This window comes from Legionella birminghamensis (assembly GCF_900452515.1).
GTDB lineage: Bacteria > Pseudomonadota > Gammaproteobacteria > Legionellales > Legionellaceae > Legionella_C > Legionella_C birminghamensis.
This window is the reverse complement of sequence record NZ_UGNW01000001.1, coordinates 2652882-2710552: the sequence shown is the minus strand read 5'-3', so window position 1 is coordinate 2710552 and position 57671 is coordinate 2652882. Positions and strand designations below refer to the sequence as shown.

The window sequence follows — 57671 nt, the reverse complement described above, 5'->3', positions numbered from 1 at the left end:
AATCGCCGCCAGGATGCTGAACAGGTAAAAGCGAATCTTGTACTGAAAGGTTTTGATGTAATAGTGACTTCAGTTCCCCAAGGGCAGATGATCTGGTTCCGGGTGCTTCTCGGCCCTTACCATAGCAGGTTGCAGGCGGAAAAGGCGCAGGCAGAGATTGCCCGCAGCGAACACATGAAGGGAATGATTCGAAAAATGGATGCCTGATCAATTTAAATAGGGCGGTTCATGACCATTATTTATCAATTTTCTATTCCTGATGTGACCTGTAGCGGCTGTACAGGGCCAATTGAGAAGCGTCTTAAAGCTGATTTTAATGCAGGGTATGAATACAATGCCGATCCCGCAAGAAAGACGCTGAATATCATTGTCTGGGAACATGAAGCACCTGATCAGGAGATAGGCAGCAATGTTTGCAGATTTCTTGATGAGGAAATGGGAGTCAATTGCGTTTTCCTCAAGAGCTATCCTTTAAATTTCAAGACCGATTATCCGTCTTCTCCTTCTCAGCATGCCATTCCCGACCCGCCTCCTGAAGCACGTAAAAAAAACGGCTGGGAAAGACTGAAAGATATCCTGCTGTCCCATTGGTTTCAGGGGGGGATTGGAACCCTTGCTGGGCTGATATTACTAATTTTATCCATTGCTACAGGCGGTCTCCCCCTTGCGGCCATGATTGCTATTGGATGCATTAGCAGTATTCTCACTTTTCTGATTGGTTTTTCTACATTTAAACAGGCTTATTTCGACATATTTAAATCAAAAAAAATGGGAATGGATACTTTATTTGCCTTGAGTACCCTGGTTGTTGTTACTGTTTCAATCGCAGCGTTTTTTGTTCCCTGGCTATCAATGATGTTTGAAGCAGCTCTTTTGATTTTGGGCTTTCGGCATATTGGTCAGGGAATCAAAAATTTTCTGACCAGTCAATTAATCACTGCAAGAGCGTTTCAGGATGATCTGCCTGCATTTGTTCAGGTGTATGAAGAAGAACAACTCAGTTTAACGCCTCTTGAAGAGGTCGTTAGAGAGCAGACCCTTTACATTTCAGAGGGTGAAATAATTCCTCTTGATGGAATTTGTCTGACAGACGGGGTTATTGTTTTTACAACCTGCATCAATGGCAATCCATTTCCACGAAAGCTTAAGCGGGGTGAGTCCCTGCTTTCCGGAATGCGTCTGACGAAATATTCCGCTCCTTTATTCATGCGGGTAACTGAAACAAAAGAAAATTCGCATCTGGCCCATATGGATTTTGCCTTAAAGGTAGCAGAAATACGCAAGGCGCCTATTCAGCAGACCGCTGATCGTATTATGCAGTATTTTATTCCCACAGTGTTTGCTGTATCTGCAATCACCGGACTGGTTATTGGCCTTTTTTTTCCTCCTGCTCTGGCCATTCAATGTGCGATATCAGTGTTGGTCTCAGCCTGTCCCTGCATTCTCGGCTTGGTGGTGCCAACAACGGTGCTGGTTGCTATGAAGAAGGCAGCTGAGCATGGCGTCCAATTCGTAAGCCCGGAGTCTCTGGAACTGGCTTCAAAAGTGAATGCTGTTGTTTTTGATTTACACGGGACTTTAACGACAGGAGTTCTTGAGGTTGAGCCAAAGCAAGTCACTTTTATTGATCCAGGTTGTAATCAGAAACATTTATTTTCCTGTATCGCTGCCCTGGAAAAAAACTCACAGCACTTCATCGGAGAGGCTGTATTCAGGTACACCGCGTCATTCGGTGAGGAGTATAAGTCGCTGCCTATCGGTAATTTTAAAGACAGCCACCATTCAGGAATAAGCGGAATAGTTGACGGCGATGAAATCTGTATTGGTAATGAAGATTTCATGAAGGAACAAAACATTTCTATGGTGCTGGATGAGAATGATATTGAGGATGCAGACTCTATTGTTTATGTAGCGGTTAATGGAAAGCTGTCCTGTTACTTCAAATTAACTGATCCCTTGCGGGAAAATGCTAAATATACCCTGAAAACGCTTCAGGAAAACGGGATTGAGGTATTTATTAGCACCGGGGCTTGTGAGAAAACAGCGAATCGCTATGGCAAACGTTTAAATATACCTCTTTCCAATATACGTGCTGGAAGGGTTGCGCTGGCGGGTAAAGATAAAGATAACTCCAAGTCTCAGTTAATTAAGGAGTTAAAAGCCCACGGCAAGGTTGTTGCGATGATTGGTGATGCGGCGAATGATTCGATAGCAGTAACAGACGCTGATTTTGGAGTAGGCGTTCAGTCTAATTCATCACACCGGCTTACTCTGGATAAAGCGGGAGCAATTGTGCAAAGTGGTTCAATGCTGCCCTTTGCTACCATTTTTATACTTGCCCGACAAACAATGAGTAATATCACACAGAATTTGTATTTTACTCTTGGCTATAATCTGCTTGCTGTCCTTTTAACGAGTACACTATTAGTTGCCGCTGGATTTGTCCTTAATCCTGGAATAGGGGCAGGTCTTATGATTTTGCAAATGAGCCTGGTGTTTTTGAACCTCTGGCGTTTTAAACAACAGACCTTGTCCCATTTGAGAAATACTGCTTCTGACTCAGATAGTGAGGTAGAACAGGATTCCTATGTTAGTTTACAACAAACCTTTAAACCAAATGACCTGGGGTTGGAAGAAGAAAAAACGGTTGATGCTGAGATGGGCAATGGTTGTGGGTTTAGCTTTTGCAGACCTCAGAGGACTGGCATTTTTCATGAACAGTCCCCTGCTGAGATTAGTGTTAAAATGTAGTCTGGTTGCTCGAGACGGGGCTACTTACCATGCTCCTTCATCATTTTTTCCATTCGCCGCGCTGTTTCTTCTTCGGATACATCTTCAATATGTGTGCCGATTGACCATATATGCCCGAAAGGATCGGTAAACGTACAGGTGCGATCACCATAGAATTGATTTTGCAGAGGACGGGTAATCGTTGCGCCTTCCGCTTCAGCAAGCTTTGCAACCTCATCGACGTTTTTTACATAAACATACAAACCTACAGGCGAGCCGCCATAGCTTAACGGGCTTTTTGCATGTGCTTCTTCACATTCGTCTGCAAGCATAAACTTGGAATCGCCAATACGAAGCTCTGCATGGCCTATACTATTGTTGGGACCCTCCATGCACATCACCACTTTTGCACCCAGCACTTTTTTATAAAACTCCAGTGCTTCACGGGCGTTTGTGGCAATAAGATAGGGGGTGATGTGATTGTAATCATTTGGTATATAATTAACGCTGTTGCTCATGGCTGCTCCCTGTTAGTGGTTGAGGGTTGGTGGAGAACTAGTTAAACATATTAATAAAGTTTTTGGTGTTTGTCTTATATGAAAAAAATTCAGCGTGACTTCTACAGCCGGGATACCATTACCGTAGCTCAGGATTTGCTAGGGAAATACCTGGTTCATCATCAGGATAATGTAGAAAAAATAGGCCGCATTGTCGAGGTGGAGGCGTATATCGGCGAACATGATTTGGCTGCGCATTCTTCAAAGGGCTTAACACCAAGGACAAAGGTTATGTTTGGGCCGGCGGGGCATGCTTATGTTTACCTCATTTATGGGATGTACTATTGCACTAATATCGTTACCGAGACAGAGGGTAAAGGCTGTGGGGTTTTATTGCGGGCATTGGAACCTGTGAAAAATATCAATCAACGAACCCAGGGGCCGGGACTGCTGTCAAAAGCAATGGGTATCACCAAAGAACTATATGGGCATGATTTGCTCGGTGATCGTTTTTATCTATTAGACGATGAAGCGAGGCGGGCACCAGTATCTATTATAAAAAGACCCCGTATCGGTGTCGACTATGCGAAAGAATGGGCAAAAAAATTACTCCGTTTTTACATCAAGGATAATCCCTTTGTTTCAAAAAAATAAAGAATAATCCACTAGTCTGCACTGCGAAAATCACCCGTTCTCGGATCCCGTTCTTTATGATCCAACCGGCCTTCATCCTGTTCGGTATCCAATTTTTTTTCATTGGCTGATTCAACTGCAGCTGGCTCTTCCGCTGAGTCTTCCTGATCTGGAGAATTACTGACATGGTCCATGATAAATTCCTGGCTTGTGAAATGCTAAACCTTCAACTATGTTTATATAGTTTTCTTAATTATAGGATAGATAGACTTTAGCTGAAGTTGGACTTGGTCGCTTTATCTCTTCCAGGAAGGAGCAGATAATGAAAACTTTGGTATCGACGTTAATTATTGCGTTCTGGTTTTCCATTTTTGCATACACAGCAACAGAAACAACCCATACGGAACCGCTGGCTCAGAAAACCTCGGATACGGAGAATCACCTGCCATAAAGCAAGTTTGCTGTCTGGTTCTCTGGACTCTGCGGACAAGCGGCGTTCGGTTGCCACGCCCTGCGGCTTGGCCCATAGTTATCTACGCAAGTGCATGAGAATTAAAAGCTCTCGAATCCCCGCGGCAGCGACCGCGGGGCCCACATGAAGCCAATTTAATGTTAAGAAGACTTGTTTATGACTACCTGTTAAACCCTATGTTTTGGCAACATTGAAACTTGTTTGAAAACCATGCTACTCAACAGGCATGGGCCCCGCGGTCGGTGCCGCGGGGATTCGGACGGGGCTGCGCCGCGGGGTCCAGCGGTTCGCCCATAATTCAAACCTGCGTGGTAGGTGAATGCGGATTAATCTGCTTCATTTACAAGCAAATATGTTATATTGTTCTCATAGATAGAGTTCGATAGAGAAGTTGGTGACCAGTATCAATCTAATAGCGAAGAACCGAATCCCGGAGAGTTATCGCTCAGTGGTGGGCTTCTATCCTGACGTTATTCTTTTTCAACTCAACCAGCATCAGTTTCAAACGAAATGGCAGCAATTGGCGAGGGCTCCCTATATTTATACCAATGGTTTTTCACTGCGTCCTGCAGGCTGGTTCCGTTATTATTTTGAATCATTCAAAGGCTGGCTGGGATTTACCAACCATTGCAATCCCCAATTACTGCAGTTATCACTTCGTAAATTGGCCTATTATGGCTATTTGCATGGTTATCAACCTATCCATCAAATTGTAAAATACCCACTGGGCTCAGGATTTTTGTCAGTGGTGAATCAGGAACGTAATCCAGCTAATTCACTGCAATTACAAACCGATTTAATCAATTACTACAGTGAGCATTCCTTTTATTTTCCTCAGTTTGAAATGATGGCAGGAGTGGCTTCCCCATCCCGATTTGGTACCAGTTTTGCGACATTGGGTTTGTGCGATTTGGTTCCCTGCCTGGATCCGCAAGATAATCACATAATCGATGAGGTCAGTAAGGTGCTGGAACCTCATTCTTATCAGAAATATTCCTTTTTCCGGGGTAGCCGCTATGCAAAAACCGTGGCTCAGCAGTATCTGGCTCAAGCACTGCAGGAGAAAAAAAGCATTCTTTATAATATTACAGTCCTTAATTATTTTATGGAGGGGGCTAAGCTCAGGGCGCAAAGGCATCTGGAAAGAGCTCTGTATTATGATCCGGATATTCAATTGGAAAACGAAGAAATTTTTATTGAGTATTTTCTGGAAAAAAATGAGTTTGCCCAGGCTTTCAAGCTGATTGAGAAATTGAAAAATACTGAAAAAGCCTGCGCTTATCTGATAAAGCATTTTACTGCCAGCCAGCATCAGGCCATGGTGACTCCGGGTACTCCCCTGGCTAGGGAATTAGCAAAACATTATGCCAGGGATAAAAAAAATATTGCCAGTATACGCTTGGCTTCCAAGCTTGATCCTGACCTGGAAAAGAATGATCCCCTCAGTATTTTCCGTTTACTGATAATGGATAAACAGTTTGATGAAGCTTACACCCTGTATAATACCCACAGCAAAGTCATCACATTCGATGCTGATCTCCGCTCCATTGCGGCCAGTCATTTTCATGCTGAATCTGAAAGCCAATTAAAGATTGGCCGTAGTTTTAGAGAGCGTTGTGAATGGGGTAAGGCGTCTGAAGGCTATTTACGGGCTCTCTATGCTGCCAGAAAGTCTTGTGAATTTGAATCCATGGAGCGCAGAGTCCAGTATCATTCGTCCTGCAAACGATTATATGCTCAAGTATTGACTGATGCTGATATTGCATGCAATGAAGACATTTCGCAATCGGATATTGCCAGTATCAGAAAAGCTATCGAACTGCTGAGAACCTGTGCTCCCAAAGAAAAGCCTGAAATCGAATACCACCTGGAGGCTTTGGTTAAGGCGCTTATGAGACAGGCAGACTACCTTTGCAGCCTTATCAGGGTATCTCTTTGCTATTCCGCTGATTATGAGACACGCCAAAAACATCATGCCATGCACGAGAAACATTTCACTTTAATATTGAATACGCTGAAGGAAGTAGCGCATTTGTTAAAGGGGGTAAGCGACCCGACCCAGAAATTGATCTTGGGTAAAGCTTACTTTCTTATGGGAGATATTAATTTGTTCTTTGATCTGAAGGAAAATCCTCTTTCCTATTTCCATAAAGCAGTGGAAGCAGTGCCGCTTAACCCTTTTTATAACCTGCGTTACTATGAGCAGCAGGAGGAAACGCAGCGGGAAGAAAAATACAGGGAGAGGGGGCTTCAGGGGCTTAGAGCATTGGGGTATCAAGCCTATGACTGGGCAGAATGGGATCCGGAACGGTGGAATGCTTCACACCGTGTAAGCAGAATTAAGGAAATTCATTTACTGGAGGAAACTAAACCGTCCGCTGGATGGTCTTTCGGTTTTTCTTAAATTTTACAGGCCATCATTCGGTGCCGGAGGAACTTCTGATGGTGCAGAAGCTGGACCGGGCGGAGAGGGCGGCGATTTGCCGGCCAGTGTTGATATGACCTCAGTAGTAAATACCGTAGCGCCCACAGCCAATTTGGCGCCAGCCAACGCAGCAACCCCTGTGGCAATAGCAGATGCTGTGGCGCTGGCCGCTGAGGAAGCTGCAGCCGCTCCTCCGGCCCCCGCTGCCGCAGCGGCGTCTCCAGCGGCTGCTGAAGCGATTGCTTCTGAGCCGGCAGCGGCGGCAGCTGCCGCTCCCGGGCTAGGAATTCCCAAAGTTACTATTCCCCCACCGATCGTGACATTACCGGTTATCCCGACTTCGGCGCTGTCAACAAATGTCGCAGCTGAAGAAATATTCAGGGCAGGACTGGTAATTGTAACTGTAGGCGCAACAATACTTATGCCGGTTGGCTCAAGGATGATGGACGATGTCCCCACCTGAAACATGATCATACCTGCGGCCTGCTGAATTATTGCAGGTGCGATGGCCATGCTAACACCTGCATCTTCTGAATACTTAAAGCCGTTTGTTATTTTCATGGAGAAAGGCCCCAGATATTCAATATCTCCTCCCAATACGGAAAAGACAGAAAGGCCTGTGACATCGCCAATAAGCGCACCTGTATAACTTTGAATGGTTGCACCCAGATGATAATTACCAGTGAACCCCTTTACTGAAAGAATATGGGATCCCAATACATGCAAGGCACTGTTGCCATTCACTTCTGTAATCATGGCATTGCCAATGGAGTTCATCAGGTTCTGATCAATATAATTGTATTGGCTTTGGTTGATCTGGACTGTTTCATCTCCTTTGACCTGATAACTGGTATCCTGATGGCAGACCATGGTAGATTTGCCTTTCACAAATCGCATGTAATCCTTGTTCACATTCAAATTTTTACTGCCTTTGACGGTAATGTTTGCATCTTTACCTACATAGGAGCTTGAATGGCTTAATGTGCTCAGGTAATAGCCCATGTCCTGCTGGGATTGAAAGATGTCATCTGTCCCCAGTACCATCGTGGTGTTATTATGAGGTGTGCGCAACTTGATCCCCTGGGTTTTGCCTTTCTGTTCATTCATGAAGAAAACATTTTTCTCTTTGGTTTGAAGACCCATATATTGCTGGTTGTCGCTGACAATCAGATTCCGGTGGGTTGAATTATCGACAGCGCCCAGGAGGATGGGTAAATCAGGATTGCCAAAGTGGAAGCCAATGGCAACCTCCATTCCTTTCCTCATCGGCAGGGAAAACGCATACTTGTCACCAATGTAACTTTCCAGTTTACGAACCCAGCGAGAACCTTTACCAGGGCCGTCTTCGGTGATCGGGATCCGGAATTTATAATGGCCCTTGTCATTAATCTGAACGGTATCCTCGCCTCCTTCATGGTCAACAAAACCGGGAAGTACGCCGCTAATCCTCGGAATTGGGGTTTGCAAAACGGAGCGAAAGGGGATGACTTTATCAATTGACTGATAATTGCAGGAAAAATGATCGTCTGCTGCTTCAATGGGTGCTGAGTGGTAGGAAAAAAAAGATTTTTTTTGTGAGCCGCTGTATTGGGAGTTAAGGATCAGCATCGCTTTGTTTAGTTGTGGCAGATTAAAATGCTGATGGTTTATAAAGCTGCCTGGGTTAATCAAAGCGCCGCTGGAGGTACCATTAAAAATTTCTTTCTGCCATTTGAAACTCTCGGCAATCTGATTCGCGATCCGTTGGTTTTCTTCCTGGCTATTAACATTCTCAGCCCAATAAACAATTTCCCCAACCCCTTGAGGATCAATTACTGCGGTTGATTCATAGGCTTTGGAAGATTGCTGATAGTTATAGGATTTGACTTTCACTTCCGCTGGCTGGGAAGAAGTAGTGAATTGGAAGTCATAGATTAAATTGGCCATAGAATCAAATTCGCTATCCATGGTATAGCCATGATAGAACAAACGATTAATGTCTTTATTGAGCTGCAGAGTCGAATTGCTATCAGTAATTACCAGAATCTCATTCTCAGGTGTTTGTTCAAAAAAATAGAATAAGCCTTCATGCTCCATCCAACGGGTTACAAACTGCCAATCCTGCTCATTGTACTGAAACACAAATTCGCGAACGGGGTGGTTTTGCATTAAATCAAAACGAACATTAGTAATATTATTTCTCTGGAAAACATCCTGCAGAATCCCTTTGATTTCTTTTTCTAGGTAAACGTGTGTCCGTCTGGTTTTCTGCAGGCGCGTGACCTGCGGGCGGATGGTCATCTGATAAACATAATATTCGTCAAGGCTGCCGGTATGGCTGAAGTGTTCCACACGGCCATGCACGGGGCTTTCTGCCCCGGCTTTGGTGGCAAAGCTCATTTTTACCGGCTGATTAATAATTTCTGATCCAAGAATAAGACGTTTGGAAGCCAGTTCAACACGAAACTCATAAAGTTCCGAAATACCCATTGAGCCTTCAAACTGCAAAATTTCGGTCTCTGTTCCTTCAAACTGAGCACCATGCATTGTGGGCATAAGAATCTGATTCTGCATGAAATTCTCCATTACACGTCAATAACAACAATAGCTATTGGGGCAATGGCTGTCAACTTCTTGTCCTGGGTACACCTATACTTATCTTGCTTCCTGACGAATTGGCAGAAAAATTAATAATTTGTGCTATGGTTAACTTATAAAGTCTTGCAAAGACAATATTCTTTTTAGAACAATGGAGAGGAAAATGGCACGCAAAGATCAATCGGTAGCCCCAAAAGAACGGGTCAACATCGTTTACAAGCCCAGTATTGAAGGGGCTGAGGAAATGGTGGAGCTCCCTTTACGACAGCTTGTTTTAGGAGAATTTTCCAACAAACCTTCCAAGCTTCCTCTGGAAAAAAGACAGACAGTTAGTATTAATAAGGATAATTTCAATCAAATTCTGAAACTTCATGATATCAAAATTTCAACACGTGTTCTTAACCGTTTAAGCAACAACAAGAATGATTATATTCCTCTCGAGTTGAAAATTCAGTCCCTGCATGATTTCGAGCCCGATAATATCGTCAGGCAGGTTCCGGAATTGAAACGCTTAATGGAGCTTCGAAATGCGCTTAAATCCCTGAAAGGACCTTTGGGAAACACACCTGAATTCAGAAGAAAACTGGATGCAATTGTTAAAGATCCGACGTTAAGGGATAAATTGCTAAAGGATTTGGGTATTGAAGATAAAAAAGAACACTAGGCAATAGCCCATTTCATTTGAGGAGATAGTGATGGCTGATACAAAAGAGAATCCGGGAAAGGGTCAGGACAAGTCAGTGATCAATGATTTGCTGGCCGGCATTGAAATTTCACCGGAAGAAGAGCGTTATGAGGTCACCAAAAGCGGAATTCGGGCTTTTATTGACAGAATTGTAGAGGAGCAGCGGACTGATGAAGCGGTCACCTCGGCGATGGTAGATGATGTGATTGCCGATATCGATGCACAGCTGTCCGTTCAAGTGGATGAAATTCTGCACAATGCCGAGTTCCAAAAGCTGGAATCGGCCTGGCGTTCATTAAAATTCCTGGTTGATCAAACCAATTTCCGTGAAAACAGTCAGATTGATTTCATTAATGTTTCCAAGGAAGAGCTATACGAAGACTTTCTGGATTCTCCTGAAATCGTTAAGTCGGGCTTGTTCAAACAGGCTTACAGTTCTGAATACGGTCAGTTCGGTGGTAAACCCTATGCTTCTATCATCGGGAATTACACCTTTGGCCCCTCCCATAAAGACGTAGCACTCCTGCGCAACATTGCCGCTGTCAGTGCAATGGCGCATGCCCCCTTTATAGCAGCGGCAGGACCTGAGTTTTTTAATGTCAAATCAATGACGGATTTGCCAGCCCTTAATGATATTGCAGCAATCTTCGAGAGCCCGGTTTATGCCGAATGGAATAGCCTGCGCGAGTCAGAAGATGCTCGCTATATTGGTTTGACTTTACCCCGCTTTATGCTGCGTATGCCCTATGATGACCGAAGTTATAACCTGCGGACATTCAATTATAAAGAAGATGTCAGCCAGGGTGATCACAGCTTCCTATGGGGAAATGCTGCCTTTGCTTTTGCTGGCCGATTGTCGGACAGTTTTGCCAAATACCGATGGTGCGTTAACATTATTGGCCCGGAAGGGGGTGGTACAGTAGAGGATTTACCTTGTTACTATTTCGATGCCATGAGAGAAGTGCAAAGCAAGATTCCTACAGAGTTACTTATTTCTGAAAGACGGGAATTTGAGTTGTCTGAACAGGGATTTATCCCTTTGACTATGCGTAAAAACAGTAACAATGCTGCCTTTTTCTCTGCCAATTCGATTCAAAAACCAAAAACTTTTGTCGATGTCAGTGGGAACAAGGAAGCGGAAGCCAATTACAAATTGGGAACCCAATTCCCTTATATGTTCATTATTTGCCGTCTGGCCCATTATCTGAAAGTGATGCAGCGCGAGAAACTGGGTATGCATAAAGAGCGGGTCGATATGGAGCGTGAACTGAATGAGTGGATCGGCAGTTATGTTGTGGACATGGAAAATCCGGTGGCCGAAGTGAGAGCCAAAAAACCATTGCGTTATGCCAGAGTGACGGTAGAGGATGTTGCTGGTGAGCCAGGATGGTATAAATCCACTTTAATTGTCAGACCTCATTTTAAATATATGGGCTCCTATATTACTCTACAATTAGTAGGTAACCTGGAAACCGCCGCTTAAGGAGAAAATGGCTATGCAACAACCAGAACTTAATGTCGTACCCTTATTGCCCGAAGGCGAAGTGGTACGTACCCAATATAAGCTGATGGCAAGAATAACAACTACTGCGGCTGGCGTGGTCAAGGGCAACAGTTCTGTTAAGGGCTATGAGCAATGGGTACAGGCAGTGGATTTCAAAACATCGACATCCAGAAGTTTTGACGCTCAGGATCAGTTAATTGGTGTGCCCGATGCAAAATTTTTCCGCCTTACCACACTTTGGGACGGCGGAGGAATCGTGCCTTTAACCCAAAGTATATTTACCGGGGAGGATGTCAGTACCTGCGATATCCACTGTTTGCGTGCAGGTCCAAATGGCGAAGTACAGGCCGCTGTGCTGATTACTTTGAATCAGGCTAAAGTGCTTGAGGTGGACTATGTTTATTCGCATGTCGCAGGTCCTCTGGTGATTGTTGATTTGCATCCAACCTCTTTCAAGATAGTTGACAATCTCAACCGCCATGAGTTTAGCTGGAACTTAAGCCGCCTGTCTCGGGAAGCTTAGGGTTGATACCGCGGACAAACCGCGGTACGCCGAATTTGAATATGTAGGCTGGGCTGTAAAGCCCAGCAACTATCTTGGGTTTATAACCAAAGGAGAATCCAGTGAGAGGGGAGCGTTTAACCGAGCGATTAAGACGCTGGTCGAGGAAAGATTCCCAGTCCATGGATCAATCCGAACCGGATATATTAATCGAATCAATCAGGAAACACATTGAGCAAATACTCTCAACCCGTCAGGGAAATGTGCTTATTGATGATAATTATGGTTTGTCACAATCGCCCGCTTTAGTGGAAGATTATTCCCTGGCCCGCAAAGAAGAACTGGTTCAGCATTTGTCCCATTTAATTAAAACCTATGAACCGAGAGTCGCCCAGGTCAGGATAAGCAATTTGACAATCAATCCGGACAAGCAATTAATCAGCTGTCATATTGACGGCACTTTAAAACAACCTTTCGAAGAAATATCGGTTTATTTCACCACGATTCTCACAAGTCATGGTAGAGTAATAGTGAGACTATAGTGCCTGAAACCAATAATTTTAAGGCTTTACATGCTGAAGGATAAGCCATGATTCTCGATTATTATCAATCTGAACTAAGCAAAATTAAGAAATTGGCTAAAGAGTTTGCTGCTGCTTATCCAGCAATAGCTCCCATGCTCAGGGAACAGAGTACAGATCCGGATATTGAGCGCCTTCTGGAAGGTGTAGCTTTCTTAACCAGTCAGATTCAAATCCTGCTGGATGATAATTTGCCGGACATGGTGGATGACCTGACGCAGATTTTCTTTTCACAATACTCCAAACCGCTACCCAGTTCTTCGATTATCCAGTTTATCCCTAAACCCAATCTGGGGGAGGCAATTCTGGTTAAGAAAGGCACGGAGCTGGCCTCCATCCCCATTAATGGTACGCAGTGTCTTTTTCGTACTGTGGTTGATGTTGCAGTGGAACCGGTGATCATTGAGCAGATCATTTTTAAAGAATCACTTCACGGGGATAGCTTCTTGCAAGTCGATTGCCAGCTTTGCGGAGTTACCTTGCAGAACTGGACAGGCAAGGAACTGCGTTTTTTTATCAGGCAGCCCTGGGAAGATGCCTGTAATACGTTTTATATGCTGCAACGTTATGTGAAGCGAATCTTATTGCGCGCAGATAATGAAAAAGAATACAGCCTGCCGCTTGATAATCTGATTGCGTGTGCGCTGGAGTCGGACGATCCTTTATACCCGTTGGCGTTTAAAGATGATAATACCCATTGCATTCTGCACCAGTACATCAATCAACCTTATAAATTTCTCTTTTTCAAGCTGACCGGGCTTGAGAAATGGCTCCGTGAGAGCGATGCCCTGCGTTTTCAGATTGCTTTCGAATTGAAAGATGTCCCTGTGTGGTTCACTCCTCCGGAGACTGGCAATCTGGTATTGCACAGCGTACCGATTATTAATTTATTCGAATTCCATGCCGATCCGATTCAGCTCGATCATAAAAAACCGGAATATCGGGTGCTCCCCAGCGACAATGCGGATCAGCACTACCAGATTTATGAGGTGAAAGAGGTTATCGGCTATCGCCAGCGGGAAAAAAGGCAAATTGTTTATGATCATGCGCTCAATTTCAATGATGAACTGGACTTAAACAGTAAATATACGATCCATAATCGGCCAGCCATTAGCGGCAATGGCCGCGATCTTTATCTCGGGTTTTTCTATGATTTTGGCAAGGAATATCCAGTTGATGAAACACTTTCGGTGACCTTGACTTGTACCAATGGCGATTTGACCAGGCTTTTGGATGAGGGCGATATCACCCAATTTACTGATTCATCACCGGAAAACTTAAGTTTTACCAATATCATTCCTCCGTCCTCTAATATTCCGGCGGTACATGATCAGTCCCTGATTTGGAACTTTCAATCTCTGCTGGCTCTCAATTTTGTTCAGATTTTAGATAAACACTATTTAAAACAAATTGTTAATCTTTATCTTTATGAAAAAGGTGAAAATTATCATTTAAATATGAGCAGAATTCAGGGTGTAGAGGATATATTAGTTCAAAAAAGCAGACGCCTTTACCTTGCTGAAATGATTTCCGGAGTGAGCATAACCCTGGTATGTGAACCCGATCATTACAAAAGTATTGGCGACATGTATTTGTTTGGCTGTGTCCTGGACATTTATTTTTCACAGAATTCACCAATAAATACCTTTACCCAATTGAATCTGAAGAATTCACGTACTAAAGAGACCTGGAAATGGAAACCAAGATTGAACAATCCGAACCAGAAATAATTAAAAAGTTATTGTCCCAACCGAGAACGTTTAATTTTTATCAGGCAGTACGTTTAATCAATCATGAGATTGAGCAGGAGAATAAACAGGGGATTTCCTCAAGCCTGGATATTATTCCATGGCTAAGTCTTGCTTTTCCCGAAACTGATATCGAAGATATCAAAAAGGAAAAGAATAAATATATTCTTACGGCTACGTTTCTGAGTTTATTTGGCACCACTTCTCCATTACCAACCTTTTATACCGAACAATTAATACAGGATGAATTTTATGAAATAGGTGAAGTGAAATACCTGCTTAATATTATCCATCGGCGCTTATATGAATTGATGTATCGTGTCTGGTCCAGAAATAGAATTATTGAACAGTTTATTGAGCATCATAACCGCGATATTGAAAATGCAATTTTTGGTCTGGTAGGTCTGGCTCTGAAGGAAGTACGGCATAAAATCCCTCATTACATGCGGCTATTAAAATATTCTGGCCATTGGATCAATACCCACAGAAGTCTCAATGGGCTTCGCGATTTTTTAACTGATTATTTCAACGTACCCATTGAGGTAAAATCTTTTTTTCTGGCTATGCAATCTATCCCCTTTGATCAGCGCTGTCACATTGGCGAGAGCAATCATCAGCTGAGTGAAACGGCCTATCTCGGCAGTAAAGTAAGGGCAAGCAGTAATAATGTGCTGATTCGTATCGGACCATTGAATGCAAGCGTATTCCCCACATTTTTAATGGACAGCGCTAATATCCATTTGATGAAGCTGCTGCTTCAGTTGTACGTGCGCGAACCATTTCATTACATGATGGAGGTCATTCTTGACAGAGGTTCGCTGCAGGGAATGCAATTATCATCCCCAATGTATCCTCTGGGAGTGGCCAGCTGGCTTGCACCTGAAAAAGAAATTGAATCCTTTACAGTAAGATACTGGCTAAAAACAGACTGGTAAATTAAGCGCCAGTGTTTGCTAACAATAACAGCGGCAGGTAACTATGCTAACCGTCAATTTAAAGGTGTTATTAGAGCGGCTCAATGATTATACGGCGTTGACCCTGGAGCAGTCGGTCAATTTATGTATGCAAAAAACTCATCGGGAAGTGACCATCGACCACTGGCTTACTGAGCTATTGTCCAATCCACGCTCAGATATCAGTCTTATCCTTGAGCAACAGGCTTTGGTAACCGACAATATCCGCTTTGATATCCATGCGGGTATCGGCAAATTAAAACCCGGACACCTGGGTAAACCCAGCTTTTCAATTTCTGTTTTTGACTGGATTCAGGATGCCTGGTTAATTGCTACCCTGGAGCAGAACCTGGAAAAAATACGCTCCAGCTCATTACTCTTTGCACTGATTAAAAAGCACAATTACTATTCCACACATATTGCTAATGAAGTGTTTCAACTTCTTCCTTTTGAGGGGTTATTGAGCCATTGGCAGACTGATACTGCCCAGTCAATCGAAAGGGATGCTTCGCAGTTAGCTTCACAAGCTTCGGAGAATCAATCGCGGCTTGGGGAATCTTTACAGCAGTTTTGCATTAATCTGACCGAAAAAGCGCGTGCCGGCCAGATTGATCCCGTATTTGGGCGAGAGCGCGAAATTCAGCAGATGATTGATATCCTGGGTAGAAGACGAAAAAACAACCCGATTCTTGTCGGCGAACCCGGCGTTGGGAAAACAGCCCTGGCGGAGGGGCTTGCCTTGGAAATCCATAAGGGAAATGTGCCTGATTTTCTAAAAAATACCGCCATTCTTGCCCTGGATTTGGGCTTATTAGAGGCAGGGGCAAGCGTTAAGGGGGAATATGAAAGACGTCTTAAAGCAGTTTTAAAAGAGGTAAGCGCCGCAAAATTTCCAGTGATATTATTTATTGATGAAGCACATACCTTAATTGGCTCTGGACAGCAGCAGGGCGGGCTGGATGCGGCCAATATTTTAAAACCAGCACTGGTACGCGGCGAGTTATCCGTCATTGCAGCCACCACCTGGCACGAGTATAAAAAATATTTCGAAAAAGATGCGGCTTTGGCCCGGCGGTTTCAATTAATCAAATTACAGCAACCGGACATAGAAGACACTATCCGGATCTTGCGGGGCCTGCAACCAATCTATGAAAAAGCCCATGGCGTCAGTGTTCGAACCGATGCTTTGGAAGCTGCGGCAGAACTATCCACACGCTATATTTTTGGACGTCAGCAACCTGATAAAGCAATCGATTTAGTGGATACTGCCGCTGCGCGGGTAAAGATTAATCTGACTGCGAACTCAGCTGAGGCAAGTGCTTTGGAAAATCGGATCACCGCACTTGAACAGGAGCTATCCAGCTTAACTCGGGATAAAAGGCAAGGACAAGCTGTAGGGGAGAAAAAACTCAAGGACTTAAAGCAGCGGATTAAAAAGCAGAAATCGGCTCACGACCAGTTATTAAGGGATTGGGAGGAAGAACAGGGTTTAATTAATCGGTTATTGGAATTGCGGCATGACATTGAGCAGTCTGGCAAAAAGCCCAGCAAGGAATTGCAAAAGAAACAACAGCAATTGCTTCAATCCATCAATGATAGAATGAACTCTTTAATTGATTATGAAGTCTCACCGGAAGTGGTCGCCAGGGTCGTTTCAGACTGGACGGGCGTGCCTTTAGGGAAATTACTGAAGAGTGAATATTCAGCACTTCTTCATCTGGAGAAGAATCTTCAGGAGCAGATAAAAGGGCAGAATGAAGCCGTTGAGGCCATTGCCCAACACTTAAAAGCAGCTAAAACAGGCCTGAGTTCAGTCGATAAACCCTCTGGTGTTTTTTTGCTGGTGGGGCCAAGCGGAGTGGGTAAAACTGAAACAGCACTGGCGATTGCCGAGCGAGTATTTGGCGGCCGTCAATATTTGACAACGATTAATATGTCGGAATTTCAGGAGAAACATTCCTTAAGCCGGTTAATTGGTTCACCTCCGGGTTATGTGGGGTTTGGCGAGGGCGGAATGCTGACTGAGGCAGTGCGCCAGCGTCCTTATTCTGTCGTCCTTCTCGATGAAGTGGAGAAGGCAGCGTTGGATGTAATGAATTTATTTTACCAGGTTTTTGATAAGGGCAGCCTGACTGACGGTGAAGGTGAAGAAGTCAATTTTAAAAATACGGTCATTTTTCTCACCAGCAATCTGGCCAGCGATCTGATACTTCGTTGCGCGGATTTGCCTCAGGATCAATTGATAAAATTGATTTGGCCTATTTTATCGGCCCATTTCCAGCCCGCGCTGCTTGCCAGAATGACAGTGGTGGTTTATCGGGGATTATCTGCAGAAACGCTAAAAGAAATCACCCGTCAGAAACTGGATGCATTTAAAATGCAGTTGGCGAGTACCCATGGCATTAAGCTGCATTTTAAAGATGAAATTATTGATTTCATGGCAGAGCATTATAATGAGCCTGAGTTAGGGGCAAGAGAAATTGAATTGACGCTCCATTCCCAGATAATGCCTCATCTGGCCAAATATATACTCGAAGCAATGACCGAGAACAGAGAAGTGAACGTGCTAAGTCTGGCGATTAAGAATCATAGTATTGTAGTCATGGAATAGGGGGGCATGAATCTGGTCGTTATGGCGGACAATCGAGAACAGCGCTATACGCAGAGGCATTTACTTGCTATTTTAGATATTCTATTGTTATCATTGATTTGTGTAGCATTACCTGCAAAATAATAATACATAAATAGGGAATGTCGGTGTTAAAAAATTTATTCTTTCTCTCTGTGCTATTGATAACTGCCTGTACCATGGGAGGCAATACCAAACAACCTCAATTGGCAGATACTTACCAGGATAATGCTATTTTGATGCGTATTGAGGCTAGCAAGGATCTCAATTTATACAATGATCAAAAACACACCCTAAAGCTTGTTATTATTCAGGTTGAAAAGGTAGAAGATGTCCAAAAACAACTGATGTCTGCTGATTCGATTGCCAAACTTCTTGACAGTGCAGATGACTCTGTTAATTCCGACAGCAAGCCAGATTCGAACAAAAAAGTATATATGCAGACCCTGTTTATTACACCCGGTACCAAGAAGGTATTCACCTTCCCCCGGCTGGCCGGTGCAAGACGGATTATTGTAGTGGCTGGTTATTATGATTTGGTACCCAATCAGGTCGTGCGCGTATTCGAAATTCCAGTGTTTGAGAACTGGAAGCCTGTTACATTCTGGGAAATGAATCGTAAAATGGGACGTATTGCCATTTGTTTGGTACTGGGTGCGAAAGGCATTAACTTTACCGATAGCACCTCAAAAGAAACAACTAATGAATCATTGAAATAGGATAATGCTCAAATGGTTTGGAAAACAGCAGTTGATTGGGAGCATGGACTTTTTTTACAACCGCAACATTTTCAATGTTCCGAGTTACATCAGCAGTTTTTATTAAATCAGGTAATGCGTTATGTGACGCCCTTTTTCTGGGGGTTTTCTGAATTAAGCCTGAATAGTCAGGCATTAAAAAATGGCCGTTTTGAAGTGGAAAAGATGGCTTTGTTCCTGCCAACAGGGGAATATGTTGAAGTGGATGCCAATGCGGTATTCCTGCCCCGCTCATTTTTAAAAGATTGGCCGGCTAATTCCAATTCCATGAAGGTCTATATTGGGGTAAAGGACTTATCCTTATCGAAAAAAAATGTAACCTCAGTCAATCAGCTGGAAGATTTAACGGGAGTGACCACCCGCTATGTCAGCAATGCCTCTGGGGTGGAAACTGCTGATCTCTATCATCAGGAATCGCAGGCGCAGCTCAAAACACTGCAATTTGTTGTCAAATTGTTCTGGGAATTGGAACTGGAAAACACTCATAATTACACATTAATCCAGGTTGCTGACTTAAGGCGCGTTGATAATGAGATCAAAAACAACCCGGTATACATTCCGCCCTGCGTCAGTATGGCCGCGGCTGAAAATCTGTTTAGCGGTATGCGGGGACTGCTTGAAAATTTAATGGGGGTCTGCAGTCAGCTGGAAAAATTTAAGCTGCCTATTGACTGGTATTCCAGCCATATAGACAAGGCGAATTTCGGCCGCCTTTTTTCTTTACGTTCTTTGCTGCGTTATGTACCTGTATTGAAGCAATATGTGAAAACAGGTGACGTACATCCCTGGCAGCTGTTTACTTTGCTTGAAACGATTGTCTGTGAGTTAAGTTATTTCAGCACAGAAGTCAATTTGTTTAGCAGCAGCGAGCAGAACAGCACAATACTGCCAGATTATAATCATCAGAATTTAACTGCTTGCTTTTCATCAGTGCGCACATTGCTGCAAAAGTTAATCATCACCATCGTCGCTGATCCTGGCCGTATTCACCGCATGATAAAAGAGAATAACTATTATTATGCAGACCTTGGGCCCTACTTCATCCGGCCGGAACGGCGGTACTATCTGGTTATCTATGCTGAAAATAATCAGGAAGAAGTGGCTGAGGTAGTCAAAGATTCGAGTAAACTCTGTGCTTACTCTGACATTGTGACCTACATAGAATACGCATTGCCTGGCGTACCCATTACTAAATTAAGTGCAGCACCCGAAGGCATACCGCGCGGGCCAAGCTGTTTGTATTATAAAATTGACAATAAATCCTCAATGTGGCTAAAAATAGAGCGAGAGCTCAAAGTAGCCCTTTACATGGGTAAAGCACCTATTGATGTGGTTATCGATATAGTTGCGGTGGGAGCCTAAATTGAATTTGCAATCATTATTTTACGATTTATTCCATTATGTGAGCGAGTTAAAGGACAGCGAGTTTTCTACGGTAAGCTTTAACGAGTTCAGGGAAGAAGTCCTGTTTCGAATTAAAGAAATTCGCAACCGCAGTGGTTCGCTGGATAAAGATCAGGTGAACACGGCCTTATTTGCTGTTGTGGCCTGGATTGATGAGCTGGTGCAAAACTCCAGCTGGGAAGGAAAAAAAGAGTGGCAGCATCGATTTTTGCAAACTGAGTTTTTCAATACAACTGATGCGGGGAAAGAGTTTTTTATTTATTTATCCAAGATTCCACCCAAACAGGTCGATTTGTTCCGCATCTTTTATCGTTGTTTAACCCTGGGCTTTAGAGGCGAATATCACAGGCCTTTGGATAAACCCGATTTAATTAAATACAAATCATATGCGCTTGAACATATCACCCCCGATGCTGAAATGGTTGATAACGTGGAGCGCTTTATAGCTTTTCCTGAAGGATATGAATGCAAGGCAGATGGGAAAATGTATACCGGCAGATCTCCCTGGAAACGATGGTTCCTGTGGCTCATCCCCATCCCCGTCCTGTTACTGATTTATTTCTTCTTTTACTTTGTCATCAATAACACTGTTGATAATTATTTACAAATGATCAAATGATCAAATAACCGAGAGATTAAATGAGGTTAATCGGGCAAACAATTTTCTGGATGATTACGCTAGTAATCTTCGGGCTGCTTTCTACGCTATTAGTGGTAGGGCATGATTTCCCCATCTGGATGGGTCCACTGATCTTTATCGGCATTTCGCTTATATTTTATCTATTAACTTCTATGAGTTATGGAATAGAGAAGTGGTGGCGAAACCGCAAAACTGAAAAGCAGAAACTGGTTGGCGAAAAAGTAGAGACTGGCGGATTAAGCCTTACCCTCTATAATGCCGTTAACTATATCCATCAGAATAATGTTGCTGGTGGCGTCAAACGGTTCTGGCACATGCCCTGGGTCCTTTTCTTCGGTACGCCCCAGGCCTCTCAGATGAATGTCTTCAAACTCCACACCCATTTTAACGTCGGCGACACCGAAGATCTGGAGTTACAAAGAAATAAAGCAGTTATTCTCGAAGATTATGTGATGTGGTATGTAGACGATACCTTGTTACAGACCAATACGCCGAGGAAAATTGAGCGTCAATGGCAGGCATTTCTTGAAACCATAAAAAAAGGTAAAAAGAAACAACCGGCTATTCAGCAGATAGTGGTGGAGATACCAGCGTCCCTGTTAACCGGGGGTAATAAGGGTGAAATATCCTTTTATGCCCGATCATTAAGGGACAGAATTAATCAGGTGAGTAACATCACAGGTTATCGTCAGCAAGTCCTCTTTATAATTACAGAATGTCAACAGCTGGAAGGCTTTGATTCCTACATACAGGTTATTCCTGAAAGCATGCTGAATCAGGCAATGGGATATGTCGTTGATGATCCGATGCGAAACTCCTCATCCAGCAAACCGATACAATATTTAAGTGAGCGCGCTCAGGATGTTATTGATATCATCCTGTTTAACCGGGAGAAACAATTTGATTCCAAAGTGTATCAGTTCCCTTTGTCAATTGCGGGTTTAACGGAACAATATACCGTCTTTAGCGAGCTATTTTTCTCGGCAACCTCCTACAGCGAATCCCCGGTTTTGCTGGGTGTGTATATGACCGGGACTTTTGTGAATAAGGGAATTGAAGACCAGGCTTTCGCCTATGATCTGATTGATAAAATTCAGCAACGGCTAATGTGCCCAATGATGCCGCTGAAAAATGAACTGGCCAGGCAGCAACGAAGGGAATATATCAGGCTGGGTTTATGGTATTTGGCCTGTCTGGGTTTGGCGGGTTATTTATATTATGTTTATACCCAGACTTCCAAGCGTCTGCTCGATTTGGTTCAGCTCTTGCCGGCAGAAGAGGTTTATGGAACCAGTCTTGAGGCTAATCTGGTCGAATTTAACGAATTCCATATTCTGATGAATGCCGTGGATCGGTTTAAAAACCAATGGCAGATCAAAATACTCCCATACCGCGGAGGATTAACCCGTCTATATGATTTCTTTGCCGATTTGTATGCTACACAATTTAAAGCCCATGCCCTGGATATACTGGATAGTAAAATATTAAACCTGCTGCGCCAGGGCGAGGCGGTCAGTGATCGTGAGAAAGCTTATCTTGTACAGAATATGGTGACTCGTGTAAATGCTGTACAGGCCAAATTGGGGGGTGCTGACCGGCCAGCACTAATGAGTATGCCCAATCCCGAAATTCGCTATTTAGGCTACAACAATATTTCCGAAGATATTCAGAACGCTTTTGGTGTTTTATATAAAGATTATGTTTATTGGAATAACAATCAAGAAGCTTTGCGCCTTGAATCAATCAAGTTATTGCGTTGGCTTGAAGATTCCCATTATTTAAACTCCAATCTGCATTGGCTGGTTGAATGGGGAAATACTCGACCTGGCGCCTATAGTATTGGCCTGAATGATTTCTGGCCAGGCAGTATTAGTATTCATGAGTATGATGTCCAGCCTGCCTTCACCATCCAAGGCTATTTGGCCATTAACCAATTGTTGGAGCAAATCGAATTTGCACTGCCTGTTTACATTGACATTTCCCGTCAGGAAAGTAATTTCAAGGTATGGTATGAAGAAACGCGTGTTAACAAATGGCAGCAGTTTTCACTGGATTTCTCAAACGGCGAAAGAACCCTTGCCTATCAGTTTGAATGGGATCAGACCTTCGATAGTATGATGACTCCAAATGGAGTCTATTTCAGTTTAATGGATCGAATTAATAATGAGTTTGCGCATAAATTATCCATTAAAAACCCGAGATGGATTGAATTGATCCACCAGTTTGCCGGATTATTGAATTATCAGTACGAAAGCACTGAGGGCGTTCAGCTTAAAGAGTTATCCAACACCTTATCTAAATGGGGCGAGGTTCTTAATGCACGGCCTTCGCAGCTAAATCAGCCTTCACAATCAATTCAAACCTCCAATCAGCCGGTTCCCAAAGATGCCTCGCCTGCAGAAGTCAAAGCGGCCAGTAATCAGTTGAACTTTGATAACCAGGTTGATGCGGCTAAAGCCTTCTTGACATATCGGGGGCTGCTAAGACGATTGTATGCGAAACCCTTCGTTCAATCAGTGAAAGCCTTTGCCAGCGCCAAGAGCCTATATGAAAGCCAGTCCAGCCTGAGCCGGGACACGTCGAATGTTATCCAGGCTTATCAGGCTTTATTGGGTATCCGTCGCACTATGGATCATTATGACCAGCTGGATGATACCAATCCGTTTTGGGTGCTGATGCGCGGTCCGCTGGATTTCTATATTGATTATACCAATCGTTATGCTTCCTGCTATATTCAGCAAAAATGGCTGGATGAAGTCTATTTGCGCACAGCAACCATTGAAGGAGAGGACTTAAACGATTTATTATTCGGGAAGGCCAGCGTGGTCTACGCCTTCCATGAAAAATACACCAAACCCTTTGTGAAGCAGGTGGGGAATAACTTTGTGCCTGTTTATGTTCTCAAACATAAATTCCCTCTGTCCATAGAATACTTACAATTCCTGAAGTCTGGTTTAAATATGGATACCGGCGATAATAGCCTGGTAAAAATCAAGAAAGAATTGGATGCGAAATTGCCTACTGACATCACTATCAAGGCAAAACCGGTCAATCTGCAAATAGGTTCAACGGCTTTGCCCTATAAAACAGTGTTAAATGTCAAGTGCAATGAGGAAATGGTTTCTCTGGAAAACTTCAATTATCCATCGCAGAAAACCATCCGTAAATGGACCCTGGAGTCTTGCGGGCCAGTTGAAATTGATATTTATTTCCCGGCAGCTACCTTAACGATTCAATATTCCGGCAACGATGGGTTTTTACGCTTCTTACAGGATTACAGTAAAGGGATTGTCACCTATCCTGTAAGCCTGTTCCCTGATCAAGCCAAATATCTGCATGCCAATCGAATTAATGCTATCCATGTATACTATAGCTTGAGTGGTGCGGATGACGTAACCTGGCAGATTGGTCAATACCTTGCCGCCTTGAAACAAATTAAGGTGGACAAAGTAAAGTTGGAGCAAGTCGTTAAAGTGCCCCGTATTATTACCGATTGCTGGGAACAAGAGTCCTGACATGCTTGAACTTGATCAAATCGCCAAATTGGTAGCCAGGCCCATCACTGAGAGTGATCCAGTTGGGGCAAATTGCCAGGATGATGATAGATACATCCGCCTGCGTAATGAAATGCAGAAACTATCAAGGGCAGGCCAATCCAGTGGGATTGACTGGAATCTTGTTTGCAATAATTCGCTTTATCTGCTGATTGAAAAGTCTAAAGATTTCCAGGTTGCCTGCTATCTGGCTTATGCGCTTTTTCATCAATACCAGTACCCTGGATTAAAAGTTGGCAGCCAGGTTTTAGCTTACCTGGTTGAACATTATTGGGAAAGCTCGCATCCACAAGACCGGCAGCATGCAAAAGTAAATTTTCTTAATTGGTATGCTTCCCAGTGTTACAATTACATCCAATATATAAAGCCAGTAGATAATAGTAAGGATATACAACAATCAATTCATGACTTAAGCGGCATTAAGAATTTTTTGGCTGGACATGAATTGGAGCATGAATCCTTCGCTGGGCTAATTGCTGCATTAAATGAATATCTCCGGCAATTGGATTTCAAAATACCAGAACCTCCCAAAGAGGAAAAGCAGGGTAAAACTGCAGAAACTGCAAAGCAGCCAGTACCGCAGGATGACGATCTGCCTTTGGAACAAGGATTTCTGATACTGACCCGGGCTGCTCGTGAATTAATAAGGGCTGATTTGACGCTCCCATATCCCTTTTATTTGAATCGGCTTGCCGCCTGGGGAAGTATAAGCGCAGCTCCTGTAGTGGAAGAGGGAGTAACTGCTATTGCCGCTCCTGATTTCTTTAGCGTTAAAAGAATCAACACTATTCAGGAAGGCAAAGATTATCTCGAAACCCTGCGTGTTGTTGAAGAAGTCATTCCCGATGAACCATTTTGGCTCGATTTGCAAATACTGAGTATCGATATGCTAAAAAAACTGGGAGAACAATACGATAAGGCATTTGCTGTGGTCAAACGAGAACTCCTCCAATTTCTGCAACGCTTCCCCGGCATTGAAAAACTAAAATTCAGTAATGGCAGCGCGTTCTTAAGCGAGTGGGCACAGGATCAGCTGAATGAATTAAGAACAACGAGTTCGATGAGTTTTACTGATCGAATGAGCCATTTATCCTCTGCCGAACAGCATCAAATTGATGAGATTCGAAACCTGGGCAAAACCTTCAGCCGCAGAAACATCGAACAGGAAATTGTACAGCTTGAGCAAATTAACAAGCAGGCAGTCTCTGAGAGGGTGCGTCTAACTGCTTATATGGCCATTTGTGAAGAGCTGCTAAAGGCTGGCAACCGGGCGATTATCAAACCTTATCTATTGTTTATTCTGGAAATCATAGAGAAACATCAACTGGGAACCTGGGATTCAGTATTGACCCTGGATGCATTAAGTCTGGTATATCGTGGAATGAAGTCAATCAGGAATAAAATCAGCGATGACTTGTTCGAACAGGTTCTGAACATGGTTGCTCGAATTGATTCAAAAATGGTCTTGGAATTAAGTAAACTTTAAGAGTGCAATGAAAATACTTCGTGATGCTTCTCATACACTTATCCCCGTTTTTTATCGTCATAATAACAAAGACATGCTATCTGTTACGCTTATGGCCATGTTTTCATTCAATCAACGCAAGATTTTTTCAAGCTTTCAGGAATTCTGGACTATCGCCAAAAAGAATTTCCAGGACGATGAAATGCTGGATTTTTACCTTCCAAAGTTAAGATCTGAATATTTTGTAAAAGGCAGCTGTTACGCCTATGATCCCGAAACAAGGCAATCAGAAGTAGAAATCATTCTCGCTGATATGGAAAAAAAGCTACTGGTGTTCGGCGAACGGCACTGGATAATTAAAGGCCTGGTCCGACAAGCCTCAAAACCTGCCGTATTTGAAAGCATGCCCTTGTCTTATGAAAATGCCTTCGGCGGCAAGGAGAATCCCTATAATCCACAGGGAAAAGGGGATGCTGATTCGCAAAAGTCCGGGCACGATGAGTTGCCCAATATTGAAATTCCCAACCACTTAGTTACAGAATCCTCAGCCAGACCGTTGCCAGCTTTGCTTTTGCCTTATCCTTTAGATGCGAAGGCGTTTAAATCCAAATTGGGGACTTTTGATCGTGACTGGTACGAAAAGGAACGTCCTTTTTATCCCAAAGATATCGATTGGTCTTATTTCAACCGTGCACTTCCCGATCAGCAACGCGATGGCTTTTTCAGTGGGGATGAAAATTTCAGCATTAAAAATATGCATCCGGGAAAAAAAATAATTAACGGCTCTCTGCCCGGTATGCGTATGCGATGCTTTTATAAACACCAGGATGAGCAGGCAAAACTGGAAGAAATAGCGCTTCAGCTGGATACAGTATGGTTGATGCCCGAATATGAGAAGGGAATTTTGATTTGGCATGGCCAGATTGCCTTAAGCCCTGCAGGAAAAAAACCAGCTTTTATACACAGTGCGCACGAATTTTTGGATACACCTAAAAAGCCTCTTGAGTATTATGCAACTCGCTTAAAAAATCCACCCATCGAAATACTCCCTCCAGCGCCTCTTCACGGCGTGAAAAGTTCCGCAAAACTAGGGGTAGGCACTGATCTGGCTGAACAATTGAAAAAAATACGCGTTCAGAAGGAGGAAGATCCGGATACAGCGAAACTTCGTATACAATTAGCGAGTCTACTGAATGGCTTGTCTCCCAATGCGCAAATCGCTGTAGCCAAATCCTTTTCCAGCCAAATGATAGAAGAGTTGAAGTTAAATAAGGCTGAACCCTCTTCGCAGGCGACCAAACAATTATTTAGCAATATTGCCAAATACAAAGAGGAGATTGTTAAAGGGGACAAGCCAGACTCGGAAAAACAGAAATTACTGAAAGAGGCCGACTTAATAGAAAAACGAATTCGCATGCTCGATGCAACCGGTAAAATGGCACAATACCGCCTGAAGGCAGCCAGCCCTTCAACTTACACCCGAGAGGATATTATTAAAGCGTATCAGGATAAAACTGATCTGAAATACGAGAATCTCTCAGGTCTCGATCTGTCTGGCCTGGATCTCTCTGGAATTGACCTGAGCGGTTGTAATTTAAGTCATTGCCTACTGGTTGAGACTAAATTCAACCATGCAAATCTCGAACAGGCAACCCTGATGAATGCCAGGCTTGAAAAAACGACTCTGGTAACGGCCAATTTGAGTGCTGCGCTTTTTAGAAACTGCCAATTCAGCCAAGTGGAAGGCAAGTCCGCAAATTTATCTAAAGCTGAGTTATTGGAATGCCAATTTGAAGCCTGTGACTTCTCAAACGCTGCTCTGGTTCATGCAAAGATCAGCCATTCCAGATTTAATCAGGTTCAATTGGTATCAGCAAAAGCTGAAGCCTGGGCTGTCACGGATTGTACATTTAAGGCTTGTGATTTGAGTAAAGCCGCAATGAAATATTCGCATATTGATCGCTGCTTTTTTGAACAGGTAGAACTTTCCGAGGCTGATTTCACTAATTCAGATTGCCGGCACAGCCAGTTTGAAGGCCTGGGCATCAATCAGTTAACCGCTAAGCTCTGCGTGATGAAAAACTGCAAACTGACTAATTGTCTGTTCGATTACTGTCAGATGGACTCTTTTGAGCTTATCCAGTCCCATTTTGAAAAAAGCCGGTTTTTACATTGCCAAATGGAGAAAATAAGCATAGCCGGCACCACCATAGTCAATAGCCGGATTGCCCATTCCAATCTCAAAAATTGCCGGACGAATGCGGATACCCAAATTAGCAAAACGAAATTCCTCAATACTGAGTTGAATAATTCAGCCTTGCTTGGCGGGCAGTTTGACAATATTTCCTGCCTGGCCTGTAACATGGAAAACATGCAAATTATGAATAGCCAGTGGCTGAATGCTGAATTTGTCCAGTGTAACGGCAAGCGGCTAAGGATCCTGGATAGTGAAATGAAAAGGATAGATTTTAAAAAAACCAATTTGTTTCAGGGCTATTTTCAAAATAGCCGTTTCATTGAATCCGAATTTGACCATTGCAATTTGTATGCTGCAACATTCAACACATGTACATTGATGGACACACCAAAACGGCATTGTCTTGAACAACAGAGTTATTATGATGAGGCGGAAACCTGATAATGGATCTTGCGGCAATAAAAAAGGCGTTATCGGAACGCAAAACGATTGAAGCGCAATTGTTTGATGGTCTTTTGTTCACTGGTTTGGATAGTTTACGGCCTATATTTCTAAACTGCCAATTTAAAAACTGTGTTTTTCGAAATTTAAAATTTCTTGCCGCCGTTTTCGAACATTGCAGCTTCGACAATGTTTCTTTCGAGAAGCTTGAAATGACAGTCAATACATTTACTCACTGCTCATTCAACAAGGTGGGTATTATTCATTCCAATTGGAAAAATACTACATTCAATCAAAGCAAAATCAATGGATTAACGATTAGTGACAGCATTATTGCGCAGAGTGATTTCAAAGGTCTCCAATTAGTTAATTGTCATTTTGCTAATAGTGATTTTAGACAGAGTAACTTTTCAAAATGCCATTTACTGGCGATGCAAATGCAAAATATCCAATGGTCGCGCTCAACTGCGACAGAAGCATTGTTTGACCGTGGAAGTTTTCTAAAAGTGGATATGACCGCTTGCAACCTGACTGGCGCAGAACTTCAGGGCGCAGAATTCAAGCAATGTATTTTTTTTCACTGCTCACTAATGAAAGCCACTATTGATAAAGCCGCTATTTTAGAACCGATTGATATTCGCCATCTAAATTGCTTTCAGGCAACAATCAGGCAGCTGTCATTGGAAAAAATGGACCTGACAGCCTCAGTATTCCAGGAAACAAAACTAACAGCGATAGATTTCAGTGATTCCCAGTTAAATACTGTTAATTTCATGGGTGCTGTCATAGATGATTGCATTTTTAATGATTGCGATCTTAAAAAATCCACCTTCGATTCTGCGATTATCAAGGATACGGATTTCGAAAATACCTGCCTTGATTCTACAAATTTCGATCATAGCGAATTGAAAAACTGTCGTTTTTCCGGTGCTGATATGAATGGTGCTTCTTTACATGCTGTAAAAGAGTATCAGGTTAATTGGAACATCAAGTCGGGGGAATATATGAAAAAAACAAATCCGGATTTATTAAAAGCAGAACAGTGGGATGCAGAGACGGCTTAGGCTTCGGCATTTAGGGAAAATAACATGTTAAAAGAAAGTGAAATTCTGGGAGTGGCCGGTACAGGGGGCATTTACCCTGCGGCTGTAAAATTCATCGAGGGTGGGCATTTCCATTTAAAGTTTTCCTTCCTCAATTCTATTGTCAAAGCAAAACAGGCGTTTTCCTGTTTATTTGAGCCATTGGTTGATGATGAAGTAATGGCCTATCTGGGGGACGAGGAAGTTTATATTCTTGCCATTTTAAATAGAAAGAATAATTGCAGATCAAGCATCAGCCTGCAACAACCGATTGAAATCAAGGCACCGTTAATCGCCCTGAATGCCACCGAGTTGACACTAAATGCCGATCAATCCCGTTTTCATTTGCAGCACAGCAAATTTGAAGGAAATGAATGCAGTTTCCATTTTCATCGCTTGAAGTTTTTCGCTAAAACAATTGAGGAAATCTGTGATACATTCAATTTACAGGCGATTCGTCTTTTCCAATGGGTAGAGGATTTGGAGCATCAGGTACTGGGGCGTTTGCGAAGCATTATAAAAAAGAATTACCGGGTAGATTGCGGTGAGCTAAGCTTGATTGCTGAAGACGATGCAAAAATAAAAGCAAAACAAATTCATCTTGGGTGAAAATAATGACCATGGCATGTATGTGGGGGGGCTCGGTAACAACCCTGGGAAACACCGATGTTTGCGTGGTTCCTCCTGAAGAGCCAACACCGTTTCCCAATATTGCTACCTGGGTTAACAGCGTGCTTTTTGTCCCCAATATATTAATCGATATGGCACCTAGCTGTAACATCCTTACCTATATCTGGACTTCCAATGGTGATGAGCCGGGGAAGTTGGGGGGAGTGAAGTCGAAAACAACTCAGGGTATATTCCAGCCGCTGACAGGCTTGCCCAATGTATTACTCGATGGCTTACCTGCCTGCAATGTGGGAGATACTACTGGTACTGCAAATACAGGTAATACAGAATCAGTTTACTCAGTGCCCTCTCAAGTAAATGTTGTGGGTGTAATGGCCTAAAAAATTAATCACAGGGCTCAATGAGTTTCTTTTTCGCCGAACGATAGCGCTCCGCTTTCTCAATATCGATATAGCGATCAGTCGTAGCGCTTGAACTATGGCCGGCATCATCGCGCACATGTTCTCTCGGACGAATTTTGACGTCCTCTGAAATCCCGGTGTGCCTCAGCCAGTGCACTGTAGCAGTGCTCAGTGCATCGGCTTCTTCAATAAAATTTTCGCGGCGCAGCTGCTCAGCCGCCAAATCAAAACAGGTCTGCACCAGGCGGCGAAGAGGGGCTGTGTCAGTCATTGGGCCATTTCCACGAATTTTAGGAATCAGAGGGCTGTTGTCAGCTGCCGTAGGCAGATTGGACAGGCCCAGAAATCGACGCCAGCGGCTTAGGCTATCAAGCATGGCATCGCTGACAGCGATTTGGCGCTCCTTATTGCCCTTGCCAATCGTAGTAAACCACCAGAAGCCATTACTGTCTCTTGAAAAATCATTCATGCTGGGAATCCAGCGCTCGCTGGCAGCCAGCTCTGAAATACGTAGATACATGCCAAACAGCATACTCAGAATGAAACGGGTACGTTCGTGCTTTTCCGGATCTTCAGCGGCTAATGTTTCTGCTGCGTCCAATACTGCCTGCCATTGCAGCAGGCTAAGCCTTCTTACAGGCGCATTCTGCTGTCTTTTGCGAATAAATTTACTTTTCTGCCGGATTAGCGCAACTGGATTTGAAACCATATATTCTTCAGCGATCAGAAAATTGAACAAGGTGCTTAGAATTGCAAATATTTCCTGAATTGCTCCCTGGGAGAGGGAGAATTGCTCAATTGAAACCGCTTGTCCCTGTTTGCGGGCTGCTTTACTGATAGTCGCTACAAAAGGCCGCCAGGCTTCATTGGGCTGGCGCTTGCCTTCTTTTTCAATAAAACGAGGCACCTTTTTTACACTAATCCAGTTCAGCGGCGGATGCTGGCAAAATCGGATAAATGCTTCAATATCCTCTCGCTTTAATTCCTTTAAACTGCAGTGTCTGACTAACCAGCACCATTGCAGAAGGCGTTCTGCTTCCCGGCGGTAACTGTTAAACGTCCCAAGACTGCCACAGTAGCTTCTTAGAAAATTCAGGGTATGCATAAAGTCGGCATAGCAATCGGGAGAGGGCAGAATGACATGATCTTGATTTTTTCCCAGCTGATCCAGGCTATCGAAGAGCGGCAGCAATTTTTTCTTCATCTTAAGGACTCTATAGCATTTCTTAAATATGTTAACCCGAGCGCAAGCCTGGTAGCAACGGTGTTGTATCATCGGTACAGCCCTTTGTTTCACAACAAATAAAAATTTATTCTCTAAAATGTTGACCTTACTAAAATCAAGAGGTATTATCTGCGCTCTGTCCTAGGACGGGTTTGCGGGGTGTAGCGCAGTCTGGTAGCGCGTCTGCTTTGGGAGCAGAATGTCGGGGGTTCGAATCCCTCCACCCCGACCAAATTTTTTTTGCGCCCGTAGCTCATCTGGATAGAGCATCGGCCTTCTAAGCCGAGGGTAGCAGGTTCGAATCCTGCCGGGCGTGCCAGCCTAAGTGCAGTATTCCGAGATGGTGAGCGTAGCTCAGTTGGTAGAGCCCCGGGTTGTGATCCCGGTTGTCGTGGGTTCGAGTCCCATCGTTCACCCCATTTATAAACATCAATGAGTCTGAATTGGTTAGCAGGTCATGCTGGAAAACAACTATACTATATAGTCGACCACGTTTTCTGGTTGTATCAAAATTCAAGGCTAAAGATTCGCATCCGAGTCTTTACAACCAAGTCATACTGTTCGATAATTCCACCCTGTTTTGCGAAAGTGGCGGAACTGGTAGACGCGCTGGATTTAGGTTCCAGTGGGGTAACCCGTGAGAGTTCGAGTCTCTCCTTTCGCACCATTACATGATAAAAAATATCCAAGAGGTGACTAGATGCAAATTTCTGTTGAAGCCCTGAATGGTCTGGAGCGTAAGATTACCGTTAGCGTGCCTACCGAAAAAGTTGAAGATGAGGTTAAATCGCGTTTACGTGATCTTGCACGTAAAGCCAAAGTTGCCGGTTTTCGACCAGGAAAAGTGCCAATGGATGTCGTGAAAAACCGTTTCTCCAAAGGTGTACGTGAAGAAGTTGCCCGTGAAATGGTCCAGTCAACGCTTTACGAAGCACTGAAAAACAACGAATTGATTCCAGCGGGATCCCCTTTTGTTGAACCTGAAGAGCTCGAAGAAGGCAAGGACTTCAAATATACCGCAGTTTTTGAAGTATTTCCTGAAATTAAAATTACCGAACTGAGTGGTCAGGAAATAGAAGTTGTCAAATCAGTAATCAGTGATGCGGATGTTGATGAAATGATTAACAAACTGCAGGAACAAAATAAGGTCTGGAAAGAAGTGTCCCGTGCCGTGGCGCAAGGCGATAAAGTTGACCTCGACTTCAAGGGCTTTATCGACGATAAGCCATTTGAAGGCGGCAGTGCGGAACATTATGAAATTGTTATTGGTTCCGGCTCAATGATTCCTGGTTTTGAAGACGGACTTGTTGGCGGTGAAGCAGGTAAATCCTTTGATATCAAAGTGACATTTCCTTCCGACTATGGTCACCAGGAACTGGCTGGAAAAGAAGCTGTATTCCAAATTACTATCCATAAAGTATACGAAGGCGAGCTCCCTGCATTAGATGACAGCTTTGCTGAAAAATTCGGCATCAAAGAGGGCGGAGTGGCTGCTCTGAAAAAAGATATCAGGGAAAATATGACTCGAGAACTTGAGCGTCGCGTCAGTTCAATGAATCGTGAACGAATTTTTAATGAATTGATGTCCGTTAACAGCTTTGACTTGCCAGCAGCGCTTATTGACCAGGAAATTGAACATCTGAAACATGATATGTATCATCGCCTTTTTGGGCATGCCCATCATGAAAATGAAAAGATTCCTGATTTCCCAAGAGAGTTATTTGAAGAGCAAGCCAAACGTCGCGTTCACCTTGGTCTGTTATTTTCAGAATATGTCAAAGTACATGAATTAAAAGCCGATAATGAACGCGTTGATGCAATGATCGACAAATTCGCCAGTGCTTATGAGAATCCAGATGAGTTACGTAACTGGTACCGTAATAGCAAAGAACGCACTGCGGAAGTTGAAGCGTTGGTGATGGAAGAAATGGTTTCTGAAAAAATTGCTGAAAGTGCTAAACTCATTGAAAAGCAAATGTCGTATGATGAAGTAATGAATCCAAAAAGGGACAACACTGAGAAAGGAGAGTAAACAAATGGCAGGTCATCCAGATAATCTGATAAGAAATGCCAGCGGCCTCGTACCAATGGTTATTGAGCAAACATCAAGAGGGGAGCGTTCCTATGATATTTACTCAAGACTGTTGAAAGACCGTATTATTTTTCTATTGGGTGAAGTTGAAGACCATATGGCTAATCTGGTTGTAGCTCAACTCCTCTTTCTTGAATCTGAAAATCCGGATAAAGATATTTATCTGTATATCAATTCACCCGGAGGCGTCGTTACAGCAGGTCTGGCAATTTACGATACCATACAGTTTATCAAACCGGATGTAAGTACACTCTGCATTGGCCAGGCGGCCAGTGCAGCAGCCTTGTTGCTTTGCGCCGGAGCTGAGGGCAAGCGCTTTTGTCTGCCTAATTCCAGAGTGATGATTCATCAACCACTGGGCGGATATCGCGGCCAGGCTACAGATATCGAAATCCATGCCCGTGAAACACTGGCAGTGCGTGAACGCTTAAACAGCATCATGGCAAAGCACACTAATAAAACGCCAGATCAAATTATGCGTGATACCGAAAGAGATAACTTTATGAGTGCGTCTCAAGCCAAAGAATACGGATTAATTGACAAAGTGCTCTACGACCGTAATGCATTTGCAACACCTGAACAGGCTGGCTAATCCAAGGCCTTAAGCTGGGCTGAAAAGCCCAGCAGTTCGGTTTAAGTTATAATATTATGCAATGTAGCCCAGTCTACACTTGCACTAGGTCATTATCTACTTGGCTTATTTTTATTGATTGTCTAAAATTTTACTAGATTGCTATTTGTTAGGTCTGATATCCCATCGCAGAGCAGATGGAAGCAATCAGGTTTGGCAACAAAAAATTATTTTTGCTGCCGAATCCCTAAATTTAAAATTGAATTCCTGATAAGAGGAATCGGCACGAGAGGGTTTGTTAATGAGTAAAACCGGTAAAGGTGATGGCGAAAAAATTCTGTATTGCTCATTTTGTGGCAAAAGCCAGCACGAGGTCAAAAAATTAATTGCAGGTCCTTCAGTTTTTGTGTGCGATGAATGTGTCGAGTTGTGCAATGATATCATTCGAGAAGAAACACAAGAGACGATAGAAGATACCGAGACACATTTACCAACACCCAAGGAAATCTCAAAGTTCCTGGATGAATATGTTATTGGACAGCCCCATGCCAAGAAAGTATTGTCTGTTGCTGTTTATAATCACTACAAACGTCTGCAACATAAGCCCCAGGATGGTGTAGAACTGGGTAAAAGTAATATTTTGCTGATTGGTCCTACTGGAAGCGGAAAAACCTTGCTTGCCCAAACGCTGGCACGCTTACTAAATGTTCCGTTTACCATTGCTGACGCCACTACACTGACTGAAGCCGGCTATGTAGGGGAGGACGTAGAGAATATTATCCAGAAACTGTTGCAGAAATGCGATTACGATGTAGATAAAGCGCAACAAGGTATTGTCTATATCGATGAAATCGACAAGATTTCCCGCAAGTCGGATAACCCCTCGATTACACGCGATGTATCTGGAGAGGGTGTACAGCAGGCTTTGCTGAAATTAATTGAAGGTACCATTGCTTCTGTACCTCCACAAGGCGGCCGTAAACATCCGCAGCAGGAATTTTTACAAGTAGATACCTCAAATATTCTCTTTATTTGCGGGGGGGCCTTCGCTGGTCTTGAGAAAGTGATCCGTGAACGAAGCGACAAATCAGGTATTGGATTTGCTGCCCAGTTGAAGAACTCCAAAGACAGCAAAGCCAACGAAAAGATTCTTGATGAGCTGGAGTCTGAAGATCTGGTTAAATATGGTTTGATTCCAGAATTCGTCGGTCGTTTACCCGTTGTAACGACACTTCATGAACTTGACGAAGATGCTTTGGTCGACATCCTGACCCGTCCAAAAAATTCATTAACCAAGCAATTCCAGGCTTTATTTAAAATGGAGTCTGTTGAGCTTGAATTCCGGGATGATGCATTGCGGCAAATTGCCAAAAAAGCATTGGAGCGAAAAATTGGTGCTCGCGGTTTACGAACGATCCTTGAAAATCTTCTTTTAGACACCATGTATGAATTGCCGTCACTTGAAGGGATCCAGAAGGTTGTTGTTGACGAGAGTGTAGTCAGTAATACCAATAAACCCATCATGATTTTTGAAGAAAGAGATGGTAAACACTCAGCTGCTGGTGGGGGGGAATAAATTCAGGAATTTGCTTTAGTGTCTGCTTTTCAGCAAAAACTTGAAAAACCTCAGGTTGTAGGCGGAGGCTATTGCAAATTCAGGTAGACACTACCTGCATTCAAATGCTATCCGCCTTTAAATTGTATTCCTCGAGGCATGCAAATTGCATGTTAACGCTCGAGGAATAAACGGATTGTAGTCTGAATAAGGGTTTATTATGTCTAGTAAAAATGAACTAATCCCATCTCCTGAGAATGATGAGTTCTCATATCTGCCTGTCCTGCCTCTCAGAGATGTTGTGGTATATCCACATATGGTGATTCCTTTATTTGTAGGACGGGAAAAATCAATCAAAGCATTAGAAGCTGCCATGGTTGATAACAAGCAAATATTTCTCGTTGCCCAGCGCAAATCATCCAACGACGATCCATCGCCCTCTGATGTTTACAACATAGGCACTGTAGCCAGCGTATTACAATTGTTAAAATTGCCTGACGGCACCGTTAAAGTGCTGGTAGAAGGCGAAAAACGGGCTCATGTAAAAAGCTATAAACAAGATCAGGGCTATCTTGAAGCGCTGCTTGAAGAAGTGGACGAGGTGGTTGGAGAAGTCAATCCCCAGGAAATTGAGATATTAATGCGCTCATTAATGTCCCAGTTTGAGCAATATATCAAATTAAATAAAAAAATCCCGCCCGAAGTGTTAAGTTCACTTGCTGGTATAGAAGAGCCAGGCCGCCTGGCTGATACGATAGCTGCACATTTAACTTTGAAGGTCGACGATAAACAGGAGCTGTTGGAAACTCTGGAAATCGGTGTCCGGCTTGAACGGCTAATGGGGGCAATTGAAGGCGAAATCGATCTGCTTCAGGTTGAAAAAAGAGTCCGTGGCCGTGTTAAGCGTCAGATGGAGAAAAGCCAGAGAGAGTATTACCTGAATGAGCAAATTAAGGCAATACAGAAAGAATTGGGAGAAATGGGTGAAGAAGGCAGCGAGATTGAGCAATTGGAAAACTCAATCAAGAAAGCCGGTATGCCCAAAGAAGCCAAAGAAAAGTCCATGGCTGAATTACATAAGCTAAAAATGATGTCGCCCATGTCTGCTGAAGCCACTGTTATTCGTAACTATCTGGACTGGATGTTGAGCGTGCCCTGGAAGCGTAAGAATAAAATTCAGTTTGATTTGCGCAAAGCTGAAAACCTGCTAAACAAAGAACATTACGGCCTGGAAAAAGTAAAAGAACGAATTATTGAATATCTGGCAGTGCAACAGCGGGTCAAGCGTATGAAAGGCCCCATCCTTTGTTTGGTCGGACCTCCAGGGGTCGGTAAAACATCCTTAGGCCAATCCATCGCCAATGCAACCGGTAGAACCTTTATCCGAATCGCGTTGGGCGGTGTGCGCGATGAGGCAGAAATTCGAGGACATCGAAGAACATATATTGGCTCTATGCCTGGTAAGATCATCCAGAAGCTCTGTAAAGCGGGTGTTAAAAATCCGCTGATCATGCTGGATGAGGTGGATAAAATGGCCATGGATTTCCGTGGTGATCCAGCCTCTGCCTTGTTGGAAGTGCTGGACCCTGAGCAAAACCATACATTCAGCGATCATTATCTGGAAGTCGATTATGATTTGAGCGATGTCATGTTCATTGCTACCGCCAATTCGCTTGAGATTCCTGCACCATTGCTCGATAGAATGGAGGTTATTCGACTTGCAGGCTATACCGAAGATGAAAAAGTAAATATTGCAGAAACCTATCTCATTCCCAAACAAATGGTTCTTAATGGACTCAAGGAGAATGAGTTAATTATCAATGAAGGTGCGGTACGCGAAATTATTCGACACTATACCCGTGAGGCCGGGGTACGTAATCTCGAACGGGACATTGCTGGTATTTGCCGTAAGGTGGTCAAAGATATTCTCAGCAGCAAAAAGACCAAAAAAGTCACGGTTTCAAAAACAAATATTGAAAAATATCTTGGCGTGAAAAAGTTCCGCTATGGTCTCGCTGAGGAGTTTGATCAGGTTGGACAAGTAACCGGATTAGCCTGGACCAGCGTCGGTGGAGAACTGTTAACCATTGAAGCCTCAATGATGCCCGGTAAAGGAAAAACAACGCATACCGGACAGTTGGGAGAGGTGATGCAGGAGTCTATCCATGCGGCAATGACTGTAGTGAGAAGTCGCGCCAAGTCCTTTGGGATTGGTGATGATTTCTATGACAAGAACGATTTCCATGTGCATGTGCCAGAGGGGGCTACCCCTAAAGATGGTCCAAGCGCAGGTATTGGAATGTGTACAGCCTTGGTTTCAGTCGTGACGCATATCCCCGTTCGGGCTGATGTTGCCATGACTGGTGAGATTACATTACGAGGGCAGGTGCTTCCTATTGGCGGCCTAAAGGAAAAATTGCTGGCGGCTCACCGTGGCGGTATTAAGCATGTCATTATCCCTGAAGAGAACCGTAAGGATTTGGAAGAAATACCAGATAATGTATTGAAGAAATTACACATTCATCCGGTAAAAACAATTGAGCAGGTTTTAGAGCTTGCATTACAGCGCAGCCCGCTTGTTGTTGTTCCAGAATCTGACAATTCAGAAGCCAAAGAAGTCATTTCAGAAAAAACTACAAAAAAAAATGAAAATAAGGATTTACATACCCATTAATACCGAGTATAGTTCACACCGTTGTCCGCTACTGGCGGGCAACCCAAGGAAGTGACTGCTTGACTGAGGCAAAAGATTCTGATTAAATTCGCCTCATGGAAGGATGAATAACTGATAGGGGAAAAGATGAACAAAACTGAATTGGTAGAAGCTATTGCAAACGGTTCTGGTGTCACTAAAGCTGATGCTGGACGAGTTCTTGAAATGTTTATGTCTACCATTATTGATGCACTCAAAAGTGGTGATCAGGTGGTTTTACCAGGATTCGGATCTTTTTCAACTGGTAACCGTTCTGCCCGTGTTGGAAGAAACCCACAAACTGGCGAACAGATTGAAATTAAAGCGTCAAGAGTTGCTAAGTTTAAAGCAGGAAAGTCTCTGAAAGAGGCTGTGCAAGAAGCGTAAGTTTTCGGGTGCTTAGCTCAGCTGGGAGAGCATCGCCCTTACAAGGCGAGGGTCGCAGGTTCGATCCCTGCAGCACCCACCAAGAATTGGAGTGGTAGTTCAGTTGGTCAGAATACCGGCCTGTCACGCCGGGGGTCGCGGGTTCGAGCCCCGTCCACTCCGCCAAATTAACGCGCCGTATGGCGCGTTTTTTTTATCTGGTTTTTAGCGAATTATTTTCTTGTAAACAATCAATAATGGAACTCCAATAATGTTGCAGAAGCTGAACGAACGTATACAAGGTCTTGTGGCCTGGATAGTTATAATTCTGATTGCCGTAACATTTACTTTATTCGGGGTCGATTATTATATGCAATCCCACCAGGCTTCTGATGTGGAAGTTACGGTCAATGATCAGCCGATTACCAAGCAGGCCTTTGAAGTGAATTATCGACGCGCGCGCCAGCAGCGCGATCCATCTGAAATGTCGACAGAAAGCGACATGGCACTGAAAAAAGAAGTGCTTGATGGGATGATAATGAATGAGGTGACTGTACAGGCTGCCAAGAAGGCGGGCTTTGAGGTCAGTTTCGAGCAGGCTAATGCTGCAATTCAAAGTATTCCACAGTTTCAGCAGGACGGCCATTTCTCCGCCGAGCGTTACCAGCAGGCACTTAGCGGTGCTATGTTTACACCCGAATCCTTCCAGCAGGAAGTGCGTCAGGGCATGCTTCTTAACCAGCAGCGTTTTGCTTTCATCGGTACAGCCTTTGCCTTGCCCGGGGAAGTAAAGCGTTTTGTGAAATTATACATGCAGACAAGGGATTATGATTATCTGCAAATTTCTACCAAATCATTTATGGATAAATCGCAGATAAGTAATGAACAGGTAGACGCTTTTTACAACAGCCATAAAAAAGAATTTATTTCACCCGAAAAAGTGGTGATCAACTACGTTCGTTTGTCCATGCAGGATGTGCGAAAAAATCTAAAAATCAATGACGAGGAAGTGAAGCGTTATTACGAGGAAAACCAAAATAATTTCCTGACACCCGCTCAATGGAAAGTGGCCCACATCCTGTTTGCGCTTCCAGCTGACGCTTCGGATGAGGCAGTTGACCAGGTGAAACAGAATGCCGATGAAGCATTTCAGGCATTGCAAAATAATCCAATGCAGTTTTCGCAGTGGGTAAAAACAATGTCAGCTGATAAGTTATCTATTAACAATGACGGTGTATTACCCTGGATAATGGCAGGACAGACCCAATTCGATAAAGCCTTATCTGATTTAACAACGCCAGGGCAGATTTCGGCACCGTTCCGCAGCAGCAATGGCTTTGAAATTTTTAAATTAATCGACTACAAACCTGCCCAACTAAAACCTTTTGATTCAGTAAAAGAGCAGATTGCAGATCAATTAATGACTGAATTATCGCAGGCTCGCTATGCTCAATTACTTGAACAACTGACCGATCTCAGCTACCAGAGCCCTGATTCGCTGGAACCTGTAGCTGATGAATTAAAGCTCAAGATTGAGCAAACGCAGCCATTAAGCCGAGAGGGCGATGATTCTGAACTGGGTAAAAATCGTCAAGTGGTTAATACTGCTTTTAGCCATGATGTGTTGAAGCTTGGCAATAACAGTGAACCTGTTCAGTTAGATAGCGATAGCGTTCTGGTACTGCGTGTTAAAAAACACATAGCGGCCAGTGAAAAGCCCTTAGCTGAAGTACGTGAAGATATCATCAATCGCCTGGCTTTGCAGAACGCGGCCAACAAGGCAAAAGCGTTAGGCACCAATTTATTATCCACTAAACTGGATTCCTCGGAAGACGAGAAGTTAATTGCAGCTAACCAGTTAAAATGGCAGGAAATTGACAATGCCACCCGTGACACAGACAAGGCCGAAGCCATGATCAACGATCTTGCGTTTAGTCTGGCCAAGCCAAATAGTCAGGATGGTAGAAAATTATTAAATGGTGATTTCGTTATCGTTCGCCTGAAAAAGATTACCGATGGTAAACTGAAAAATCTGGACAAAGAACAACAAGCCAGTTTGGCACAACAAATAGAAGCAAATTATGGATTAATGGATTACGATCTGTACGTCAATAATTTGGTGGCTAAAGCCAAAGTTGACAAACATTAACTTTTAAACCAATACCCGGGATAAAAACAAGGAAAGACTTTTATCCTGAGGATTAGTTTAACTCGCAGTATGAGGTAAGTTTATGGCAGTATTTACCGAAAATGATATGGCTAAGTTGTTTTTAAATTTATCCGGTGATTATGAACACCTTAAAGAGCATGGAAGAAATCCGACCACCTATCAGCGGTTGACTCAGGAAGAGATATTTCAGGAATTGGCCAGACGTGTCTATCATGCTTTGAACGCCCCCCTAAGCCCATGGAAACAGCTCTCATCAGACGATCAGAATAAAGTTCTCCGGGTTCTTTACAGTTTTTGCAATTCTGTCCCTGAGTTTGTCAGGCTGCCTGCCAGTTTTCGCAACAGCTATTACAATTACAGCGGCTATCCTCTCTTCCTGAATATCGATATACATTATCATCCATATCGTGATTACGATTGCTACTATGCCAATCACAGTGATTTTCTATTTACCTGGTTGATGTGGGATATGATGTTGCATTCTCATGGCCACCATGCCCATTATGATGGCTGCTGCGGCCACCATGATCATGACGGGGAAAATAATGGTGAAGCGCTGGCAATGCTTTTACTCATCCTGTTAGCCGCAGTTGCAGCTGTTTTAACATTTATCGCCCTCTATTATATTCTTCAGAAAATCTGTAGTAACCTGGAACGTATGTATTTTAATGAGGGGTGGTTACAGGCGGCTGTTTCACTTGCCAGCATGATCGCAGGTGCTGCTGCCGGTGCCCTTGTAGGAACTTTTTTGCTTTCAACGCCGCTGATGTGGTTAGCATTTAGCGCGGGAATCAGTAACCCTATTGGTATCGCTATTACTGGTATTGTAGTGATGACAATACTGGGAGCAGCTGGAGTCGCGTTTATTACCAATGCAGTACAGGATTATTGTATTAAGAAAAATCATCCCAATGCTATCGATCCAAATGATGCATACCGCTTCAGGTTAACACCAGAAGAGTCACAGAATCTGGAAGCAAAGGGAGTTGATCCTTTCCAGGCAGTGATGGCAATCATCGCATTGCGTCTGGAAATGGCAAAATTGGATAAGAAAAACTCAGGCTCCAACCATAAAAAAATTCCATCGGTATGGGCGCGCTGGTTTACTAAATCTGGCCAGGAAATTCAGGAACACTTGAATACTATTCGGGATATTCGCGCTGGTAATCTCATTGTAGCAAAAGCAGGGGACAAGCATTTTTCTCTGATGCATTTATACCAGTTAAGCGAGAGCGAAGTTTGGAACCTCCAGGCTAAAGGTCTCGATCCCATAGCTGTAACGAATGCCTTGAATCATGTGTATGCACAATTGCAACGGGACATAGCTGCACAGCGTGTAGAAAAAGATAAGCATTATGCAGAGCCAACTGCTCAGAATCGTTATGTCAGTCATGATTACTACTTCGAACAAATTAGCCGCTTGCGTAACGGCGAAGCCACCCAGTTTGAATTGAATGGTGTATTGTATTCATTGAGGGCACAACCTCAACAACATTATTCAGGCCCTTACAACGGCTATTCTCAGCCATATGGTCAAGCGCCAACGCATCATCACCATCATCCTTCAACAGGAGGAGGGCAGACACATTTCTTTAGTGCTCAGCCCCAGCCTTATACGGCCACAGGAGAGGTACGGGATGATCAGCATATTCTAGGTGGTTCTTCTGAGCCAACGCCCTATAGCTTATATCCCAATCTATACACGGGACCGACCCCTTCTGCGCCTCCTGCAAATTATGGGATGGGCTCTAAATAAGTTGTTCCTGGGGAAATGGGCCACGCGGTCGCAGCCCATAGCTATCTACACATGCCCTACGCCTTGCGGCTTGTCCGCAGGGTCCAGTGTTTCTCTATGAGTCTTCTGGTTCCCTCGGACAAGCCGAGGGACGTAGAAGCTTAGTGCAGACTGTGTTTTCAGAGATTTGTAGATACCTATGGGCTGCGACCGCGGGGTCCACTCCCTCCATCACATTTAAGCAATAAACATAACCACTGGAGATTTTGATGTTACATAAAACCATTGCGACTGTTCTCTTGGGAGCAGCTGTCGTCAGCACAGCCAATGCGGGTAGTGCATTGCAGAGTCTAATATTTGCAAATAAAAATTTGTTAAAATCCAAAGAGCAAACTGCTATATCAGCTAACTCGCAAATTAAAGCTGCGAACTTCTCTGGAAATTGGATAGGGACATGCAGCGATATCGATGGATCGGTACCAATGGAAATAGATCAATCTGATGAGTACATTTCTCTGGACGGCCAGGAATTTATATACGGAGCCATGACTACAATGGCTTCTTCAAGTAAAGCTACTTATGATAATACACAAGTGCGTTTTACCTGGAATCCAACTAAAACCAAATTAACTGCAAATGCAACAACCGTCCATACTGGCAATGATGATAAAAACCTTATAACACTTATTTCAGAAGCCACTTTATCACTGAATGATAATATGCTGGTGATGAAAATTAAGGCTGTGTTATATAATAACACAAACTCTATTGGCGAAACTTTTAAGGGATCTTGTACTTTTACGAAGGTTTCTTGAGATGAGGTTTAATTGATTTAGAAGAATGGGCCCCGCGGTCGATGCCGCGGGGATACAATGCCGCACAGCGCGTATACCTGACGGCCTAAGAATACCCGTATCCTGCGGCCTAAGAATACCCGTATCCTGCGGCTTAAGAATACCCGTATCCCCGCAGCCTAAGAATACCCGTATCCCCACGGCCTAAGAAAACCCGAATCCACGCAGCCTAAGAATATCCGTATCCCCGCAGCCTAAGAAAACCCGTATCCCCGCAGCCTAAGAATATCCGTATCCCCGCAGCCTAAGAAAACCCGAATCCCCGCGGCGTGACCGCGGGGTCCATTCCCTATCTTATTGAGTGCTTAATCCATGCAGGCCAATGCTTTAAAGCCTGGACAACTAATTTAACTTTGGTAGAAAAATAATTGTACTGTATTTTATGCACTGCGTGTTTAGGCAGCAGCAGCCAATAGCGGCCCTGGTTTTTCATGTGCTCACCGAGATAAGCAGCTTTTTCACTGGCTCCCCAGTAAATGTCCCCTCGCACGAGTCCGCGAATTGCTCCTCCAGTGTCCTGTGCAATCATTAAACGTTTGAATTGTTTCTGTTGCTGTTCATTTTGATCAGGTACTTTGGTTACCAACCACAGGGGGGCGCCAAGCGGGATCCATTTGCGATCAATTGCCAGTGAATAGCCCGGTGTCAATGCCATCCCCTGAGCGCCAAGCGCAGCTTTCTTTTTCAGATTCTGAAAAAATACAAAAGACTTATTCTGGTGAAGAATCGGATTGACCTTATTCGGGTTGTTGGATAGATAGCGCTTAATTGCTTTTTTGGAGGCATTATCCTTATTCATAATACCTTTTTTTATCAGGACACTGCCTACAGAGGTATAGGGTGCGCCATTTTCGCCTGCATAGCTGAGATAAAGATCCTTACCGGTATTTAATTTGACAACTGCCGCTCCTTCAATTTCCAAAAACAAGCGATCAACAGGGCTGTTAATCCAGGCAATGACTGGCGCTTTGTGATTTAATACCCCTTTATCAATTTGTTCACGGGTATAATAAGTATTTCGTTTCCATCGTAAATCATTGGGTAGACCATAAATAGGAGTATTATACTTTTGGGAGCGGGTGAGGCTTCCTTTTACCTGTGGTGTGTAATAACCGGTGAATACCCCTTTTACGGGTTCTTTTTTGCCAAACTCAATGGGATAAAACCATTTTTCGAAAAACTGCCGAGCGTCTTCCTCGTAGGCGGCATCGATAGACAGTGCCGCTCTGCAGGCCGGTTGCCAGTCTTTGGCTTTCAAATCAATCTGTGTTGACCCTACCGGATGTTGCGGGTCTTTCTTAAGAAATGTTTCACAGGATTTTTTAAAAGCGGTCAGTGATTTTTTGACATCTGCATCTTCCCAGCCGGGTAATTGGTGAAAGGGAATTTGCTTGATTGCCAGCTTGTTAACGACCATAGGGATAGCAGGCTTTTGATTGGCCTGTGCTTTGGCCAGCGGTGCTTTAATCAAGGGCATGTGGGTGGAAAATTTGGTATCGGGAATAGGCAGGATAAAGCTCGCCTGTGTTACAAATGAGAGATCCCGCAGCCCTTTGTGGGGTAAAAAACCAAGCGCACTTCCAAAAACACCAAGTGTTGTAACAATTATATAAATTAGCTTTCTTTTCATCGTGGTAATTTTACACAAGATGAAGAAAAATACAACATTCTTTACAATTGGGGGAGGAGGGTGACGATAATGCCGGGCTTTACAGCCCAGGCTACGATAGGATTTATTCTTCCAGGTTTGACATTGAAACCGCATGGTAGCCGGCATCTACATGGATCACTTCACCAGTGATACCTGAAGATAAGGAGGAGGCTAAAAATGCGGCTGTATTACCTACTTCTTCAGCAGTTACATTTCGCTTTAACGGGGTTGTATTCGCATAAGCGTTCTGCATCTTGCGAAAGTCCTTGATACCCGCTGCTGCCAGGGTTTTAATTGGACCGGCAGAAATGGCATTCACCCTTAGCCCTCGACGGCCCAGGCTGGCAGCCAGATAACGTACGGAAGCTTCCAGACTGGCTTTGGCAATGCCCATTACATTGTAATTAGGTACTGCTTTTTCGGCGCCATAATAGCTCAGGGTAATAATGGATCCCTGTGTACCTTCCATCATCGGCAGGGCAGCTTTTGCAAGACCTACGAGGCTGTAGGCGCTGATATCATGCGCAATACGAAAGCCTTCCCGATTACAGGACTCAATGAAATCACCGCTAATCTGATCCGCAGGTGCGAAAGCAACTGAATGAACCAGAATATCCAGCTTATCCCAGTGACTGCCCAATTGCTCAAATACGGCATTGACCTGTACGTCATTGGCTACATCGCAGGGGAAAGTTAATTTCGAGTTGAACTCAGCAGCCATGGACTCTACGCGGCCCTGCAGTTTTTCATTTTGGTAGGTGAAAGCCAGTTCGGCTCCCTGCTCATGAAATGCTTTGGCAATTCCATAGGCGATCGAGCGATTACTGGCGAGGCCGACAATCAATGCTTTTTTGCCGTTTAAAAAACCCATAAGACTCTCCTTTATTCATTATTATGCATGGCCAGCAGCTCACGCATTTTTGCCTGAATCATATCGATTGCAATTCGATTCTCTCCGCCGCGGGGAACAATAATGTCAGCATAACGGCTGGACGGTTCTATAAACTGCAAATACATGGGTCTGACCGTGGTTTCATATTGATGAACCACTGACTCAAATGAACGATGCCGTTCGACCACATCACGCTTTAGCCGGCGGGTAAGGCAAACATCGAGCGGGGTCGACATGAAAATACGGATGTCCATAATTTCACGCAGCGCTTTGTCCGAAAATAATAATATCCCTTCGAGAACAATAATGGCATGTCGGCCAACATGTCTGGTCTCTGGCAAACGGATGTGTTTGGAGTGCGAATAAATAGGAATATTAACCGTTTCTGATCGGCGTAACAGTTTTAAATGCTCGCAAAGCAAGGCATGATCAAATGCATCCGGATGGTCGTAATTAATTTTTTCGCGTTCGGCAAACGGCAGATGACTATTATCTTTATAATAAGCATCCTCAGAAATAACGACCACTTGCTCGGATCCAAGTTCATTTACAATAGTATTTGCAAGTAGGCTTTTACCGGAAGCAGAGGGTCCGGAAATGCCAATAATTATGGGTTGTTTACTCATGATGTCAGGATTTATAACTTTGGGCTGATGGTAAGCGTTTATCAATATAAATTCAATGATTAGTGTATTAATTTTGAGACTTACTCATTTTTTTCAACAGTACATAGACTGCGCCATGGCCGCCATCTTTTGCCAGGGCACTATGAAAAGCCAGTACTGTGGGCAGCTGCGGCAGCCAGTAGTTGACCAGATTTTTCAATATCGGCTTTTCTCCACGTAAACCCCCTTTTCCATGAATAATCAATAAGCCGCGATGCCCTGATTGAGTTTGCCTCCTAATAAATTCTATTAATGCTTCACGGGCTGCATCAGGGCTTTTGCCATGCAAGTCGAGCCTTCCCTGAATACTGATAAGCCCGCTTTTCAATTCGCGCATCCGTTTTGCGGGGATGGGGTGGGCAGTCCAGGATAAAACTGCGTCGCTTGGTAATTCTTCCCGATAGGAATCCGACAGGAAAACAGTTGGTTCGGCTCGGGTAAAGGGGGCTTGGGGCCTTGAGGGCACAGGTGCTGGTTTTTTGTAAGTGCTGATTTTTTTATTCGATTGACGAAGCGGCTTAACTGATTGCATTGCTTTTCGGAACAGTTCCTTGTCTTCATCTGATAAATTGTCTTCAGCCATGGATTAAGCCTCGCCGGATACGTCTTAGGGGTTTTCTGCGCTTGATATCTATAAGCTACCAAGAGTATTCTTGTTTTATTACTCTTTAATTATACAGGGTTTATATGGCGAATATTAGCATTGATTTGGAACTTAAACCCTCAGAAGTCGATAATAGTGTTTTGAGAAAGGGCATCATTGATTTTAATGTGGCGCATTTGGGCGAAAAAGCAGTTAATTGCAGTGTTTTTGCTAGAGATGAGAACAATAAAGTTATTGGCGGCGCTACCCTTTGGGTTCATAGTGATGCAGCTTATATTGATATTTTATGGGTTGAAGAGTCATTTCGACAACAGCGAGTAGGGTCGGGCATTATGCGTGTGGTTGATGAGTATGCGCGCCAGCAGAAGCTTGCCGCTGTGTTTGTCGATACCTTTGATTTTCAGGCTTTGGATTTTTACTTAAAGCAAGGTTATCAGTTGATTGCAGAAATCAAGGCCTATCTTTTAAAGCATGATCGGTATTATCTGCGGAAGGACTTTTGATATCCTACACGTACCGCTTCAAGCGGTCAGTCCATCCCAAGTCTAAGACCCAAAGTATCTACACAAAGCATTTGAAATAAAGCTATCGAATCCCCGCGGCTTCGACCGCGGGGCCCACACGAAGCCAATTTAATGTTAAGGACACTTGTTTATGACTACCTGTTATAGCAACATTGAAACTTGTCTGACGACCATGCTACTTCAACAGGCATGGGCCCCGCGGTCGAAGCCGCGGGGCTTCGGCGGTCGGCGCCGTTCCTTAGAATCTTTGGGCAATGCACTCGTGATCGCATGCCGCAAGGATTCGTGAGAGCTTATCGTGAAATATTACTGAATCAAACACTTAACCTCACAATTCTTACGTTGCTCAACAGGCTCTAAATCGTCGAAGAACTCGTCATTCACATCCTCTTCCGGCTCGCCCTCACTGAACATAGTCGGGACTGTGGCAGACGGTTTAACTGGCAGAATGCAATTGTCGGCCATAAAGGTGACTGTCCAGGAGTCGTCGGAAATAGAAAGGCCTTCGGCATTCCTGCAATGCAAATCAGCGCCTGCTTCGGCCAGCAGTTTAATTGCTTGTTTTCGTCTGCCTTTTGATGCTAAATGAAGCGGCGTATCGCCATTAATGTCTGCAATATTCAGATCCGCCTCGGCTTTGATAAGGCATGCAATTATTTCTTCGAAATTCTTGGAAGCCGCATAATGAAGAGGGCTCCATCCTTTCTTGTCTTTCAGATTGAGGTTAGCCCCTTCCTTGATACAAATTTCAAGCAAATCTTTTCTTTTCAAGTTAACTGTATGATGAGCCGCGCTTAATTGATCAGCATCCTGATGATTAACATTGGCTCCAGACTTCAACAATAAACGCATGCAAGTGGCATTGGTTTTTACAACTGCCCAAAGCAGGGCTGAGCGTTGAAACTGTGGATCTGCTGCATCGATGAGAGCCGGTTGGGATCTCAGGGATTTTAGCAATACTTTTAATTCAAATGTCTTGCCCCAGGTGGCTGCGCGTCGCAATGCCTGATCGGTAACGGGATTGACCGCCTCGCCAGTTTTCCGCAGATTAAGGCGGGCGCTGTCACATTGAGCCTGTAAGTCTTTCGATTGGTCTGGATTCGATTGCGTGATGAAGCTTAGCAAACGAGGAGCCAGTTTACCTTGGGCATTGGCAAGCAGTTGACTGTTAGCATTCTTGATGCGGTTACAGAGTGAGTTGATAGCCAGATGAGACTGCAATTTCTGTTGATTTGCAATATTTAGAGGTTTATCAGCAAAAAGCAGTTCTGTGACTTCAATAGCCAGTTTTAAATAATTGGGTTCAATCAGTTCTCTGGTTAAAAGTGATTTTATGGCAGCCAGATAACTGGCGACAAAACGCTCATTACCTGATAAATCCTGATAAAAAGGCAGTTTCTGCTCAGCAATAACCTCAAGCGTACTTTGAACGCCTGTAGTGGCTACTAAATCTCCATGAGTATTGGATACCATCTCCCTCATTACATTATTCTCAATACTTTGATAGGTGTGAATAGTTCCTATATAGGTTGAGCCGTTTTTTGATAAAATGTACTTCATTTCCTTTTGAAAAGTGGAAATGTCCATATAGGAAAAATTGCCTATTAATACAAAATTGTGATGGCCGGTTATTTCAAGATAATTGCGGATTATTCCGAGGTTCTGTTGATCATCCCCCAAACTATTAAGATAGGCAAATCCATAAGCCGTTTTGGGAATCAGGGTTTGTTGGTCTGAGGTGAGAGGGGCAAGCTCATCCTTATTGGGTATGGAAGGTAAACCCAGGCTGCTAGTACTCATTCCGCAGGAATTAAAAAGCTGTTGTGACGAAGGAATATAATTGAATAATTTAGGCTGATTTAAACGGACTTTTTCTCTAATTGCAATCTGTGTGAATAGATCTGAGAAATCCGGTTTGTTGGCTGCTCCTGCATAGACATATTTTGATTCCGGATCAATAATTTCCAGCATCAGTTCATCGGGGGCAACTTTGCAGCGATTGGCGTCAATAAAAGCGACTACCTGCCTTTCGGATCCAACCAGATCTTCCAATGGAATAGCGGTGGCTTGCAACATCCCTACCAAGGTTATTTTATTATCCATAATAGTGCCGCGCAATTTTTCATAATGATGCATGTTTTCGCGCGTTGAGGTGAGCACCAATTCGAAATTTTCCGGATTATTATGAACTAGCTCACGGGCCAGATCCTGGACAATCTGCACTGCCAACATATAATCACCTTTGGCATTAGGATTGGCACATTGAGCAAAAACAAGGATGGATTTAGGCATTGTCGAACTCACTAATTAACAATACCAGTGAATTTTACCTAAAGAAGCTTAACAGATTATTAATTTGACAAACGGAATGAGTTCAGTTTTGTAAATTTAGGACCGTTTAAGATCTTCAGGCAATTTATTATTATTTTTATTGATTATCATGTCCCGTATGACACTACCGTCAAAATTAATAGGGTGTTCACCTTTAATATAGAGATATAAAGCACTATTAAAAATGGCATTAAAGGTGGTGTTGATAATCAGCCATAATCCGAAAAAAATCAGTCCCGCTGCCAAGGTGAATCCGCCGCCTGATTGAATCTGCAGTTTGAAAAGCTCGGCCAGAAAACAACTGATAGCAACGATTACAGCAATAATCAGAAAGAGGAGAAAGTTGACGATTAGTAATTTGCGCCATCCTTTGCCCAAAAGATGAATCGATTGCTTAATGGCGGCAATCGGTCCCACATTTTCAGCAACCATAACAGGCAAGACAAAATAGGTAACCACTGACCATGAAAATCCAAAAATAGCGCTCAGAATATCAGCGATTGTACTGTGGCTTCGTTCGAGGAAATTGAAAAAGGCGGCAATGGTGGCGCTAATCAAAGCCCAACCCAGTAAAGGTCCTATTTTTTTAAGCGTGCTGGCCATGGCCTGAAAAATATTCATCTTTTGACCCTGCAGGCGCTGAAGGACGCAGTCTATTAGAGAGGCATTGAAAAAAATAATGATAAAGGTCAATAAAAAGTAAAAAAGAATAAGGCAGGCAAAGAACAGCGGCTTTTCATTCTGATAAAGGTGAACAACAATATTGAGTTCAAAAAATGAACTGATGAACAGGCTGGCAATAGCAATAATGACAGCCAGCATGCTGAAAATTGGAAGGATAAGCAGGCTGGGGTTTTTTACCAGAAAACGAAAACAGGCCTTTAGAAATTGCCAGCCGGCCTGGAAGCGTTGTGCATAGGACATGACTATTCTCCACTATCTTTAGATTTAAAGGGTTTGAGCAAGGGAATTAATAAACAACTGTCATACTCCTCGCCGCAGTGAATGCGGCAGATCCCTGCCTGGCTCGGTTCATATTTACTCAATTGTGATAAAAGAATATTCTGTTTAAAAAACCAGTTTCCCCGTAATTCAAGCCGCAGCTCATCCCCCTTATGAAAAAACGTAGCAGAAGGAAGAAGAGATAGTTCAACACAGACCACTTCACCCGGTTTTAGAAATTGCTGCTCCAGAAAGCGATGCTCAGGTTGCCAGGGAAGGCTCTCTTCTTCATTAATTTTGCGAAGGGATACTTTCTGCCAGCCTTTACTTACTATATCGAGACCAAAGCCATAACTTCCTTCAAAAAACACTTCTTCATTCTGATGAAATTTGCGGATCCCTGCGAAAAGATTCATATCCTTGCAATCGATTAACTCTAACCAAAGCCTAAGCTTCATGGGCCCAATAATCTGTAAATCAAAGGGTATGGTATAACTAAATTGCAGATTACCGTCTGTCAGTGAAAACTCCTGTAACTGCTTAGTTTCCAATTCATTGACTTGAAGTATTTGCAGTTGAGGTTGCAGATACAGAGGCAGCCACTGGGTTTCCTTTAAGGGCCAATCGCTATGCGGGGTGATACTATGTATCTTATTGCGGCTTGTCCGTACTTCAAGCCGGACACGCGGTGCGGACATCCAGCCATTGGCTTTATCCTTCAGGAAATAATCAAAAAAATCCAGTTGTGTTTTTAAAGCATCCGTACTGTAATAAGTCGACCATTTACCCCCGCGATGCGTATATAACCATTTATGTCTTGACTGGATTTCCTGATATAAGCGGAATGAACCCTGGGTGTGCAGTGATTGATCCGAAAAACTGCCGCAGATGAGGGCGGGCACTTCAATGCGTTTGATATCCGGTACCTGGCTTTGCCACCAGCTGTCCCGGGTAATCTGTTTGAGCTGCATGTCCCGCATTTCTGGTTTTAGCATTTTTGTCCAAAAAAGGTAGAAGCCGTCCTCACGGATTCCTCCTGGGCGGGCGAGGTCTTTATAGATATCGCTAAATCCCTCCCAGGGACAAATGGCGGCGAGATGGGGTGGATGTAAAGCGGCAACCCGATACTGGCTTAGTGCAAGATAAGACACACCATTTAAGCCCACTTTTCGATTGGACCAGGGTTGATCAGCTGCCCATTCGATCAGTTCATAATAATCCATCGCTTCGGTATCGCTGAGCAAGTCGAGTTTGCCCTCTGATTTACCTGCGCCACGCATATCACCATTAATCAATACATAGCCATTTTTTACCCAGAAATCAGGGTCAGGCGCTTCCCAGCCGGTTAGGGAAGAGAAGCTTGAGCTGGATGGCTGACGCATGAAGCGATAGGGTTTTAAAGGCTGGTACTTTCCCAGAAAAGATTTTTTGGGCAGTTGATCTTTATTATAAGGATGGAAGCAGAGAATGACCGGATGGGATTGGTTATCATCCGGGCGATAAATATTAACGCTGATATGAACTCCATCACGAAGAGGTATTCTTCTATCTTTTTCAATAATCATCGGCGTCTGCGGCTCGTGGACATCCGTTGGCGGCAGAAAAATACGCTTAATCCGCTTTAAAATATAAGCTAGACGAGATTCGCCCATGAAAGTTTCTCTGTTTCCCTTTGCTTTAATGGTTGACTATAAAATGGTTTTTTGCAATTCGGGAGTATAAAGCGCCATTTCACCAAAATCCTGCGCGGACAGCTTTTCAATATTGCTCTCAAACCATTCCAGATAGGGCTGCGCGGATTCATGCTCCTGTGTGCGTAATTCAGAGAGTTGCCGGAGAATATAAGCTTTAGTCAGGTAATGGCTCGCTTGATAATATTGCATTACGATAGATTGGTAGGTATCGCTAATCAGTAATGAGGGTTGGCTAGCATTGGCTGAGTGGCTAAAAAAACCGGCAGAGGACTGGCTGGAACGACCATCAACAAGATTATCCTTTTTCATGTGATCTACCTTAATTTTAATGTTCAATTTAACAGTTTGGATCAATCTAAACAGACAGACAAGTTTTCTTTCTTCAAGCTTGAGAAATGTTTGCTAAAATTAAATTATATTTGTTAGTCGTCATCCCGTCTTTGCGAACGCAGTGAAGCAATCCAGATCGGAGCCTTGACGGAAACCTAATAAAAGGGAAAAGCAATCATGAACGAAGTGGATATTTTAAAAATGTTTTACGACGAGATGGTTGACAGGGGGGTGACTCGCGAACAGGTGTTTCTTGATCTTGAAGAAGAGGCTGCCGCAAAATTAAGCGACAAATTAGGTAAGCCGGTTTCAGTAGAAGACATGCAGCGATTGGCGGATGCATGTATTGCCAATGAATGGCTTGAGCGAACAACAATTGATCCTGGCTATAAGTTTTTATCGTTGACGGCTTCCGGTTTGCAGATTGTTTTGAATAATGAGTATATTTAGTTTAAACATTATGCGTGTTAATCTCACATCCTGCCCCCCGATAGTGGCGAAAATGCGAACGGCTTAGCGTTTTGGCATTTTCTTCATTGACGACTAATTCAATAACGCGTTTAAACTTTGTGAAGAAAGGCGGCACTTCATCACTAAGATTAAGTAAAATGTCGCGAAAACCTCGCGGTTCCTGCTGATAGCCGATTTGGATAGCCGGCGGCGGCTCGGGACCTTCGCCCTGTAAATTATGCGGGATAAAACTGTCATCCTTGAAAGTCCACAGTAACTCATCCAGGCTCTCTGCTTCCTGACGGTTATTGCAGTAAACGAAAACCTGGTGCCCGCGTAGATAGGCTTTTTCCAATAGACGACAGGCAAGCAGCTTTGCTGCTTGCCTGTCAGTCTCCCCTAATAAATAAAAATCAACGCGAATTGGCGACATGGCTTAAAAACTGAATGAGTAAAGGAACAGGACGGCCGGTTGCGATTCGCTTTTTGCCAGAAACCCAGGCAGTTCCTGCGATATCCAGATGCGCCCAGCGATATTTTTTAGTAAAGCGGGACAGGAAACAGGCAGCGGTAATACCTCCGGCACTTCGATCAAAGGATGCATTAATCATATCCGCCAGCGGGCTGTCCAAGGCTTCCTGATATTCATCGTCAAGAGGCATACGCCAGCATTTATCACCGCTTTCTAAAGACGCAGCAATGATATCCTCTGCAAGCGCTTCATCCTGGGTCATAAATCCCGTGGTAACCGTACCGAGCGCGACAACCATTGCACCGGTTAGCGTGGCAATATCAATCACCAGTTCAGGGTTAAACTGTTCTGCATAAGTGAGGGCATCTGCTAGTACCAGTCTGCCTTCCGCATCAGTATTTAATATTTCCACAGTCTGGCCGGACATACTGGTAACAATATCCCCCGGTTTAACAGCAGTCCCGCTGGGCATATTTTCGGCGCTTGCAATCAGACCAATAACATTAACGGGTAATTTCAACAGGGCGCAGGCTTTTAAAGTGCCAAGGACACTGGCGGCGCCGGACATATCGTATTTCATTTCATCCATGGCATTGGCCGGTTTGATGGATAATCCGCCAGAATCAAAGGTAATCCCTTTGCCAACCAAAACAATGGGAGCCTGATTGCCATTGCCATTATAGGCAATTTCAATCAGGCGGGGTTCCTCTGCACTGCCCTTGCTGACAGCCAGCAAGGCACCCATACCCAACTCTGTCATTTCAGGAATGCCAAGGACTCGTGTCTTAATCTGCGAAAAATCACCAGCAAGCACCTCTGCCTGTTGTGCCAGAAAGCTGGGGGTGCAGTGGTTAGCAGGTAAATCGGCCAGGCGTCGGGTTAGGCGTATCCCTTCGGCAATTGATTGTGCAGTTGACAGGGCAGCATCGCTGGTATTGGGTAAGTAAAAGTCAATCGCTTGCAAACTGCGTGGTTTCTTTTGCTGAGTTTTATAATCAGTCAGCTGATAACAGAGGCTATCCACCGCCAGCAACATTTGAGTCAGTTGCCAGTCAGGATCCTGTTTGCCAACAGGGGGCAGGGCAATGCAGGCCTTGCCGATTTTCTGTTTTAACAGGGCGAGAGTTACCTCTTCCACCCGCTTGCGCAGTGAGGAGGCTTTAAACTCATCCCGTTTACCGCAATGTACAAGAAATAAAGCGCGTCCGTTAATGTCGCTTTGCCAGATACTGTCTCCTGCTTCATTCATTTTAGCCATTAGCCGCGGCAGCAGATCGAGCAATTGAGCATCATCAATAGAAGAGAAGTCCTGGGGCTTGGTTTCTGAAAAAATACCCAGTACCAGGCATTCATTTGATGCATCCTGCAATGTTTGGATTAATCCGTAATTCATTTGACTTCCTATAAGTCGCAAAAACTGGTAGTTTACCCAATCTTGAATATCATTCAAATGGTTTTAATTATTCTGCCTATAGAGACCGAAGGTCGTGTTAATATTCCGTTATCTTGCTAAAGAAGTTTTTATTACACTGGCGTCGCTTACCAGCATTTTAATGCTCATATTTATGAGTAATCAGTTTGTGCGCTATTTGAATCGGGCTGCCAGTGGACAAATCCCCATTGTTATCATCATGAAGCTAATGATGCTGGAGTTGCCTAACCTCATGGGATTGCTCCTGCCTTTAGGGTTTTATGTGGCCCTGCTAGTCGCCTATGGACGTCTTTATGCTGAAAGCGAAATGACTGTCCTTCAGGCTTGCGGTTATGGGAATTCGCAATTACTGAAGCACAGTTTTATTCTTGCCATCATTGTTATGGCCGTTGTCACCACCCTGACGATGTGGGTTAGTCCGGTAATTGCTACTGAAAGAGGCAAGTTGCTGCGAACTACGGGCGTCCAAACCCTGATTCAAACCATTGTGCCAGGACGCTTCCGCGGTATTTCCGGAGGAAAGGAAGTGTTTTATGTGGAGTCAATGAGCAGGAACCACAGCAAGGCAAAAAATATCTTTCTGGCGAGACAGACCATCAAGGATTATCAGTTCCAGTGGGATATATTATGGGCCGAACAAGCTTATGCACAAACCGATCCGGAAACCATGGAAGATTATTTGATTTTACAGAATGGCAGCATTTATCAGGGACAGCCGGGGCATGCGGATTATCAGGTCGCAGAGTTTAAGGAATACAAGGCAAGGTTACCGCATCCCAATATTAAAATTGACAATGACATGCGCACCGCAACGACTGCCTCACTATTCCCCTGGTTTAATTCTGATCTCAAAAAAGCGGCTGAACTGCAATGGCGGATATCCATACCGCTTATGGTATTGACACTGACGCTGGTTGCTGTCCCTCTAAGCCGGGTGAATCCGCGATCTGGTAAATATGCCAAATTATTACCGGCTATTGTGCTCTTTATTATCTATGCCAATTTTATGTTCGTGGCCCGTGACTGGATTGCTGCAGGGAAGTTACCGGTTTGGGTTGGCATGTGGTGGCTGCATTTGATTGTTGCCGGCATCGGATTGCTATTAATCTGGCGAAACAGGATCAAGCTGGCATGAAACTACTCGATCGCTATATTGCCAATAACGTTCTCCTGGCCATTGGTTTGGTCACACTGCTGTTAGCAGGTTTACAGATATTTATTCTCATGGTTAATCAACTGGAGGATCTGGGACGGGGCGACTTTGGTATTATTCAGGCGGCCATTTATGTCTGTTTACAAATGCCTTATCAGGTCTATCTTTTTTTCCCAATGGCAAGTCTTCTGGGTTCCCTGATTGGCCTTGGCGTTATGGCCAATAACCGCGAGTTAGTGGTGATGCGGGCAGCCGGGATGTCCATCGGGCAAATAACAACAGCAGTTTTAAAAGCCTCGCTGATTTTGATTGTACTGGTGACATTCATAGGGGAAACAGTGGTGCCGCGGCTCGCTTATTATGCCAATGATGTCAAGGTACAGGCCATCAGCGGCGGCCAGGCTTTAAGAACATCGCATGGAGTCTGGCTCCGTTATCAGAATGATTTTATTACCATAGGAACGGTGCAGCAGGATAATACACTGGTTGATGTGCGCCAGTATCATTTTGATGAAAACCACCAGATGGTTTTTGCCCGTCAAATCTGGACGGTTAAATTCGAGAATAACGGCTGGTGGGCGGAAAATATTTCCCAAACCATCATTGAGAAGGAGCGCACACTCACACAGCATATTGATAAAATGCCCTGGGATGTTTCAGTGAAACCTTCCATTCTCAATGTAAGCAGCAGTGAGCCGGATGAGATGACCTTAAAGGAACTCAGGCAATATTTGCGGGCACAGAAACAAAACCATCAGACTGC

At 43.8% G+C, this 57671-nt stretch carries 47 protein-coding genes and 6 tRNA genes (2 of these 53 cut by a window edge); 39 read left to right on the top strand and 14 right to left on the bottom strand.

The window, feature by feature from the left end:
- Both DYH42_RS11485 and DYH42_RS11480 read left to right on the top strand, forming a co-directional pair.
- Positions 1-207 carry the final stretch of an SPOR domain-containing protein gene (locus DYH42_RS11485; RefSeq protein WP_058523553.1) on the top strand. The gene continues 504 nt to the left of window position 1, outside the view, so 207 of the gene's 711 nt are visible here — the last part of the coding sequence; its start codon lies beyond the left edge, outside the window; its stop codon occupies positions 205-207.
- 21 nt (positions 208-228) lie between these two features.
- Positions 229-2751 (top strand): heavy metal translocating P-type ATPase, encoded by a 2523-nt coding sequence (locus tag DYH42_RS11480; protein WP_058523554.1) that lies wholly within the window; start codon positions 229-231, stop codon positions 2749-2751.
- 20 nt (positions 2752-2771) lie between these two features.
- Here DYH42_RS11480 and DYH42_RS11475 read toward each other — a convergent pair whose 3' ends face one another.
- Positions 2772-3248, bottom strand: coding sequence for a VOC family protein (locus DYH42_RS11475; RefSeq protein ID WP_058523555.1), 477 nt, complete (start codon positions 3246-3248; stop codon positions 2772-2774).
- A 78-nt stretch (positions 3249-3326) separates the two neighbouring features.
- On the opposite strand from DYH42_RS11475, the gene DYH42_RS11470 reads away from it, so the two are divergent.
- Positions 3327-3881 (top strand): DNA-3-methyladenine glycosylase, encoded by a 555-nt coding sequence (locus DYH42_RS11470; protein ID WP_058523556.1) that lies wholly within the window; start codon positions 3327-3329, stop codon positions 3879-3881.
- 11 nt (positions 3882-3892) lie between these two features.
- Here DYH42_RS11470 and DYH42_RS16615 read toward each other — a convergent pair whose 3' ends face one another.
- Positions 3893-4054 carry a hypothetical protein gene (locus DYH42_RS16615; RefSeq protein WP_157062390.1) on the bottom strand — a complete coding sequence of 54 codons (162 nt, stop codon included), beginning with the start codon at positions 4052-4054 and terminating at the stop codon, positions 3893-3895.
- Positions 4055-4182: 128 nt separating this feature from the next.
- Here DYH42_RS16615 and DYH42_RS16855 point away from each other — a divergent pair, with 128 nt between their 5' ends.
- Both DYH42_RS16855 and DYH42_RS11465 read left to right on the top strand, forming a co-directional pair.
- Positions 4183-4311 carry a hypothetical protein gene (locus tag DYH42_RS16855; RefSeq protein WP_272946870.1) on the top strand — a complete coding sequence of 43 codons (129 nt, stop codon included), beginning with the start codon at positions 4183-4185 and terminating at the stop codon, positions 4309-4311.
- Between the two features lie 415 nt (positions 4312-4726).
- Positions 4727-6736 (top strand): hypothetical protein, encoded by a 2010-nt coding sequence (locus DYH42_RS11465; protein ID WP_058523557.1) that lies wholly within the window; start codon positions 4727-4729, stop codon positions 6734-6736.
- A gap of 3 nt (positions 6737-6739) precedes the next feature.
- On the opposite strand, the gene DYH42_RS11460 is transcribed toward DYH42_RS11465, so the two are convergent.
- Complete coding sequence (locus tag DYH42_RS11460; RefSeq protein WP_058523558.1) at positions 6740-9310, bottom strand: type VI secretion system Vgr family protein; 2571 nt, start codon at positions 9308-9310, stop codon at positions 6740-6742.
- Between the two features lie 187 nt (positions 9311-9497).
- Between DYH42_RS11460 and tssB the strand changes: the two genes are divergently transcribed.
- The 16 genes from tssB to DYH42_RS11380 all read left to right on the top strand — a co-directional run bounded on the left by tssB (position 9498) and on the right by DYH42_RS11380 (position 30487).
- A complete protein-coding gene (gene tssB, locus DYH42_RS11455; protein WP_058523559.1) occupies positions 9498-9998 on the top strand; it encodes a type VI secretion system contractile sheath small subunit in 501 nt (166 codons plus the stop codon).
- A gap of 31 nt (positions 9999-10029) precedes the next feature.
- Positions 10030-11502 carry a type VI secretion system contractile sheath large subunit gene (gene tssC / locus DYH42_RS11450; RefSeq protein ID WP_058523560.1) on the top strand — a complete coding sequence of 491 codons (1473 nt, stop codon included), beginning with the start codon at positions 10030-10032 and terminating at the stop codon, positions 11500-11502.
- A gap of 13 nt (positions 11503-11515) precedes the next feature.
- Positions 11516-12046, top strand: a complete 531-nt coding sequence (locus DYH42_RS11445; protein WP_058523561.1) for a type VI secretion system tube protein Hcp — start codon at positions 11516-11518, stop codon at positions 12044-12046.
- A 101-nt stretch (positions 12047-12147) separates the two neighbouring features.
- Positions 12148-12567: a type VI secretion system baseplate subunit TssE gene (tssE, locus tag DYH42_RS11440; RefSeq protein WP_058523562.1), complete on the top strand. Its 420-nt coding sequence runs from the start codon at positions 12148-12150 to the stop codon at positions 12565-12567.
- A 47-nt stretch (positions 12568-12614) separates the two neighbouring features.
- Positions 12615-14336 (top strand): type VI secretion system baseplate subunit TssF, encoded by a 1722-nt coding sequence (tssF, locus tag DYH42_RS11435; protein ID WP_058523563.1) that lies wholly within the window; start codon positions 12615-12617, stop codon positions 14334-14336.
- Positions 14300-15289 carry a type VI secretion system baseplate subunit TssG gene (tssG, locus tag DYH42_RS11430; protein WP_058523564.1) on the top strand — a complete coding sequence of 330 codons (990 nt, stop codon included), beginning with the start codon at positions 14300-14302 and terminating at the stop codon, positions 15287-15289. The genes tssF and tssG overlap by 37 nt, the downstream gene beginning before the upstream one ends.
- 43 nt (positions 15290-15332) lie before the next feature.
- A complete protein-coding gene (gene tssH / locus DYH42_RS11425; RefSeq protein WP_058523565.1) occupies positions 15333-17918 on the top strand; it encodes a type VI secretion system ATPase TssH in 2586 nt (861 codons plus the stop codon).
- 146 nt (positions 17919-18064) lie between these two features.
- Positions 18065-18655, top strand: a complete 591-nt coding sequence (locus DYH42_RS11420; RefSeq protein WP_058523566.1) for a type VI secretion lipoprotein TssJ — start codon at positions 18065-18067, stop codon at positions 18653-18655.
- A 12-nt stretch (positions 18656-18667) separates the two neighbouring features.
- Positions 18668-20056 (top strand): type VI secretion system baseplate subunit TssK, encoded by a 1389-nt coding sequence (gene tssK, locus DYH42_RS11415; RefSeq protein ID WP_058523567.1) that lies wholly within the window; start codon positions 18668-18670, stop codon positions 20054-20056.
- Between the two features lies 1 nt (position 20057).
- Positions 20058-20717 carry a DotU family type IV/VI secretion system protein gene (locus DYH42_RS11410; RefSeq protein ID WP_058523568.1) on the top strand — a complete coding sequence of 220 codons (660 nt, stop codon included), beginning with the start codon at positions 20058-20060 and terminating at the stop codon, positions 20715-20717.
- 173 nt (positions 20718-20890) lie between these two features.
- Complete coding sequence (locus DYH42_RS11405; protein WP_162263092.1) at positions 20891-24253, top strand: type VI secretion protein IcmF/TssM N-terminal domain-containing protein; 3363 nt, start codon at positions 20891-20893, stop codon at positions 24251-24253.
- Between the two features lies 1 nt (position 24254).
- Positions 24255-25778, top strand: coding sequence for a type VI secretion system protein TssA (gene tssA, locus DYH42_RS11400; RefSeq protein ID WP_058523570.1), 1524 nt, complete (start codon positions 24255-24257; stop codon positions 25776-25778).
- 7 nt (positions 25779-25785) lie between these two features.
- The gene (locus tag DYH42_RS11395) at positions 25786-28395 is read left to right on the top strand and encodes a DUF2169 domain-containing protein (RefSeq protein ID WP_058523571.1); all 2610 of its coding nucleotides are present in this window, start codon (positions 25786-25788) and stop codon (positions 28393-28395) included.
- 2 nt (positions 28396-28397) lie between these two features.
- Positions 28398-29459, top strand: coding sequence for a pentapeptide repeat-containing protein (locus DYH42_RS11390; RefSeq protein WP_058523572.1), 1062 nt, complete (start codon positions 28398-28400; stop codon positions 29457-29459).
- A gap of 24 nt (positions 29460-29483) precedes the next feature.
- On the top strand, positions 29484-30086 hold the full coding sequence (locus DYH42_RS11385) for a DUF3540 domain-containing protein (protein ID WP_058523573.1): 603 nt from the start codon (positions 29484-29486) through the stop codon (positions 30084-30086).
- A 5-nt stretch (positions 30087-30091) separates the two neighbouring features.
- Positions 30092-30487 (top strand): PAAR-like domain-containing protein, encoded by a 396-nt coding sequence (locus DYH42_RS11380; protein WP_083503117.1) that lies wholly within the window; start codon positions 30092-30094, stop codon positions 30485-30487.
- Between the two features lie 4 nt (positions 30488-30491).
- Here DYH42_RS11380 and DYH42_RS11375 read toward each other — a convergent pair whose 3' ends face one another.
- A complete protein-coding gene (locus DYH42_RS11375) occupies positions 30492-31712 on the bottom strand; it encodes a tyrosine-type recombinase/integrase (protein WP_058523575.1) in 1221 nt (406 codons plus the stop codon).
- Positions 31713-31888: 176 nt separating this feature from the next.
- Between DYH42_RS11375 and DYH42_RS11370 the strand changes: the two genes are divergently transcribed.
- From DYH42_RS11370 to DYH42_RS11305, 14 genes are all read left to right on the top strand, one after another.
- A tRNA-Pro gene (locus tag DYH42_RS11370) sits at positions 31889-31965 on the top strand.
- Positions 31966-31975: 10 nt separating this feature from the next.
- Positions 31976-32052 (top strand) — tRNA-Arg (locus tag DYH42_RS11365).
- 24 nt (positions 32053-32076) lie between these two features.
- Positions 32077-32152, top strand: a tRNA-His gene (locus tag DYH42_RS11360).
- A 163-nt stretch (positions 32153-32315) separates the two neighbouring features.
- Positions 32316-32400, top strand: a tRNA-Leu gene (locus tag DYH42_RS11355).
- A 33-nt stretch (positions 32401-32433) separates the two neighbouring features.
- Entirely contained in the window at positions 32434-33765 is a 1332-nt protein-coding gene (gene tig, locus DYH42_RS11350; RefSeq protein ID WP_058523576.1) for a trigger factor, read from the top strand.
- 4 nt (positions 33766-33769) lie between these two features.
- On the top strand, positions 33770-34417 hold the full coding sequence (gene clpP / locus DYH42_RS11345) for an ATP-dependent Clp endopeptidase proteolytic subunit ClpP (RefSeq protein WP_058523577.1): 648 nt from the start codon (positions 33770-33772) through the stop codon (positions 34415-34417).
- 280 nt (positions 34418-34697) lie between these two features.
- The gene (gene clpX, locus DYH42_RS11340) at positions 34698-35972 is read left to right on the top strand and encodes an ATP-dependent Clp protease ATP-binding subunit ClpX (protein WP_058523578.1); all 1275 of its coding nucleotides are present in this window, start codon (positions 34698-34700) and stop codon (positions 35970-35972) included.
- A 199-nt stretch (positions 35973-36171) separates the two neighbouring features.
- Positions 36172-38625: an endopeptidase La gene (gene lon / locus DYH42_RS11335; protein WP_058523579.1), complete on the top strand. Its 2454-nt coding sequence runs from the start codon at positions 36172-36174 to the stop codon at positions 38623-38625.
- 126 nt (positions 38626-38751) lie between these two features.
- A complete protein-coding gene (locus DYH42_RS11330; protein WP_058523580.1) occupies positions 38752-39030 on the top strand; it encodes an HU family DNA-binding protein in 279 nt (92 codons plus the stop codon).
- A gap of 6 nt (positions 39031-39036) precedes the next feature.
- Positions 39037-39112: transfer RNA gene (locus tag DYH42_RS11325), tRNA-Val, on the top strand.
- Positions 39113-39118: 6 nt separating this feature from the next.
- Positions 39119-39195, top strand: a tRNA-Asp gene (locus DYH42_RS11320).
- 85 nt (positions 39196-39280) lie between these two features.
- Positions 39281-41158 carry a SurA N-terminal domain-containing protein gene (locus DYH42_RS11315; RefSeq protein ID WP_058523581.1) on the top strand — a complete coding sequence of 626 codons (1878 nt, stop codon included), beginning with the start codon at positions 39281-39283 and terminating at the stop codon, positions 41156-41158.
- A gap of 82 nt (positions 41159-41240) precedes the next feature.
- Positions 41241-42935, top strand: coding sequence for a hypothetical protein (locus tag DYH42_RS11310; RefSeq protein ID WP_058523582.1), 1695 nt, complete (start codon positions 41241-41243; stop codon positions 42933-42935).
- Between the two features lie 248 nt (positions 42936-43183).
- Entirely contained in the window at positions 43184-43729 is a 546-nt protein-coding gene (locus DYH42_RS11305; protein WP_058523583.1) for a hypothetical protein, read from the top strand.
- A 328-nt stretch (positions 43730-44057) separates the two neighbouring features.
- On the opposite strand, the gene mltA is transcribed toward DYH42_RS11305, so the two are convergent.
- From mltA to DYH42_RS11285, 4 genes are all read right to left on the bottom strand, one after another.
- Positions 44058-45398: a murein transglycosylase A gene (gene mltA / locus DYH42_RS11300; RefSeq protein WP_083503120.1), complete on the bottom strand. Its 1341-nt coding sequence runs from the start codon at positions 45396-45398 to the stop codon at positions 44058-44060.
- A 103-nt stretch (positions 45399-45501) separates the two neighbouring features.
- Positions 45502-46290, bottom strand: a complete 789-nt coding sequence (locus tag DYH42_RS11295) for an enoyl-ACP reductase FabI (RefSeq protein WP_058523584.1) — start codon at positions 46288-46290, stop codon at positions 45502-45504.
- Between the two features lie 11 nt (positions 46291-46301).
- Entirely contained in the window at positions 46302-46937 is a 636-nt protein-coding gene (gene udk / locus DYH42_RS11290; protein ID WP_058523683.1) for a uridine kinase, read from the bottom strand.
- A 67-nt stretch (positions 46938-47004) separates the two neighbouring features.
- Positions 47005-47559 (bottom strand): Smr/MutS family protein, encoded by a 555-nt coding sequence (locus DYH42_RS11285; protein ID WP_058523585.1) that lies wholly within the window; start codon positions 47557-47559, stop codon positions 47005-47007.
- Between the two features lie 104 nt (positions 47560-47663).
- Here DYH42_RS11285 and DYH42_RS11280 point away from each other — a divergent pair, with 104 nt between their 5' ends.
- Positions 47664-48083, top strand: a complete 420-nt coding sequence (locus tag DYH42_RS11280) for a GNAT family N-acetyltransferase (protein ID WP_058523586.1) — start codon at positions 47664-47666, stop codon at positions 48081-48083.
- Between the two features lie 327 nt (positions 48084-48410).
- Here the strand turns inward: DYH42_RS11280 and ankY are convergent, their stop codons facing one another.
- The 4 genes from ankY to DYH42_RS11260 all read right to left on the bottom strand — a co-directional run bounded on the left by ankY (position 48411) and on the right by DYH42_RS11260 (position 53380).
- Positions 48411-50396: a Dot/Icm T4SS effector AnkY/LegA9 gene (gene ankY / locus DYH42_RS11275; RefSeq protein ID WP_058523587.1), complete on the bottom strand. Its 1986-nt coding sequence runs from the start codon at positions 50394-50396 to the stop codon at positions 48411-48413.
- Between the two features lie 96 nt (positions 50397-50492).
- Entirely contained in the window at positions 50493-51359 is an 867-nt protein-coding gene (locus tag DYH42_RS11270; RefSeq protein ID WP_058523588.1) for a DUF6159 family protein, read from the bottom strand.
- A 2-nt stretch (positions 51360-51361) separates the two neighbouring features.
- Positions 51362-53029, bottom strand: coding sequence for a CocE/NonD family hydrolase (locus DYH42_RS11265; RefSeq protein ID WP_058523589.1), 1668 nt, complete (start codon positions 53027-53029; stop codon positions 51362-51364).
- Between the two features lie 36 nt (positions 53030-53065).
- Entirely contained in the window at positions 53066-53380 is a 315-nt protein-coding gene (locus tag DYH42_RS11260; RefSeq protein WP_058523590.1) for a hypothetical protein, read from the bottom strand.
- Positions 53381-53578: 198 nt separating this feature from the next.
- Here DYH42_RS11260 and DYH42_RS11255 point away from each other — a divergent pair, with 198 nt between their 5' ends.
- Positions 53579-53851, top strand: coding sequence for a hypothetical protein (locus DYH42_RS11255; protein WP_058523591.1), 273 nt, complete (start codon positions 53579-53581; stop codon positions 53849-53851).
- A gap of 1 nt (position 53852) precedes the next feature.
- Here DYH42_RS11255 and DYH42_RS11250 read toward each other — a convergent pair whose 3' ends face one another.
- Together DYH42_RS11250 and DYH42_RS11245 are read right to left on the bottom strand one after the other, a co-directional pair.
- The gene (locus tag DYH42_RS11250; RefSeq protein ID WP_058523592.1) at positions 53853-54284 is read right to left on the bottom strand and encodes a DNA polymerase III subunit chi; all 432 of its coding nucleotides are present in this window, start codon (positions 54282-54284) and stop codon (positions 53853-53855) included.
- The gene (locus DYH42_RS11245) at positions 54265-55716 is read right to left on the bottom strand and encodes a leucyl aminopeptidase (RefSeq protein ID WP_058523593.1); all 1452 of its coding nucleotides are present in this window, start codon (positions 55714-55716) and stop codon (positions 54265-54267) included. The genes DYH42_RS11250 and DYH42_RS11245 overlap by 20 nt, the downstream gene beginning before the upstream one ends.
- Before the next feature lie 94 nt (positions 55717-55810).
- On the opposite strand from DYH42_RS11245, the gene lptF reads away from it, so the two are divergent.
- Together lptF and lptG are read left to right on the top strand one after the other, a co-directional pair.
- On the top strand, positions 55811-56890 hold the full coding sequence (gene lptF / locus DYH42_RS11240; RefSeq protein WP_058523594.1) for an LPS export ABC transporter permease LptF: 1080 nt from the start codon (positions 55811-55813) through the stop codon (positions 56888-56890).
- Positions 56887-57671, top strand: partial view of an LPS export ABC transporter permease LptG gene (lptG, locus tag DYH42_RS11235; RefSeq protein WP_058523595.1) — the 5' portion only. 280 nt of this gene lie beyond the right edge of the window; the window shows 785 of its 1065 coding nt (coding positions 1-785); the start codon lies at positions 56887-56889; its stop codon lies off the right edge, out of view. Before lptF ends, lptG begins: the two co-directional genes overlap by 4 nt.

Excerpts from the sequence above, each read along its gene's own strand:
- DYH42_RS11480 (WP_058523554.1), top strand. The coding sequence starts at position 229 with ATGACCATTATTTATCAATTTTCTATTCCTGATGTGACCTGTAGCGGC.
- DYH42_RS11475 (WP_058523555.1), bottom strand. The coding sequence starts at position 3,248 with ATGAGCAACAGCGTTAATTATATACCAAATGATTACAATCACATCACC.
- DYH42_RS11470 (WP_058523556.1), top strand. The coding sequence starts at position 3,327 with ATGAAAAAAATTCAGCGTGACTTCTACAGCCGGGATACCATTACCGTA.
- DYH42_RS16615 (WP_157062390.1), bottom strand. The coding sequence starts at position 4,054 with ATGGACCATGTCAGTAATTCTCCAGATCAGGAAGACTCAGCGGAAGAG.
- DYH42_RS16855 (WP_272946870.1), top strand. The coding sequence starts at position 4,183 with ATGAAAACTTTGGTATCGACGTTAATTATTGCGTTCTGGTTTTCCATT.
- DYH42_RS11460 (WP_058523558.1), bottom strand. The coding sequence starts at position 9,310 with ATGCAGAATCAGATTCTTATGCCCACAATGCATGGTGCTCAGTTTGAA.
- tssB (WP_058523559.1), top strand. The coding sequence starts at position 9,498 with ATGGCACGCAAAGATCAATCGGTAGCCCCAAAAGAACGGGTCAACATC.
- tssC (WP_058523560.1), top strand. The coding sequence starts at position 10,030 with ATGGCTGATACAAAAGAGAATCCGGGAAAGGGTCAGGACAAGTCAGTG.
- DYH42_RS11445 (WP_058523561.1), top strand. The coding sequence starts at position 11,516 with ATGCAACAACCAGAACTTAATGTCGTACCCTTATTGCCCGAAGGCGAA.
- tssF (WP_058523563.1), top strand. The coding sequence starts at position 12,615 with ATGATTCTCGATTATTATCAATCTGAACTAAGCAAAATTAAGAAATTG.
- tssG (WP_058523564.1), top strand. The coding sequence starts at position 14,300 with ATGGAAACCAAGATTGAACAATCCGAACCAGAAATAATTAAAAAGTTA.
- tssH (WP_058523565.1), top strand. The coding sequence starts at position 15,333 with ATGCTAACCGTCAATTTAAAGGTGTTATTAGAGCGGCTCAATGATTAT.
- tssK (WP_058523567.1), top strand. The coding sequence starts at position 18,668 with ATGGTTTGGAAAACAGCAGTTGATTGGGAGCATGGACTTTTTTTACAA.
- DYH42_RS11405 (WP_162263092.1), top strand. The coding sequence starts at position 20,891 with ATGAGTTATGGAATAGAGAAGTGGTGGCGAAACCGCAAAACTGAAAAG.
- tssA (WP_058523570.1), top strand. The coding sequence starts at position 24,255 with ATGCTTGAACTTGATCAAATCGCCAAATTGGTAGCCAGGCCCATCACT.
- DYH42_RS11395 (WP_058523571.1), top strand. The coding sequence starts at position 25,786 with ATGAAAATACTTCGTGATGCTTCTCATACACTTATCCCCGTTTTTTAT.
- DYH42_RS11390 (WP_058523572.1), top strand. The coding sequence starts at position 28,398 with ATGGATCTTGCGGCAATAAAAAAGGCGTTATCGGAACGCAAAACGATT.
- DYH42_RS11385 (WP_058523573.1), top strand. The coding sequence starts at position 29,484 with ATGTTAAAAGAAAGTGAAATTCTGGGAGTGGCCGGTACAGGGGGCATT.
- DYH42_RS11380 (WP_083503117.1), top strand. The coding sequence starts at position 30,092 with ATGACCATGGCATGTATGTGGGGGGGCTCGGTAACAACCCTGGGAAAC.
- DYH42_RS11375 (WP_058523575.1), bottom strand. The coding sequence starts at position 31,712 with ATGAAGAAAAAATTGCTGCCGCTCTTCGATAGCCTGGATCAGCTGGGA.
- tig (WP_058523576.1), top strand. The coding sequence starts at position 32,434 with ATGCAAATTTCTGTTGAAGCCCTGAATGGTCTGGAGCGTAAGATTACC.
- clpP (WP_058523577.1), top strand. The coding sequence starts at position 33,770 with ATGGCAGGTCATCCAGATAATCTGATAAGAAATGCCAGCGGCCTCGTA.
- clpX (WP_058523578.1), top strand. The coding sequence starts at position 34,698 with ATGAGTAAAACCGGTAAAGGTGATGGCGAAAAAATTCTGTATTGCTCA.
- lon (WP_058523579.1), top strand. The coding sequence starts at position 36,172 with ATGTCTAGTAAAAATGAACTAATCCCATCTCCTGAGAATGATGAGTTC.
- DYH42_RS11330 (WP_058523580.1), top strand. The coding sequence starts at position 38,752 with ATGAACAAAACTGAATTGGTAGAAGCTATTGCAAACGGTTCTGGTGTC.
- DYH42_RS11315 (WP_058523581.1), top strand. The coding sequence starts at position 39,281 with ATGTTGCAGAAGCTGAACGAACGTATACAAGGTCTTGTGGCCTGGATA.
- DYH42_RS11310 (WP_058523582.1), top strand. The coding sequence starts at position 41,241 with ATGGCAGTATTTACCGAAAATGATATGGCTAAGTTGTTTTTAAATTTA.
- DYH42_RS11305 (WP_058523583.1), top strand. The coding sequence starts at position 43,184 with ATGTTACATAAAACCATTGCGACTGTTCTCTTGGGAGCAGCTGTCGTC.
- mltA (WP_083503120.1), bottom strand. The coding sequence starts at position 45,398 with ATGAAAAGAAAGCTAATTTATATAATTGTTACAACACTTGGTGTTTTT.
- DYH42_RS11295 (WP_058523584.1), bottom strand. The coding sequence starts at position 46,290 with ATGGGTTTTTTAAACGGCAAAAAAGCATTGATTGTCGGCCTCGCCAGT.
- udk (WP_058523683.1), bottom strand. The coding sequence starts at position 46,937 with ATGAGTAAACAACCCATAATTATTGGCATTTCCGGACCCTCTGCTTCC.
- DYH42_RS11285 (WP_058523585.1), bottom strand. The coding sequence starts at position 47,559 with ATGGCTGAAGACAATTTATCAGATGAAGACAAGGAACTGTTCCGAAAA.
- DYH42_RS11280 (WP_058523586.1), top strand. The coding sequence starts at position 47,664 with ATGGCGAATATTAGCATTGATTTGGAACTTAAACCCTCAGAAGTCGAT.
- ankY (WP_058523587.1), bottom strand. The coding sequence starts at position 50,396 with ATGCCTAAATCCATCCTTGTTTTTGCTCAATGTGCCAATCCTAATGCC.
- DYH42_RS11270 (WP_058523588.1), bottom strand. The coding sequence starts at position 51,359 with ATGTCCTATGCACAACGCTTCCAGGCCGGCTGGCAATTTCTAAAGGCC.
- DYH42_RS11265 (WP_058523589.1), bottom strand. The coding sequence starts at position 53,029 with ATGGGCGAATCTCGTCTAGCTTATATTTTAAAGCGGATTAAGCGTATT.
- DYH42_RS11260 (WP_058523590.1), bottom strand. The coding sequence starts at position 53,380 with ATGAAAAAGGATAATCTTGTTGATGGTCGTTCCAGCCAGTCCTCTGCC.
- DYH42_RS11255 (WP_058523591.1), top strand. The coding sequence starts at position 53,579 with ATGAACGAAGTGGATATTTTAAAAATGTTTTACGACGAGATGGTTGAC.
- DYH42_RS11250 (WP_058523592.1), bottom strand. The coding sequence starts at position 54,284 with ATGTCGCCAATTCGCGTTGATTTTTATTTATTAGGGGAGACTGACAGG.
- DYH42_RS11245 (WP_058523593.1), bottom strand. The coding sequence starts at position 55,716 with ATGAATTACGGATTAATCCAAACATTGCAGGATGCATCAAATGAATGC.